Source organism: Embleya sp. NPDC050154, assembly GCF_044460165.1.
Lineage (GTDB): Bacteria > Actinomycetota > Actinomycetes > Streptomycetales > Streptomycetaceae > Embleya.
In genome coordinates this window covers 591,258-647,084 of record NZ_JBITJP010000003.1, presented here as the reverse complement: position 1 = coordinate 647,084, position 55,827 = coordinate 591,258, and the positions used below count along the sequence as shown (strand labels likewise).

Here is a 55,827-nt window from a genome sequence, read left to right as displayed (position 1 = left end):
GCCGTGGTGACGTAGGTCTGCGGCGGGAACCCGAGGAACCTGGCCTGGAAGACCGGCCCATGGCGACGCCGAGCCGCCCGGAGCGAACGGCCGGGGGCGGCGAGGTAGAGCGCGGTCTGGATCCAGCTCGGCAGCCGGGAACCCGGCGGCGGGGTGGCAGACGTCATCGACTCGCTCCTGATCCGAGAGAAGTCTGAACATTCGTGCTGCACGCTTGTCTAACATGGTGGGATGCCCAAGTCGCCCCTGTCCAGGAGTCATCGGGAGCGAGTCCTCGCCGGGGCCGTGCGCTGTCTGCGGGAGAAGGGCTACGCGCACACCACCGCACGCGATATCGCGCAGGCCTCCGGAACCAGCCTCGGCTCGATCGGCTACCACTTCGGCGGCGTGGACGCGCTTCTGGAGGAGGCGGTCGGGCAGTGCTTCGAGGTGTGGACCCGCCGGGTGCGGGACGCGGTGTCGGCCGCCGTCGCCGATGGTCCTCGTGCGCAACTGGCCGCGGCGCTCGTGGCGTTGATCGATTCGTTCGAGGAACTGCGCCCGATGGTGGTCGCGTGTGTCGAGTCGTTCGCGCCGGCCATGCGCTCGACGGCGCTGCGCGAACGCCTGGCCGCGGGATACGCCGACGCCCGTCGGGCCGGACGCGCCATGACCGACCGGGCGTTCGCGGATTCGGGAGTCGAGCCGCCGGCGGGCGCCGAGGCGATTCCGGCGCTGCTCATCGCGATCTGCGACGGCCTGATGCTCCAGTGGCTGGTCGACCCGGAGCACACCCCCGACGCGCGCGGGATCCTCGATGCCCTTACCGTCCTGGCGCCGGTCCTGGCTCCCCCGCGCTGATTCGTGGCGCATGGCCGTGACCGGTGACGCGCCGGCGGCATGGCGACGCCGTGGCGGGCGCTTCTGCTTCCGCGAACGATGCGGTGGTACAGCGGTATTCGGCCAACCCGGGCGAGTGTCGGCGCCGGCGCGTCCCGACCCCGGCGGGCGCCCGAGGGGCCGTTTCGATCCGGCCGCGACCGACCCGCGGTCCCGGAACCGGGCCGGGTGCGCGAGTCGGGCAACCGACGGTTTGTGTCGGTTGGCGCGGGCGGCAAGGCCGGCTTGTTTGCCGCCTGTTCCCCGGCCGTGACCGGGGCCTAAAGTCGTGTTCACGGGTGGTGACGAGGTGATCACGCAAACGTGATCGACTTCGTTGCGGCCCTGGGGGGCGACCGTGATTCCCGTGTCACGCCGGGAGTCGATGGTCGGATGGGGGAGGAGCGCTCGACGATCCGTCCGGAGACGTTGCGAGCGACACTCGACGGGTGGGAACCCGCCGAGGTCGCGGGCAAGGTGTCGGGAGGTGGCTCGCAACGCGTCCGAGACGAACCTGCCGGGGTGGCGGGCCGTCTCGGCATTGTTCGGTCGGTATCGAGGGCGCGCCCGCGTGGTGTCCGGGTACGGCGGCACGCTCGCCGTACCCGGAACCGCCTGCGCCACCGTGTCGGCCGGTGTCGGCGGATCCTTCGACGACGTGGCGAAGCCGACCGTGTACGTGGTCGACTGGACCCCCGACAAGATGCCGCTCCTGGGCGAGGGAGTGATCCGGGCGGCCGCGAGACTCGGCGTCGACCCGGTCAAGCCGATCACTCTGCTCGGCGTCGCGGCCCTGGGCGAACCCGACCTGCTGGTCGAGGTGGAGGCCACCGCCGTACTCGACTGACATCCCGTCGGATTCGCGAGCGGCTCGACGCGCGTTCGAAGACCGGCTCGCCCCGGGGCGAGCGGTGCCACCGAGTGGCCGGTGGTGCCGTGTCGTCAGCCTTCGGCCGGATCCGCCGGGGGCGCGGGAAGGAGGCACCGCCCGCGAGGGTGAGACCTGGGGACGACGGGCCCGCTCGGCGCACCGGATGACGCCCGCGCGGGCCCCCGCCCGTAGCGTCCCGGTGTGCAAAGAATCTACGCCTGGCTGCGCGGGCACCCGTTGGTCGTGGACGCGATGATCATGCTGCCGGTGTTGTTGCTGAGTGCCGCTCAGGTCCACGACGACGACACCACACCGGCCGGCCGGGTCCGGTACGGGCTGTGGGTTCTCATCGTGCTCCACGGGCTGGGCGCGACGCTGCGCCGAGTGCGGCCCCGGACCGCGTTCGGGCTGGTGATGCTGGGCAGCGCGGGCCAGCTCGTGGTGAGCTCGGAGATCATGATGACGAGCATCGCGGTGCCGATGGTGCTGTACACGGCGGCGAAGATCGGCTCGCCGCGCCGAGTGCGGCTCGCTCTGGTCTGCGTGTTCGCGGTGCCCGGGCTCTACTTCGCGCGCTGGGGCACGAGCGTGAATCCGGACGTGCGCGAAGGCGCGTTCGTGTATACCTTCATCGCGATCACGCTCGGCATCGCCTGGGTGCTCGGCGACTCGATGCGGACCCGCCGCGCCTATTACGCCGAACTCGAAGAGCGAGCGACCCGGCTGGAGTTCGAGCGGGACCAGCAGGCGCTGATCGCCGCTGCGGCCGAACGCTCGCGGATCGCAAGGGAGTTGCATGACGTGGTGGCGCACAACGTTTCGGTGATCGTGGTGCAGGCGGACGGTGCGAGCCGGGCCATCGCCACCTCCCCCGACAAGGCCCGCGAGGCCCTGGAAACGATCGCGAAGACCGGACGCGAGGCGCTGGTGGAGATGCGCCGACTGCTGGGGGTGCTGCGCGCGCAGAACGAGACCGAGGGCCTGGTCCCGCAGCCGAGCCTGCGCCACCTGGACGATCTCGTCGACCAGGTCGGCCGCGCGGGCCTGTCCGTGCGGGTGGTCGTGGAGGGCGAGCCGATCGACCCGTCCCGGACCGTCGCGCTCACCGCGTACCGGATCATCCAGGAGGCGTTGACCAACACCCGCAAGCACGCCGGTCCGACGGCCGGCGCCGAGGTCCTGGTCGGGTACCGCGGGGACGCGCTGGAGGTGCGCATCAGCGACGACGGGCGGGGCGCGCAGGCGCCGGGCGACGGAATGGGCCACGGCCTGATCGGCATGCGCGAGCGTGTCGCGATGCTCGGCGGCCGGCTCGACATCGGCCCCGGCCCCGACGGCGGCTGGGCGGTACACGCGGTACTGCCCTACGGAACGACCCGCGGCGTGCCCGCCACGGCCACTCGATCGACGCTCGGGAAGAGGACCGGCCCGTGAGCGACGCCGACGTCGGTCATGCCGACGCGGGAGGCGAACGGGTGTCGCCGAGGGCGGGGAGGCGGACCCTGACCACGGTGCCCCGATCGGCGGCGGGGCCGATGTGGATGCTGCCGTGGTGCATGTCGACGATGGCCGCCACGATGGACAGGCCCAGGCCGCTGCCGCCCTGGGCGCGGCTGCGGCTCTTGTCCGCGCGGTGGAAGCGGTCGAAGACGTGTGGGAGATCGGCGGCCGGTATGCCCGGGCCGGCGTCGCGCACGGTCAGTTCCACGTGATCGCCCGTACGGCGCAATTCGACCGCGGCCGGGGCGTCCGGCGGGGTGTGCATGCGGATGTTGCCGAGCAGGTTGGCCACCAACTGCCGCAGGCGGTCCTCGTCGCCCAGGACCAATACCTCCGCCGTGGACGCGGTGGCGGCATGGGTCAGCGGCCGGGCGGGTTCGACCGCGGCCGCGTCGCGGCAGGAGTCGGCCACGACCCGGGCCAGGTCCACGGGTTCGAGGTCGGTGTCCTGTTCCTCGTCCAGGCGGGCGAGCAGCAACAGGGCCTCCACGAGGCCGTTCATGCGCCGTATCTCGGCCCGCATCCGGGACACCGCGTCGTCGACCGAGGCCCGGTCCGGAAGCGCGCCGCGCTGGTACAACTCGGTGTATCCGCCGATCGACTGGAGCGGGGTGCGCAGTTCGTGGGAGGCGTCGGCGACGAAGCGGCGCAGGCGTTCCTCGGAGGTGTCCCGGGCGGTGAACGCGGCCTGGATCTGGTCGAGCATACGATCGATGGCGATGGCCAGTCGGCCGACCTCGGTGCGCGGGCCGATCAGCGGATTGCGTACCCGCCGCCCGTAGTCGCCCGCCGCGATCGAGTCGGCGACCTGGGCGGCCTGTTCCAGCGGCCGTAGTTCGCGCCGGACGAACAGCGCGCCGAGCAGGCCCAGGGTCGGCAGGGCGATGCCGACGGTGATCAGCACCACGTACAGCGCGTGGTCGGCGGCCCGTTCGGCATCGTTGGTGCTCAGCGCGACCAGTGCGGTGCGCCCGTCGGTCAGGTCCTGGACGCGAACCCGGAATTTCTCACCGGACCCGGGCTCGGCCGAGGGCGCGGTGACCGTGCTGCCGGTGGGCGGCAGGACGCCGGTCAGCCTCGGCCCCGGGCCCTGCGGCGGGCGGCGGCCGGGGGCGGCGAGGGCCACGCGCAGGCCGCCCGGGTACTTCAGCCAGATGCCCGGATCCAGGCCCAACCGCTGGTTGTTGCGTTCACGCTGGTCCAGGGCGCGCAACGCGGCGACGGTGGTGTCGAGTTGGTTGTCGAGACGGTCGAAGAGCGAGTCCCGCAGCACGCCCACGGTCACCGCCGCGCAGGTGTTGAGCACCACGGTGCACACCAGGACGAGCACGATCACCAGGCGCCGGCGCAGCGGTTGCCGGCGCATCCTGGGCCGCAGGCTCAGCACGGCGGTGTGCGCAGGCAGTACCCGACCCCGCGACGGGTGTGGATCAGCGGTGTGCCCTGGCCGTCGTCGATCTTGCGGCGCAGATAGCTGATGTAGGTGGCCACCACCGTGTCGTCGCCGTTGAAGTCGTAGGACCACACGTGCTCCAGCAGGCGGGCCCGGGTCAACACGTGGTCGGGATGCAGCATCAGGTAGCGCAGCAGCCGGAATTCGGTCGGCGAGAGGTCGATGGGGCGTCCGGCGCGGCGCACCTGGTGAGCGGCGGCGTCGAGTTCGAGGTCGGCGACGCGCAGGACGTCGCCACCGGGTGCCGCGCGCCGGGTGCGGCGCAGCACCGCCTCCACGCGCGCGGTGACCTCGTCCAGGCCGAACGGCTTGGTGATGTAGTCGTCGCCACCGGCGGTCAGGCCGCGGACCACGTCCTTGCGGGTGTCGCGCGCGGTAAGGAAGACCACCGCGACCTGGAGTTCGTCCGAGCGCAGTCGGCGCAGCACCTCGAAGCCGTCGCCGTCGGGGAGCATGACGTCGAGCAGGATCAACTCGGGCAGAAAGTCCCGGGCGACGGTGAGCGCCTGAAGGCCGGTGGCGGCGGTGCGCACGTCGTAGCCGACGAAGCGCAGGAACCGGGCGACGGTGTCCACGATCGCCGGTTCGTCGTCGACGACCAGGAGGCGGCCCCGGTCGTGGGTCGCGGGTGGGCCGGCCTGCGGATCCGGGATGCTCATCGGTGCCTTCCTCGCGACGCGCTCCGCCGGGTGCGGCGGGTGGGTTGGGGTCGGTGGGCGTGATCGCCGCGAACACTACGGTGCGCCGCGCCCCCGTCGGCACCGTACCCGGGCCCCGACCTCCGCAGGCGCCGGCGCGGCGGCCCGCACCTCTCCAGCGTGGCCTACGAACTGGGTTCCGTTCTATGGGAGTTGCGTGTGAATGGCCCCGTCTGCGGGCCGGATCGCGGTGGTCGGGCCGAGTCGGCTCCTAGCGTGGCCAAGGCCGATCCGCCCCGCTACAAGCAGCGCACCGTCCGGGAGTTCGTGATGTCCACGTTGTTGTATCGCCTGGGCCGCTTCGCCTATCGGCGCCGCCGCCTCGTCATCGCCGGGTGGCTGGCGATCCTGCTGCTCGCCGCCGCCGCCGCGATCACCCTGATGCGGCCCTTCGCGTCGCAGAACAACATTCCGGGCACCGAGTCGCAACGCTCCCTCGACGTGTTGGAGGCCCGATTCCCCACCGCAGACGGAGCGGAGGGACGGATCGTCTTCCGCGCGGCGGAGGGGAGCACGATCACCGCCGACCCGGCGCGGCGGACGGTACTGGCCGCCACCGGCGCGGCCGCGGCCGTACGCGGGGTGGCCTCGGCCGAGGACCCGTACGACGCGGGCGCCGTCTCGGCCGACCGCAGCACCGCGATCACCACCCTGACCTTCACCGAGGAACCGGCCGAGGACGTCCCGGCGGGCACACGCGACGCGATCGAGGACATCGCCGAGCGAGCCCGGGCGTCGGGCCTGACGGTGGAACTGGGCGGGGATGTGTTCGTCGAGCAACCCGCCCCGTTCGGCGTCGGCGAGATCGCCGGCCTGTTCGTGACGCTCTGCGTGCTGGTGTTCGTCTTCCGTTCGTTGCGCGCCGCGGTCATCCCGCTGGTCACCGCGCTGATCGGGGTGACGGTCGGCGTCCTGCTCGTGCTCGCCGGCAGTCGGTTCGTGACCATGGACAGCAGTTCGCTGACGTTGGCGATGATGTTGGGCCTGGCGGTCGGCGTCGACTACGCGCTGTTCATCGTCTCCCGACACCGCGATCAGGTGCGGGGCGGCATGGCGCCGGAGGAGTCGGCGGGACGCGCGGTGGGCAGCGCCGGGACCGCCGTGGTCTTCGCCGGCGCCACCGTGGTGATCGCGTTGGCCGCGCTCGCGGTGGTGCGCATCCCGTTCCTGACCGTGATGGGGGTGGGCGCTGCCGGCACCGTGGTGGTGTCCGTCCTGGTCGCGCTGACCCTGCTGCCGGCGCTGCTGGGCGTGCTGGGCACGCGGGTGGCCGCGAGTTCGATCCCGGTGCTGCGCCGGTCGGCGGATCGAGCCGATGGCGGGCGGCCGGGTGGGCGGCCGGGTGGGCGGTCGGGCGGGCAGTGGAAGGGGCGGTCGGGCAGGCGGCCCGGCGCGCCGGCGTCGGCCGGCCTGCGCTGGGCGCACGCGGTGACGCGCCGGCGGTGGGTGGTCCTGCCCCTGGGCGTCGCGGGCCTGGCCCTGTGCGCGCTGCCCGCCCTGGACCTGCGCCTGGGCCTGCCCAAGGACCGCGGCGACAGCACCGCCGTGCGGGCGCAGGACCTGATCGACGCGGGCTTCGGCCCCGGCTACACCGGGGCGCTGATCGTGGTCGTGCAGGGCTCGACGATGAACGTCGGGCCCGCCGCCGAGCAGATCGCCGGGCGGGTGACCGCACTGCCGCACACGGCCTCGGTCGCGGCGCCGGTGCCGAACGCGACCGGCGACACCGTGATGATCGAGGTGATCCCGGCGGCCGGGCCCGATTCCGCGCACACCCAGGATCTCCTCGACGACATCCGCCGGGCGCGGGACCCGATCGCCGCGCTCACCGGGACCCGGATCGACGTCACCGGCAGCACGGCGGTCGACCTGGACGTGGCCGCCAAACTCGCGTCCGCGCTGCCGGTGTACTGCCTGGTGGTGATGGGGTTGGCGATCCTGCTGCTGACCGTGGTCTTCCGCTCGATCGTGGTGCCGGTGAAGGCGGCCCTGGGGTTCCTGCTGTCGGTGGTCGGCGCGCTGGGCGCGGTCGTCGCGGTCTTCCAATGGGGTTGGCTGTCCGGCCTGGTCGGTCTCGACGGGACCGGCCCGATCGTGAGCTTCCTGCCGATCCTGGTGATCGGCATCCTGTTCGGCCTGGCGATGGACTACGAGGTGTTCCTGGTCTCGCGGATGCGGGAGGAGTACACCCGCGGCCGGCCCGCGCGGGAGGCCCTGCGGGTGGGCTACGCGCACAGTGCGAAGGTGGTCGCCGCCGCCGCGCTGATCATGGTCTCGGTGTTCGGATCCTTCGTGCTGTCCGAGAACGCGGTGGTCAAGGGCATGGGCTTCGCGCTGGCGATCGGTGTCCTGTTCGACGCCTTCGTGGTGCGGATGACGCTGGTCCCGGCCGTGATGGCGATCCTCGACCACCGGGCCTGGTGGCTGCCCGGCCTCCTGCACCGGTACCTGCCGCACATCGACCTGGAGGGCGAACGGCTCGCGCGACACCTGGACGGGGGGTTCGCGCCGGGGAACGGCACCCGCGAGCCACGCCATGCGGCCCCGGAATCGGCGCTCGCCGAGGATCCGCACGCCGGCGCGCGCGGCGGGCGCGGCGTGCGAGGCGACGGATGAGCGAACCCGCGCCCGCGCCGGCCGTCCGCGCCACCTCGTCGGGCGCACGCGTCGGCCCGTCCGCACCTTTGATCCCACCCTCGAACACCGACCGACACGACCCGGCGGTACGGGCCCACCACGTCACGGGAGCGAGTGCACACGCGATGAACGAGACCGAATTCCCGCTCTGGGGACCCGGCTTCCACATCCGCCTGGCGGAACTGGTCGAGGTCGTCCCGGACAACGACTGGCAGTGGAGCGTGCTGGAATGCATCGGCATCGGGACCATGCCGTGGGAGTCGAGATCCGGCCGGGCGAACGAGCTCGTGTTGGCCTCTCAGGTCGGATTCCTGATGTCCTGGCGCGAGTTGAAGGAATTCGCGGGCGGACTCGAATGGGTCGAGGAGTTGCTCGTCGTGGCCGCCGAATCCCGCGACCTGCTGATCCCGGAGCAACTGAGCGTGGACGACTTCTCCGGCTGCCTGATGATGCTGGAGGTGTTCGGCAACACCACGTGGAGCGTGGCCGGTCGCTCCGGTCTGTTCGACGACATCGACGTCGTCGACCTGTTGCGGGCGCGGTACGGCGGCAGCTGACCCGAGGCGGCCCGCGGCCGGGTCCAAGCCTCGGGCGGGTGGGCGGGTCGGATCCGCGAACGGTTCTGTGCCGATTCCGAGGCTGCTCTCAGTCTTTCTTCATGCACACGTCCGACAGTCGTGAGCATGACGACAGAAGAGGCAAGGACTCCCGAACCCATGTCGACTCGCTCCGGCCCGGTCCCGTCGGGGGACGAGCACGCGGTGCCGACGATCCCGCCGCTGCCCCGGGTACCGCCGCCGGAAGCCGGCCGGCACCGGCCGTCCGGTCGGCGGGTCCGCCGGGCCTCGGTCGCCCTGGTCGCCGCGGCGGTGGCGGCCGGATTGCTCGGAGGGCTCGCCGGGGCGACCGCCGTACACCGCTTCGGTGGGTCCGACGGCGGGTCACCGGTGGCCATCGGCGTGCCGGCGCGGACCGCGGCCGACACCGACGCGGCGGCGCCGGTGTCCGCGGTGGCCGCCGCGGTCCAGCCGAGTGTGGTGGAGCTGCGGGTGACCACACGTCGCGGCTCGGTCACCGGCTCGGGCCTGGTCCTGGACACCGATGGCCGGATCCTGACCAACAACCACGTCCTGGCCGGGGCGAACGCGGGAACCGTCACGGTCGCGTTCGCCGACGGCCGGACCGCCCCCGCGGGTGTGGTGGCCGCCGACAGCGCGCACGACCTGGCCGTGGTGCGGGTCACCGGCGTCTCCGGTCTCACCCCGGCGACCCTCGGCGACTCGGGCTCCGCACGGGTCGGGGACGAGGTGGTCGCCTTCGGCTCACCCCTGGGCCTGACCGGGACCGTCACCTCCGGAGTGATCAGTGCACTCGACCGCCGGGTCACCGTGTCGGGGGACAGCGCGGTCGGCTCGTCCGAGGACGGGAGCGGTTCGAGTACCTCGCCCGTCGCGACCGGCGGGACCGACACACTGACCTACCCGGCGATCCAGACCGACGTCGCGATCACCTCGGGCAGCTCCGGTGGACCGCTGGTCGACCTCTCCGGCCGGGTCATCGGCATCGACTCGGCCATCTACAGCGCCACTCCCGACACGGGCACCGGCACCGAGGCGGGCAGCGTCGGCATCGGCTTCGCGATCCCCATCGACACGGTCAAGACCTTCCTGAACACGCTTCCCCGGGACAAGTAGCCGACCTCACACCGGGTACGAATCCGCCGGTACGAATCAGTGCGTGTACAGGTAGATCAGCCCTTGCGGGCCGTCGGCGCAGAAGAAGCTCGGGCCCCACAGTTCATAGCCCGCCTGGCCCGCCGCGTGGCACTGGGCCTGCGTGTAGTACACCACTCGGATGTGGAACTCGCCCGCGGCGCTCGCCGAGGTAGCGCCGGCGAGCGGCAGCAGGGTTGCGGCGGCGCCCGCGACGAGCAGTCCGATGTGTTTCCGGCAACCCGAAGCGGGCCCGAGGCGCCACCGTCGCCCGCCTCGGACGGGTGACAAGGCCGTGTCGGGGCGATCCGGACGAAAGCGCGCTCCGATACTGAAGAGGTTTCCCGCCGGTCGCCGCGTGTACGGCAGGCACCCGCCGCGGCGGCGGAGTGCGCGCCCGATCGGCGACACGCCTCTCGACAAGGACGCGACATGACCTTCCTGGCCCGCATCACCACGGTCGCCGGGCTGCTGGTCGGCAGCGCCGCCGTACTCGGCCCGGGTGTGGCCGACGCCGCTCCCGGTGCGATCCCGATCGTCTGCGCCGGCACGGTGACCGACGGGCCGGACATCGTGGTGGCCTACGCGTGCGACCGGGCCCGGGCTGCGGGCGACGACACGGTCGCCACCCCCTCCGCGACCTACCACTGCGCGGGTTCGGTGCACTTCTTCGTCGACCCCTTCCGCGAACCGCGAGCGCAAGGCGTCGACCCGGGCCACACCTTCCTCGGCGGTCGCTGTACGAGGACCTGACCCACCGGGAGCCCCGACCCATCGGGAGCCGATCCGGAGCCCGGCCTCCGAGCCGTCCCCGCGGCCCCTTGCGACCCGCCCCGCGACCTGCCCCGGGCAGGCCGCACTACGCTGGGCCTCAGCGCGCGACTTGTTAACGTAAGCACCTGCTCGATCCGCGGGAAGTCGGAGGGGAATCCGCGCCATGAACGACCGGCGGGACACATCCGACACCACCGGGCACACGCCGCCCCGAACGGCGCGCGTGCCGACCGGCCCGCGATCGCGGGCGTTGCCGTGGTGAACCGCGACATGTCCGGACCCAGGCATCCCGCCACCAACCCGGCCTTCAGCGTGCGGATCCACGTGCCGCCCGGTGCCGCCGCCGCGGTCGCGGGCGTACTGGCCGAAGCCCCCGGCACGGTGACGAGTCGGATCGACGAACCGGACGCCATGGGCACCTGTCGGATCACCCTCGACGCCGACGGTCCCCGGACGCTGGCCTGGCTCACCCGGACCCTGACCCGACGCCTGGGCACGGACCTGCTGCTCACCCAGGATCCCGTCTTCGTCGCCGCCTCCACCGGCAAACTGACGCTGCGCGTGTGCGCGGCCACCACCACCGGCCACGACATCGCCCTGCTCGACGCCGACGCGGATCGCCGCGTCGTCTCGCACCTGGCGGCACACCCCGAACACACCGACGACTACACCGGGCGCCGGCACCGCGTCGCGCTGATCAGCGATGCCAGCGCCGTCCTGGACTTCGACGCGCTGCCCGCCGACGCCGCGCTGCCGGCCCTCGAATCCCAGGCGGTACACCTGCGCCGGGCCACCGGGCTCGACGTCTTCCCGTTGCCCATCGCGACGCCGCACGTCGAGGACATCGCGCAGGCGGTACGGCTGCTCGCCCCCGGCTTCGCGGCAGCCGTGCTGGTGCACACCCGCCCGGAGCACGTGCTCACCACCCGCGCGATCCTGGGCGCCACCCCGCCGCTGCTCCTGCTGGACACCCTCAACGACGGCCTCGCCGTCGCGATCGCCGCCGCGACGATCAACGCCCTGAGCAATCGGGGTGTGCGGCCGTCGAGCGGCCGGGTGGTCCTGGTGGACCCGGCGCGCGGCGGGGATCTGGCCGGGCTGTTGATCGCCTCCGGGATCGCCGACCTGACCCTGTTCGACCCCTTCGGCCCCGGTGGCGGGAACCTGCGCGCGATCGCCGCCGAGGCCGATCTGATCGTCGACCTCACCGGGTTGGCCACACCGCCGGAGCAGGTCCCGATCCTGCGCGCCCGGCCCGAGGCGCCACCACGCTTCGCGGCGGCCACCACCGGTCCCCGCCCGCTACACGCGCTGCCCGGGCTGCTCACCGCGGCCACCACGACCCGGCGGCCGATCACCGCGCGCGCACGGGTGGCCGCGGTGCACGCGCTGGTCGAGGGCACGCCGCCGGACGCGCTCCTTCCGGCACCGGATCAGCCCGGCCTCACCGCCGCCGTCGCGGCCGCGGCGACCCACGCTCTCGACTCCGACAACGGCATCGGCATGGGTGGCGCCTGATCCATCCGGATGCCCCGGACGGGCCCGGCGCCGGCCGGCCCGCTCGGGGCGCCGCGCGCGTCGCCGCTCAGTGAGTGATCGGAGTCGTCGCCCGGCACGAGCCAAGGCAGGTGTGAGCAACTCGCCACCGTATGTACTCGAGGCGAAGTCGACCCCGGATCGCCGGTACGTCGGCCGGGGCGGGAGATCGAAGACAAGCCCTATCCGGCGACGGCGACGAGACGGCGGGCCATGCCGACGACGGGACGCACCGTGTCCTGGTCGTAGTTGCTGAGCACGACGATCACCCATTCGCCGTGCGGGAACATCTCGATGCCGGTCGACTCACCCGGGGCGCCGCTGCCGTGGCCGAACGTCCACCGGTCGGCGAGCACCGCGCCGATCGGCCCGTAGCACTGGAACATGGCCTGTGGGCGGGGGTCGCCTCCGCCGGGAGGCGGGTCGGCCGGACCGGTGGGGGACGGGCCCGTGGGCGACGGGTCCTTCGGCGGTGGGCCGGAAGTGGGCAGCCCCAAGGGGAGTTTGCCGCCGAGGAGGGTTCGGGTGAACGGCGGGGCGAGCAGTTTGTCGCGGAGTAGGGCTCGGGCGAAGCGGTCCATGTCCGAGGCGGTGGAGAACGCGTCCCCGGCCGGTGTACCGATGAACACCCGTCCCGCGACGTCGTCGACGCGCTCTCCCGAGGGCTGCTTGACGTACGGGTGGGCGATGCCCGGGTCGCGGCGCCAACGGGGCGCGGTGACGAAGTCGGTGTCGGCCATGCCCGCCGGGCGGAAGATCCGTTCGCGGGCGTAGTCGAACCAGGACCGGCCACAGACGCGGGCCACGATGGTTCCGAGCAGGTGATACCCGGAGTTGCTGTACAGGTTCGCGGCGCCGGGCGCGAAGGACAGCGGCATCCTGCGGATGAAGTCGAGCGTGCCGTCCATGACTTGGTCGGCCGTGGTCCACGTGGCCGCGGCCTCCTCGAATCCCGGCGCCTGCTGATGGTTGCCCAGGCCCGAGGTGTGGGTGAGCAGGTGATGCAGCGTCACGTGGTCGGCGATCTCGGCGGGCAGGCCGTCGAGGTAGGTGCCCACGGTCGACGCGTAGGAGAGTCGGCCCCGTTGCACGAGTTGGGCGACCGCGACGGCGGTGAACAGCTTGGTCACCGACGCGAGCGCGAAGAGGGTGTCCGGTGTGATCGGTACGTCGCGTCGCCGGTCGGCCATGCCGTAGGCCCGGGACAGCACGGTCCGGCCGCGTCGGGTGATCAGCAGGGTGCCGGAGAACTCGTCCCTGGCCGCCAGGTTCGCCACGAACCTGTCGAGTTCGCCCCCCGGCCGGAGTCCCGCGGGGATCGGGCCGGGGGATCGGGTGTCCCGATCGGCCCGGGTGTCGCCTCGCGCCGTGCCCTCGGCCGCCGCGGTTCGCGCGTCGGCATTGGCGTCGGCGTCCTCGGACGCCACGAGGATGCCCGCGCCGGCGAGCGGAACCGCCGCGAGCAGGCCGATGATCGAGCGTCGGGACGGTCGTACCGTCGATCGAGCGGAGGTCGAGGGGGTGTCGTGGGCCATGACCGTTGTCTAGCGGCGCGGGCCGATGGGCGGCCGATCGTCCGGCCATACGGGATCCATATGTGCCGGCCGGCATGCTGCGCGCATGCGAGTGCTGCTGGTTGAGGACGAACAACCGCTGGCCGGCTACATCGCCGCCGGATTGCGCAAACACGGATTCGCCGTCGATGTCGCCGGTGACGGCCAAAGCGCCTTGGACAGGGGCGAGTCCACGCCCTACGACGTGGTGGTGCTGGATCGGGACCTGCCGGTGGTGCACGGCGACACGGTGTGCCGACGGATGGCCGAACGGGGCACGTCGCGCATCCTGATGCTGACCGCCTCCGGCGCGGTCGAGGACCGCGTCGACGGGCTCACCCTCGGTGCCGACGACTACCTGGGCAAGCCGTTCGCGTTCTCCGAGCTGATCGCCCGGGTGCACGCCCTGGCACGCCGCAGCGCGCCGGCCCGACCGCCGATCCTGCGCGCCGCGGACGTGACGCTGGACCCGGCCCGGCGCACCGTCGAGCGGGCCGGCCGGCTGCTGTCGCTGACGCCGAAGGAGTTCGGTGTCCTGGCCCAACTGCTCGCGGCGGGTGGGGACCTGGTCAGCGCGGAGACGCTACTGGAGAAGGTGTGGGACGAGCACGCCGATCCCTTCACCAACGCGATCCGGATCACCGTGGGCACGCTGCGCCGCAAGCTGGGCGATCCGCCGCTGATCGAGACCGCGACCGGCGCCGGGTATCGGATCGGCGGACCGTGGCCGTGCGATTGAGCGCGCGCGGCCGGTTGGCGATCCTGTACACCGCGCTCGTGTTGGCCGCGGGAGTGGCATTGACCGCGCTGACCTACGCGCTGGTGCGGCGGAGCATGCGCCATCGGATCGTGATCGACATCAGGACCGAGTCGCCCGGCGCCCCCGGGCCTCCGCCGACGGGCCTGCCGAGGCCGGAGGCGCTCGCGGATCGGGTCCGCGCCACGACGCTGTCCGAACTGCTGACCCAGGCCGCGATCGCACTCATCCTGGTGGTCGTGCTCGCCGCCGTGCTGGGGTGGCTGGTGGCGGGGCGGGTATTGCGGCCGATCCGCGCGATCTCGGCCACCGCCCGCCGGTTGTCGGCGGAGAACCTCTCGGAGCGCATGCCGGTGAGCACACCGGCAGACGAACTCGCGGAACTGGCCGATACCGTCAACGGCATGCTGGACCGCATCCAGGCCGGCATCGCCGAACGCGACCGGGCGCTGGCCGGCCAACGCATGTTCACCGCGAACGCCGCGCACGAACTGCGCACCCCGCTGACCACCATGCGCACCGCGATCGAGGTGACGCTGGACGGCGAGCCGGACCGGGACGAACTGCTGACCATGGCCGAGGACGTCAGGACCGCGATCGAACACAGCCGGCGGACCCTGGACGGCCTCCTGGCCCTGGCCCGCGGCCGGATACTCCCCGACACGCACCGTGCGGTGGACCTCGCGGAGGTCGCGACGGGCCTGGTGGCGGGTGCCGCGGACGAGGCCGCCGCCCGGGGCATCGAACTGCGTTCCGACCTGCGGCCCGCCGCGCTCGGCGGCGATCCGATCCTGATCGAGCGTTTGGTCGGCAACCTGCTCGACAACGCCGTCCGCTACAACCGGCCCGGCGGGCACATCGCGGTGACCACGGGCACCGAGGACGCCCGCGCGTTCCTGCGCGTCGACAACTCCGGCGCGCTCGTCGCCGCCGAGGACGCGGACGGGCTGCTGGAGCCGTTCGTACGCGGCGAGGGGGTGCGCACCCGCGCCGACGGCGGGGCGGGACTGGGCCTGTCCATCGTCCGCGCGATCGTCATCGCCCACCGGGGCGAGATCACCACGACCGCCCGCCCGACCGGCGGCCTGGACATCACCACCCGGTTCCCCGCCTCGCCCCCGGCGCCGAGCCCGCCGGCACGAACGGGCGACAGGACGTGTGACCCGGATCTCTTTCCGAGGCCGATGAGTTCGCGGGTGCACGGCGGTCGATACCCGTGACAACACCATCCGCCGCATGCGCCGAGAGGACACCGGGAAAATGAGCGAGACCCCGAACGGCCCCGCAAGCTACTTTCCGTCGATCGAGAAGAAGTACGGCCGCACGATCGCGGACTGGCAGGCCCTGATCCGGTCCTCGCCGCTGACCAAGCACATGGAACTGGTCACCTGGCTCAAGGCCGAGTACGGCATCGGACACGGCCACGCGAACGCCCTGGTCAAGCACACCCTCACCGAGGACCTCGCCCGGTAGGGCGCACCGAGCGAGCGGATGGCGGGACGGGCGAGCGCCCGTCCCGCCGCGGGTCGGTGGGTGTGCGCCGCCTATGTGGCGCAGGGCAGCGTGCCGGCGCGCAGGGCGTGCCCGCCGCCGTTCCCAATGCGTTCGCAAGGTAGCCAGTCCTTTGTCTCAGTGGGTCGGGCAGCGCACACGCCCTCCCATCGAAGGTTCCGGCCCACCGACGACCGACGCCTGAACACGGCACGAACACCGGGCGAAGCACACCGGTCAGGCCACTCCCGGGTAGGTGACACCGATGCGTTCGCGCACGGCGTCCAGTGTGCGCATGACCGCGAGGGTGCCGTCCAGGGGTACGAGCGGGGATTCGGTCTCACCGGCGCGCAGGCACCGCATCACCTCGGCGGCCTCGTGCCGCATCGTGCCGCGTTCGGGGTCGTCGGTGACGTCGGCGAGCAGGACCGATTGCGGTTCGTGGCCCGGGCGGTGGATGACGAAGCGGTCCGGATAGAAGAAGCCGTCGGCGAACTCGATCCGGCCCCTGGTGCCGGTGATCGTCGCGGGCGCGTCGTTATCGGCGGTGAACGTGCACCCGAGCGTGGCCACGGCACCGCCGTCCCAGCCGAGGACGATGCCCGTGTTGTCGTCCACGCCCTCGGGGGTCAGATGCGCCCAGGCCCGGATCGCGTCCGGCTCACCCAGCAACAACTGGGCGAAGGACACCGGGTAGACGCCGAGGTCGAGCAGCGCGCCGCCACCCTGCGCCGGGTCGCGCAGCCGGTGCTCCGGCGGCAAGTCCCCGGCGAACCCGAACGCCGCCGAGACGCCCCGCACCTCGCCGATCACGCCGTCGGCGATCACCTCGCGCAGCCGGCGGATCAGCGGGTGGCAGTACGTCCACATCGCCTCCATCAGGAACAATCCGCGGTCGCGGGCCAGATCCACCAGTTCGCGGGCCTGGCGGGAGTCGAGCGTGAACGCCTTCTCGCACAGCACGGCGCGGCCCGCCTCCAGACACAGGCCGGCCGCCGCGCGGTGCGCGGAGTGTGGCGTGGCCACGTAGACGACGTCCACCTCGTCGTCCGCGGCCAACTCGGCCCAACTGCCGTGGGCCCGCGCGATGTCGTGGCGCTCGGCGAACGCCTTCGCGGACTCGATGTGGCGTGAACCGACCGCGACCACCTCGGTGTCCGGCAGGCCGCGCAACGCCTCGGTGAATTCGGCGGCGATGCCGCCGGTGGCCAGGATTCCCCAACGTATGACCCGCGTGCCGTCGCTCATCGGTGCCCCACAAATCGGTCTCGGTCGTGCGCGATCGCCGACAGGCCGGCGAAGGGCGCGCCTGCTCCGATGGAGCGTGCCATACCGCCCACCGGCCCGGGCACGCCGGCGTCGCGGACGGGGCCGTACGGCATACGGGTGCGTCGGAGCCGGCCACCCCGCCGCACGGGCACGGGCACGGGCGGGCGTACGCGCATCGCGCCGTACGGCGGCGGCGCTACCGCAGCGAGATCTCCCGGCCGATCGACTGCTCGCGGGCGGCGGTGACGACCAGAGCCGCGGCGGCGGCGTCCTGTACGGCCACGCCGACCGATTTGTACAGCGTGAGCTGCTCCGGCGAGGTGCGGCCCGGGCGGCTGCCGGCGACCACTTCGCCCAGTTCGGCGTATACGTGTTCGGCGGTGATCACGCCGTCGCGGATCGGCATCAGCAGGTCGTTGCTGCCCGCCGGGAACGGCGCCAACACTGCTTGCCGCGATTCGACGCACACGAGCGCATCGGCAACGGTGGCATCGTCGAGTTCACGGCCGGCCGGGTTGAAGCCCACCGACGTGACGTGTGTCCCGGGCGCCAACCACGCGCGCCGGACCACGGGTTCCACGGCGTTCGTTGCCGCCGCGACGATGTCCGCGCCGTCGACCGCCTCGGCGTAGTCGGCCGCCGCGTGTACCTCGGCGGGCAATTCGGCGGACAACTCGTCGGCCAGCGCCGCCGCCCTGGCCCGATCGCGCCCGGCCACCCGGATCTGCCGGATCGGCCGGACCCGGCACATCGCACGGGCGTGCGAGCGGGCCTGGACCCCGGTGCCCAGGATCGCCAGCACCGTCGCGTCCTCGCGCGCCAACAGCCGCGCCGACAGCGCCGAACAGGCACCGGTGCGCACCGCCGTGATGGCGGTGCCGTCCAGCAACGCCGTGGGTTCACCGGTCTTCGGGTCGAACACCACGATCAGTGCCTGGTGGGTCGGCAGGGGCGTTCCGGCGTTGCGCGGGAAGAGCGTGACCAGTTTGCTCATCAGCGCCCCGGACGACGGAACGTGTCCCGGCATGGCCGCCAGGAAGGCGTCCCGTTCGGGAACCACGGCGGCGATCCGGTCCGGCGCCGAGGCACGGCCCGCGCTGAGGTCCGCCATCGCCGCGGCGAGCGCGTCGATCAACGCGTCCGGCTCGAGCAGGGCCTCGACCTGCGCGTATCCGAGCACCAGCATGTGGCCCACCCTCCTCGCGGCGATCGTCCGGCCGAGACCGCTCGTCGCCGACAGCGTCGCCCGCGCAACGCCGCGACCCCGACCGCGACACGCGGGGCGGCGGCCATGATCGTCCGTCCGGACCCACCCGGACCCACCCGGACCCACGCGCCGGGGGCATCGCCCGCGAAGCCCGGGCCCAGGGGATCTCACCCCTGCGGTGGGGCGGGCGAGTGCGCCGGCGGGGCGGTCTGTGCGGGGGCCGGTTCCGCCGGAACGCACGTGCGCAGCGCGTCGGCCGCCGCGAGCACCGCGGGGTGTTCGGCGGCGCCGCCGCGAAAGGCGATCGTGGTGCGGCGGTGGATCGGCAGCCTGGTCAGGGTCACCTCGGGGGGCGGATCCACGATGCCCAGGTGCGGCACGACGGCGACGCCCTGATCCGCCGCGACCAGGGCCAACACCGTGGCGAAGTCGTCCACCTGGTGTCGCACGTGTGGGGTGAAGCCGGCGGCCTGACAGGCGCGGATGGTCATCGCCTGGCACAACGTGCCTGAAGTCGAGGTGATCCAGGGCGAGTTACGCCAAAAGCCGAGCATCGACGCGTCGGCCGTCCGGTCCGGTGCGGGTGACGTCGAGGCCAGGTACATCGGCTCGCTGTACAACGGCAGGCCGGCCAGGCCGACCTCGTCCACCGGCGGTACGAAGTCGTATTCGTGGATCAGCGCCACGTCCAGGTCGCCCGCCCGCAGCGCGCCGGCGACCTCGGCCGGGTCGATCTCCAGCACCATCGGTTCCAGACCCGGATGCCGTCGGCCGAGGCAGGTCAGCGCGCCGAGGACGATGGTCCGGGTCGCGCTGGGGAAAGTGCCGATCCGCAGGGGCCCCGCCAGGCCGCGGCGGGTGCTCGCCAGGTCGGCCGAGGCCTGTTCCAGGTGCGCGAGGACGGCCTCCGTATGGCGGACCAGGTTGTGTCCGGCCGGGGTGAGGGTGACCCGGCGTCCCGTGCGCTCCAGGAGCGGGACCCCGGCCTCGCGTTCGAGGACGCCGAGTTGCTGGGAGACCGCGGACGGGGTGAAGGCGAGCGCCTCGGCGACCGCGGCGATCGTGCCGCGCAGGGACAGTTCGCGCAGCAGGCGCATACGGCGGACGTCGAGCATCAGTACAGCTTACGCTCACGTTCACGAATGTGAACTGGACCTGAAGGATCCGCGCGGGTCACCCTCGAAGGCATGACCCAGCACCCGCCCCGACACGGGGTCCACGTACCGCTCGTCACACCGTTCGCCGCCGACGGAGCCGTCGCGCGGGACGCGCTCGAAGAGCTCGCCCATGCCGTGCTGGCGGCGGGCGCCGAGGGGATCGTCGCCCTGGGCACGACCGCCGAGGCCGCCACGCTCGACGCCGACGAGCGGGTCGCGGTCGTCGACGTGTGCGCCCGGGTCTGCGCGGAACACGACGCGGTACTGACCATCGGCGCCGGCGGCAACGACACCCGGGCCACGGCGGCGGCTCTCGCGGACCTCGCCCGGTGGCCGACGGCCGCCGCCGCGCTGGTGCCCGTCCCGTACTTCACCCGTCCCTCGCCGGCCGGCGTGATCGCGCACTTCACCCATCTGGCCGACAACAGCCCCGTACCGCTGATCGTCTACCACATTCCGTATCGCACCGGGCAGTCGCTGGACGCGGCCGACCTGCGCGCGTTGGGGCGGCTTCCGGGCGTCGCCGGCGTCAAGTTCGCGCCGGGCGGCATCGATCAGGACGCGGTGGACCTGCTCGGCGACCTTCCGCCGGACTGCGCGATCCTGGCCGGCGACGACCTGTTCCTGTCACCGCTGCTGGCGTTGGGCGCGTCCGGCGGCATCCTCGCGTCGGCGCACCTGGCCACCCACCGATTCGTGGAGCTGTGCGCCGCGTGGCGCGACGGCGACCTCGCCCGCGCGCGGGACCTGGGTCACGCGCTCGCACGGTTGTCCGCCGCCGCCTTCGCCGAGCCCAATCCCACCGTGATCAAGGGCGTGTTGCACGCGCAGGGCCGGATTCCCACCGCGGACGTGCGACTGCCGTTGTTGCCCGCGGGGCGCGCGTCGGTCGAGCGCACGTTGAAGCAGTTGGCCGATTCGGGCGGCTCGGCCGACCTCGGCGAACCGGTCGTGTAGTGCGCACGGATCCGATTTTCGTGCCGGCACACGGAGTTCGCGTCCCACCCGTGCTCGGACTGCGCGTCGTGCGCGTCGCCCGCGCGAGGAACGATCGCGGGTGCGGTCACGAGGTGGGAAATCGGGTTGCCCAGCGGCGTTGCCAGGGTGTCTCGACGGCGCGCGGGTGGTGGTGCCGACGGGTCCAGTCCACGGCTTCGGCGGGGTCGACGCCGGACAGGATGGCGAGGCAGGCGATGACGGTGCCGGTTCGGCCGACGCCGCCTCCGCAGGCGACCTCGACCGAGGCGCCCGTACGGGCCCGTTCGTGCAGGGCACGGATCTGCCGCACGGCCGCGTCCCGGTCGCGGGGCAGGCGGAAGTCGGGCCAGTCGAGCCACGTCCGCGGCCACGGCAGCGCGTCCTCGTGTCGACGGCGCAGGCGGTCGGAGCCGAGGTAGAGGCCGAATTCCGGCGGCGGTCCTTCGGGCAGTGGGTGGCGCAGGCCGCGACCGCGGATCGAGGTGCCGTCCGGGAGTCGGAGGGCGCCCACGAGGGGGGTGTGGCTCATCGGTTCACGCTCTCTTCCCTGCGGCGCGCGCGGTGGTTGGCGACATTGACCCGATTGCCGCATCGGTCGGGCATGCAGTAGCGGCGGCGCCCGGCCCGGCTGGTGTCCACGAACACACCCCGGCAGTGCGCGGTGGCGCAGGCCCGGAAGCGGTCGTGGCCGAGCACCCGGACGACGCCGAGCAGCCCGACGCCGATCAACGCGGCCAACTCGTCGGCGAGGTCGGCGTCGGGCGCGGTCGGGACGCACCACTGCCACCGGCGGTCGCCGTCGCGCACCAGCGTCGGGGCGCGCCCGGCGCGGGCGACGAGCACGGTCGCACCCGCGACGGCGTGCTCCTCGGTCTCGGTCTCCACGATCACCCGCACCTCGCGGCGCAGCAGGCCCACCGCGTGGAGATCCGCGGGGGTCGGTGTTCGCCCGTCGGCGACAGCGGCCGGCCGAAGGTCGTGCTCGGCCAGGAAGTCCGCCAGGGCGCCCGGGTCGGGGAGGGCGTCGCCGGTGGTGGGCCGCACGGTGGGTGAGGTGTTGATCAGGTCGGTCGCGATCGCCGCGCCGACGGCGTAGTCGGTGATGGGGATCCGCACGTGTTGCCCCCGTGATGGCGGTAACTGGTCAAGCGAGACTATAACCCTTACGGGGTGTGGTTGGGAATCCTTGTGATCCCGCGGCACGCCGGCGCGACCGGTGTGTGACCCGTGTGTGACCGGGGCGCGACCGCGGTGTGGCCGGGCGGGGCGGGCCCGCCGCCACCGCGAGCGCCACGCCCGGCGCCGGGCCCGGCACCGGGCCCAACTCGACCGCGCGGAGGCGTTGTTCGGCACCGGTTCCGGTCGACCCCGGTCGAGTGGGTTTTTCGTGGCCACTGTTCGCGGGGTAGGGGCTTCGCGGACAATCGTTGCGAAGCCCCGACGCACGGGGTCGGCGGGAAGGGAGCAGGTCGTTGATCCGTTTCGCGCACCGCGCCAAGGGCGGGTCCGTGCTGGGGGCGGCACCGGGCCACCACGGGCCGTTCGGCGCCGACCTGCCGGTCGGCCATGCCGACGTTCGTCTCGTGCCCCGGGCCTACACCCATCCGGACACCCAGGTCCTCCTGCACGCGTTGTACGCGGAGCAGGTCGGCCTCTACGGGTTCGCCGATCATCCCGACACCAGCGAGCCCCGCGATCTGGAGCCCCCCGAGGGCCTGTTCGTGCTCGCCTACAACGGACACGCGCCGGTCGGCTGCGGCGGTTGGCGGACCATGCCCGGTCGGGCGGCGGAGATCAAACGCCTCTACGTCAGCCCGGAGCGGCGCGGGAGCGGCTACGGACGCCGCCTGCTCGCCACGCTCGAACACACCGCCGCCCAGGCCGGCGCACTGCGACTGGTGGTGGAGACCGGCAACCGCAACATCGGGGCGCTCGCCCTGTTCGCCGCGAGCGGCTACACCCTTCGCGACGCCTACGTCCAGGGCCGCGATCCGGCCGTCAACCGCGCCATGACCAAGCCGCTGCTGCGCACGGCGGGTCGGGGCCCGCTCTCCGCGCCGCCGCGCTGATCCGTCCGGGCGGCGTACCCGCGGCGGACGCGTCCGGACGGTTCACGGGGTGCGGCGCACGGTCTCGACGACGGGGACGTCGTCGACCCGCCCGGTGCCGCGGCGCCGCGGTGCCGTACTGCCGACATGCCCGGAGTCAGTCGAACAGCGATTCCTGCACGTCGAGCGGGGGCATGAACTCGGGTTCGAGCGCGGGCGGGGACGAGCCCGCGACGCGTGCGAGGTCTTCCAGCGTCGACCAGCGGCCGACGGCGACGCCCTGCGCGACCACGGTGTGGAACAGGTGTGCCAGCGCGTACGCGTCCCACGTGACGGCTCGTTCGGGCGGGGGGCGCAGGCCGATCCGCTGGAGCCGGGCGTCGAGGGACTGCGGCGCGGCGGTCGGGGCGACGATCGCGGCGAGGGCCGGCACGTCCAGGACGAGGGACGACGCGAGCAGTGGGCAGTAGGCCCGCTGCTCCCACACGAGCGTCTTCTCCGCGAACGGCGACACCCCGAGCAGCGCGTGCGGGATGTCGCGCACCAGGTGACGCTCGACGCCGGCCAGCGCCTCGGCGAGCGAACCGGGGGCGGCCGGCGGTACCGGGACGCCGATCGGCGCGGGCGGGGGGCTTCCGGGCGGCGGCGGTTCGATCGGGGCGTACGCCCGCCAGGCGACGTGACCTCCGGGCCCGTGGTGGGTGAGCGCGGCGACCTCGACGGGGACCGGGCGATGCAGCCCCCGGGTCTCCAGCCGAAAGCGCAACCCCACGAAGCGCACACCCGACAGCGGCGTCGTACTCGTTCGTTCGGCCACCCCCGGAGTGTAGGCGCCGGTGTCCCGGTCCCCGCGGAGCCACTCGCTCATGTCGCGCGGGGTCGGTTCACAGGCCGTGGCGGCGGTTGCCCAGGACCAGTTCGCACACTCGCGCCTCGTTCGCGGCCGAGAACGGATCCCGGTGAGCGGCGACCGCCGCGCGGGTGGCCTCGTCGGTCAGGTCGCCGTCGATCCGGATCGCCGCCGTGGCGCCCGCCGCCGCGGCGGCGCCGACCTGGGCGGTCGGGTCGGTGACGTTGCCGGCGACCCACACCCCGGGGATCCCGGTACCACCGCCCGGTTCGGACGGGATGTACTCACCGGCTCCCGACGGATGTTCCACCGTCCGCAAGCCGAGCCCGGACAGGAACCCGGCACGCGCGACCATCCTCGGCGACACCGCGAGCGCATCGATGCGGACCGATGTGCCGTCGCCCAGGCGTACGCCCACAAGGCGATCGTCGACGACGTCCAGGGAGGACACCTCGCCGGCCGACACGCGGACGCCACGGGCGGCCAACCGCTCGGCGTCCTCGGCGGTCGGCGACAGGGTGTGCGCGAAGAACGTGACATTGTCGCTCCATTGGCGCAGCAGCAGCGCCTGGTGCACCGACCGCGGCCCGCCGCCCAGCACTCCGATGGCCAGATCGCGAACCTCCCAGCCGTGGCAGTACGGGCAGTGCAGCACGTCCCGGCCCCATCTGGCCCGCAGCCCCGGCACGTTGGGCAACTCGTCGACCAGTCCGGTGGTCACCAGCAGTCTGCGGGCGCGGACCGTGCGGCCGTCGGTCAGCGCCACGTCGAACCGGCCGTCGACCCCGGTCACGGCATCGACCTCGCCGGACACCACATGACCGCCGTACGCCCGGACCTCCGCCCGCCCGCGCTTCGTCAACTCCGCCGGCGACACGCCTTCCCGGCCCAGCAGCCCGTGGACACCTCCGGCGGGCGCGTTGCGCGGGGCGCCCGAGTCGACCACCACTACCGAACGCCGCGCCCGGGCCAGCATCAGCGCACCGTTCAACCCCGCGGCGCCGCCGCCGATTACCACCACGTCGTAGCTGTCCCGCAACCGATCGGTCATCGTGACCACCTCCACGACGACCATGCGACCGCAACGGTGATTTCGGCAAGATTCGTTGCCGGTTCGGCAAAGACGGCGACATCGACGACGTGGTGACGTCGGTGTCGATCATGATCGGAAACCGGTCGGAACCGCTCGGGGTCGGCCGGAACCCGGCCGGCCCCGAGCCGTCACGTGTACGGGACGGTCAACTGCCGGGGATGTCCCACACGGTGACCTCGAGGCGGACGGGTGCCTCCCCGGCGGGCGGGCCGATCAGTCGGAAGTACGCGGTGCGCCCCTCGTTGGTGATCGCGCAGAAGCCGGAGCCCTGCGCGAGTTCGCCGGCCAGATAGGTGCCGCGCTTGGCGACCGCTTCGGCGCAGGAGGCGGCCGTCGGCTCCGAACCGCCCTGCGGAAGTGCCGCCAGGGTCGGGGTGGAGCCGACGGTGACGAGTTCGGGCTTGGCGAAGGTGTAGAGGAACACGATGTCCGCCGCCTTGTTCGACGGGCCGACCAGCGGGGGTTTGGTGTCGAGATCGACATAGCGGCTCGACGGGTCGACGGTGACCGTGCCGGGTCCGAACAGGACCGGAGGCGGCTGACCGCCCGACGGCCGTCCGCCCGTCGTCTGCCCGCCGGGGCCCGGCGGGCTCGACGCCGACCGGCCGCTCTCCGGCGGATTCTGTTGGGCCTGCGTGCCGGCCGTGGTGCTCGTACTCGTGGACGAGTTCTTCGAGTTCGAATCCGAATCGGACCCACTGACGGCGATCGTGACGAAGATGCCGATCAGCGGGATGGCGATGCCCACCACCCACCAGGCCCATCTGGGCTGGGACGGATGCGGCGGCGGAGGGGGAGGGTAACCGTACGCACCCTGGTTTCCCGGCTGGTTGGTCAAGTCGCCTCCGTGGAACGGGTGGCCGGTCGGCGCCGGCACTCTACCCAACGATCCTCCCCGACCGCACCCCGCGATCATCCCCGTCGGCGCGAGCCGCGCGGGCGAACGGGGACGTGCTCACGTGGCCGAACGACCACCGTCGCCCCCGGCGAGCCGGGCCACGTCGCATTCGCGGCGCGGGGCGGCACACCGAGCGGGGAGGAACGCCGTCCCAGGCTTAGAGAATTGCGCCCTGAGGCTCCGGATCCCGTGGCGCCTCGGGCTCGGGCGTTGTTGGTTTCAGGGCGTGATCGCGGGTTCGGTGGCCGCTCGATCCCGGACGGGAGGCGGAGGTCGGGGGTCGAGGGCCGGGGTCGCCAGGCGACGAGCCGCTCACCGGGCACGCCGTCCGCCGTCGTGTGCGAGGCGTGTGAGGCGTGCGGCGCCGCGACGCCGGACCGGACCTCGTGTGCGCAGCCGGGGTGGCCTCGTGCCCGAGCGGTGGGTTGTCATGCGCGGAGGTGCGGGCGCGAGGTCGGCTTCATGGCCGGCCACGGCCACTCGGATGGCATGCCCATGGGCGCGCGGGATGCGCCGGGCACGCGATCGACCCTTGTGGGACTACGTGTTGCGGGGCGTGGTGGTGGACGTGGAACACTTCCTCTCGCGAGGGCGGTGGGCCCTCGGCGTCGGGCGGGTGTGGTCTCGTCGGTCGTGCCGTGCGTGGCCACGAGCAGCGGAGGAGGCTGGACGCGATGCCCGAATCCGCGCATGTGGCCCACGGGTTCGGCGTGCCCGGACGCGCACCGCATCCGCGCGCGGTGCGCAGCCGCGCCGCCGTGTTGAAGGCCGCGCGCGAGTTGTTGCTCGAGGACGGCTGGGCCGCGGTCACCCACGTGGGCGTCGCCGCCAGGAGCGGCGTGGGCCGGACCACGGTGTATCGGCACTGGCCCGAGCCCACCGCACTCATCCGCGACGCGATCGTGCAACTCGTCGCCGAATACCGGGATCGGCTCGGCCCGGCCGTCGGCTCCCGGCCGGGCAGCCGGACGGGCGGCCTGCGGGAGGAGTTGGTGGCCGCGCTCGACGGCACCCGGTTGCTGCTGCACGACCGTGAGGGCGAGCGGGCCATGCGGGTGTTGATCGAGCGCGCGTCGGACCCGGCGTTCGTGGGCGTCCGGGAGATCCTGCAACGCGCGGGTACCCATCCCTTCAGGGTGATCCTGGACGCCGCGAAGGCTCGTGGCGACCTGCCCGTCGACCTGGACGCGGACGCGGCGATCGACCGCCTCGTCGGGCCGCTGGTGTTCCGCCGACTCCTGGCCAACGGCACGATCGGCAAGGCGTACGTACGGCAGGTGGTCGACGATTTCCTCACCGCGCACGCCGAGCGCGGGCGACCCCGGGAGCGCTGACCCGAGCCGACGTGCCGCCCGCGTCGCGCCGAGGGCCTCGCGCCTCTTCCCGCTCCCGCGCGGGCCGAACCGACCCCCGCCGGAGCGGGTACTGCCGTTCCGTCGCGTCCCGCCTCGGGGCGTCGGTCCGAGGCGGGACGCGGTCTTGCGCACGACGGTCGTACGGCGGATCGTTGCGAGTGCGCCGACAACCCCCGTGGTCGGCGCCCGGGCTGCCCGGCGATTTCACCCCCGGTCGCCGGGCGGCTCCCCCGGGCGGGTACAACTCGTCCGCGGCGGACGGCGAGCGCCGCCACAGCCCATGCGCCGAGATCCGACCGGACTCCCGCCGGCTGATACTGTCCGTGCCGTCGGACAAGGCTTCGGCTGATCGAAATCGGGGGGCTCATGCGGTCGTGGCGGTATTGTCTGGACGCTGCGGGTGTGCGGGAGAGCACGCTGCGCGCCGACTACACGGCTGCCGAACGGTTCATGCGCCGGAGGGAGACGGCCGGTTGGGGCGCCTTGCGCTTCCTGACCCCGCCGGAGTTCCTGCCCCACGCGGTCGCCGGAGCAGCCCTCGCGTACTTCACCGACGACGTGTGCGACCGGGGTGACGCCGAGGGCCGCGCTCGGCGGTTCGAGGCATGGGCGACCCGGGTGCGGGTGGCGCTGGACACCGGGACCGCGACGCACCCCCTGCTGCGCGCATACCTGCACGCGGCCCGGGAGAACGGCCTGCCGCGCGACTGGGCCGACGCCTACATGGCGGGCACGCGGGCCGAGTTGACCTTCCCCGAGTTCGCGGACGAGGCCGAATACCAGTCCTACGTCGACACGTTGACCTGGCCCGGCGCGATGCTCAGCACCGGTATGACACCCCATCTGGTCTCGGACGAGGACTTCGCCGCCTCCGTCCGCCAGTTCGCCGACGGCTTCCAACGCACCGACCTGGTCTGCGACCTGGCGGAGGACCTGAGCGAGGGCCGGCTGCGGCTGCCCAGGTCCGATCTCGACCGGTACGGCGTCACCCGCGCCGACCTGGAGTCGGGCCGGGACACCCCGGGCGTGCGCGCCCTGCTCGCGGCGACCGTGGCCACCGCCCGTGCCGCACTCGACGCCGGTACCCGTATCGTCGACGAAGTGCCGCACGAGTACCGTCCATTGGTGCGCGGCGTCATCGACATCAGTCACTACCGCCTGGACAACGCGTGCGACCTGGGTCCCGCGATCACCCAGCGCTCGGCCCGCGACAACCCGGCCGTGTGCGTACGCCTGCTCGTCCGGGCCCGCCGCATGGCCCCACCGATCCGGCGGGCGAGCTCCCCGCAGGATCCGAGCGGCACGGTCACCGCGGTGCTCTCGACACCGCGAGCCGACCCGGACGCGGTCGCGCGAACGGGATCGCGCCCGACGGTGATCACCGCGTCGACAGGCCCGGAGCCGACGACGCGGTAGACCCGGCGCCGGTGGTCCTGGCGTCGCCACGACGTCCGGTGTGGGTACATGTGTGCGGCCCGGGGCCCTGCCCGCGCTCCGACCGCGCCGCACGTGTGCCCGACCACTCGCCCGTCGGCTCGCCCGGCCGTCCCCATGCCCGACGGAGGACGCCGACCGGAGGTGCGTGCGTCCGGCTGCAATGGGTGCGACACACCCGTGTGGCGCACCGATCGTGTCCGGCCGATATCGCACAATGGCTCGATGATTCCGGATGACGAGTATCTGTTGAAACTGGGACGAGTGACGTACAGCCTTGCCCTGCTGGAGAGCGTGGTCATGGGCGAATTGGCCCAACTTCCCGGTCTGCCTCCGGCTTTGGTGGCCCGCAAGTTGGCGGGCAAAAGCATCGAGGCGATCGCCCGGGCGCTGACCGACTCCGCGAACACCGACAAGGTCGCGGACGCGACCACACGGGCCTGGCTCCAGGTCGCGGGTGGCGAACTCGCGGCGGCGGGGCGCATCCACCACGCGCTCAAGCACGCCCGTGCGGCCGAGGAGGGTGAGGTGGCGCAGCTCCATCGGCGAACCGGCGAAGCGGGCGACGCCGTGGACATCACCGCGGCCTGGCTGCAACGGGCCCAGGCCGACCTCGACGACGCGCTGCGCCAGGTCTCCGGAGCCCGGGCGAAGGCCGCCTGACTCTCGAGCGAGGTGCGCATCCGGCGTGATCCGCCGCCGGATGCGCCCGGCACGCCCGGGCGTTCGCCCCCGGCCCACCCCCACCCGTCGACACTCGCCGACGCCCGGCCGGCACGACGACCGCGCGGGTCGCCGCGGCCGGCGCGTCGTCAGGGGTTCGTCGGGGCGAACGCCTCGATCATCGGGATCAGCAGATCGGCGCGCGTGATCGCGCCCATGTGCGTGGTGCCCGGGAGGACCGCCAGCCGGGCCTTCGGGATGAGTTCGTACATACGCACCGCGTGCTCCAGCCGGATGAAGTCGGTGTCGCCGAGGACCAGGAGCGTGGGGGCGGTGATCGCGCGCAACTCGTCCTCGGTCCACTCGACGAAGCCGTGGGCCAGGGGCTGGAGCCTGGCCAGGGTGGCCTCGAAGCGGGTCGGGTCGGGGGCGACCCGGGCGTATGCCTCGACCATCGCCTTGAAGTCGTCCTCGGTCGGCAGGCGCTCGGAGGTCTGCTCGGGGGCGGTGATCTCGGCGTGATAGCCGTCGTGGCGGTAGTGCGTCGACACCAGGACCAGACGGTCGACACGCTCCGGGTGCCGCACGGCGGTGCGCAGCGCGACCAGGCCACCGAGGCTGTAGCCCAGCAGGTCGGCACGTGCGATGCCGAGCCGGTCCAGGAGCGCGACGACGTCGTCGGAGAAGAGCTCCAGGGACATGTCGCGGTCGGTGTCCGCGGTGTGCCCGTGGCCTTGGAACTCGACCGCGATCACCCGCCGCCGCGCGGCCAGTGCGGGCAGCAGTGCGGCGAAGCTCAGGTCGATGGTCTGGGCGCCACCGTGCAGGATCACCAGCGGCGGCCCGTCGGTGCCGTGCGACTCGTAATACATCTCGATGCCGTTCACCGAGGCGTATCCGACGGTGGGGGTTCCGATCGTCATGGTGAGTCCTGCTTTCCGGTCGGGGCCGAGCGGGTGCGAGCGGTGCTCCAGTGATTTGACCGTTCGCCCACCGAAAACTCATCGCGACACACCCGACGGATCACGCGTCGGCGCCGAGACCGCCCGCTCCGCCTGTCGTGAGGTCGACCTGCCCGAGGGTCGCCGGTGAGTCGGGGGCGGCGGCCCATGGCAGGAGGTCGGGCCGCTTCGCGGTGCGGCCCTCGCCGGAGGAGCGGCCGCGCACCCGCCGTGCCGGCCACGGCCCGAGGAACGCGGCGCCCCAGCGCACCTCGGCCACCGCGGCTCGCGGTCCGGTCGGGACCGGCAACGTGGGCAGCGGGAGCGTCCAGGTGTCGTCGCTGCCGGGAAGCCCCAGGGCGTCGGCGATGGCCGCGGCGATGCGGTCGTGGTTCACCGCGGGGTGTGGACTCGGTCGTTCGCGCCGCCGTCGAGGCGCAGGACCGCGCCGCGCTCGAGGACCTCCTGGCCGACGACGTGCGCCTGTACAGTCCGGTGAAGTTCAAGCCCTTCGAGGGCCGGGCCATGGTGCTCGGGCTTCTGGACGTGCTGCTGCGCACCTTCGAGGACTTCCGCTGTGTCGGACGGTTCGAGGGCAGCACCGATACGGACTCCGGCGGGATCGACGCGGCGGCGGAGATCCTCGTCTTCCGCGCCGCCGTGCGGGGCACCCGGATCCACGGGATCGACCTGCTCAGGTGCGACGAGACGGGTCGGATCGAGGAGATCACCGTCATGGTCCGTCCGCAGTCCGCAGTCCGCCGTTCTCGCGTTGGGCGAGGCGGTACTCGCCGGGCTGGTGGCGGACGGCCTGGTGCCCGGGCCGGTCGATCGTTGACGTGCGGGAGCGGCGCCCGAGCGATCCGGTGTTCGGCTCGGGTCGAGGCGCCGAGGCGGCGGCCGGCCTACCGTTGAAGATGGTCATTTCCCATCAAAACGGTCAGGGGTCGGTATGCGGGCGTCGTGGAAGGGTGCCATTTCGTTCGGGCTGGTGAGCATCCCGGTCCAGCTTTACTCGGCGGTGTCCGAGCATCGCTCGCCGGGCCATCAGGTGCATCGGGAGGACGGTGGCCGGATCCGGTACAAGCGGGTGTGCGAACTGGAGGGCGAGGAGGTCGCCTATGCGGACATCGCCAAGGCGTACGAGTCCTCGGACGGTCGTCAGGTCGTCCTCACGGACGAGGACATGGCCGAGCTGCCGCTGCCGAGCAAGAAGGTCGTCGACGTCCTGGCCTTCGTCGACGAGGCCGCGATCGACCCGTTGACACTGTCCAAGCCCTACTACCTGGGGCCCGCGACGCCGGCGGCGACCAAGCCGTACGTGCTGATCAGACAGGCCCTGGCCGGGCAGTCCAGGGCGGCGGTCACCAAGATCACGCTGTCCACGCGCGAGAGCCTGGCCCTGGTCCGCGCGCAAGGCGACATCCTCACCCTCCAGACCATGTTGTGGCCGGACGAACTCCGGGCCCCCGAGGGCATCGCCCCTACGGAGAACGTCACCATCCGCCCCCAGGAGCTGAAGATGGCGGCCTCGCTGATGGACACCCTCAGTGAGGACTTCGACCTGGGTGACGTGCGGGACGACTATCAGCGCGCCCTGGACGCCCTGGTCGAGGCCAAGGCCACCGGTGCCCATCCCGACGAGGTCGCCGCGCGCTCGACCGGCGAGAGCAATGTGGTCGACCTGATGTCGGTGTTGACCGCGAGCGTGGAGGCCGCCGAGAAGGACCATCCCAAGCCGGCGAAGCGCACCGATACCAAGGCGCGCGCGACGACGAAGACCCGGGCGTCGGCGAAGGCCGCGACCGGCCGCGCCTCGGCGAAGAAGACCACGACGACGCGGCCGGGCAGGAAGACGGGCTGACGCGGCGGCGGCCGTCGGTCGCACTCGCTCCGGCTCGCGCCGTTGCCGTCGTCAGGTGGCCTCGGAGGACTCCCGGGCGAGGGCCGCCAAGGCGGCGAGCTTGAGCACATCGCGATCGGGGGCGCTGTCGGCGCCCGCGGCGGCGCGAGCGGTGATCAGGGCTCGCATGGCGTGCAGACGGGCGGCCCGGCCCCGGTGGAGTGCGTCCTCGTCGCCGAGTTCGGCCGCCCGGAGGCAGGCGAGGTGGGCACGCTCGAACCCGAGCTGGAAGTCGAGCAACGGCAACAGGTGGTCGGGCAGTGGTTCGGGTTGTTCGGACATGTGTTCGAGAATAGAGCCTGCCGCTCCGACCTGTCCCCGCGCCGACGCAGATGGGTGGATCACCCGCCGAGCCGCGGGCCGGGGCGTGTCTTCGATCCCCCGCCGAGAGGGGACGACCGACGACGGCCTCCGCGCGGCACTCGAAGGCCGCCGCCGAGTGCCGGGACTGCCCGTACTGCTGCTGTCCCAATACGTCGAGCCGCTGTACGCCCACGAATTGCTCGCCGACGGTGCGGGCGGGGTCGGCTACATCCTCAAGGACCGCGTCTTCGACGGCGGACAGTTCGTCGACACCATCCGACGGGTGGCCGACGGCGGTACCGCGATGGACCCGCACGTGGTCTCGCAACTGCTCACCGGCAAGGACCGCGACACCCACCTGGGCAGCCTGACCCCACGCGAACGCGAGGTGTTGGAATGGTTGGCCCAGGACCGCTCCAACGCGGGCATCGCCGAGGGCCTGTTCATCACCGAGAAGGCGGTCGCCAAGCACATCGGGAACATCTTCACCAAGCTCGATCTCCAGCCGTCCGACAGCGACAACCGACGGGTCCTGGCGGTGTTGGCCCACCTGGACCACTGAGTGCCCGGTCCCGCCTGCCCGGTCGGCCCGTCGAGCGGGGTCGCTATCGTGCGGTCGTGACCGGCTCCGTGCAGCGTCCGCTGCTCTTTCTCGACGTCGATGGACCGCTGCTTCCCTTCGGGGCGGCCGAGTATCCGACCCATGGTTCGGATCCGGAGCGCACGGATGCCGACGCGAACCCCCTTCTGGCCAGAGCCGATCCGGAGCACGGGCGGCGACTGCTGGGGCTGGCGTGCGAGCTGCTCTGGGCCACGGCGTGGATGGAGGAGGCGAACCGATACATCTCCCCTCGGATCGGTCTACCGGAACTCGCCGTGGTGATCTGGCCGGAGCAGTCCGCCGTCGACGACCAGGACGAGCGCGACGGCCTGCATTGGAAGACCCGCACACTCGTACTCCGGGCGGCGGGCCGCCCGTTCGTCTGGATCGACGACGAGGTCACCGACACCGACCGAGCATGGGTCGCCGCCCACCACGATGCCCCCGCCCTCCTCCACCACGTCGACCCCCACCTGGGGCTCACCGAACGAGACTTCACCACCATCACCGCGTGGCTGGACACCCTGACGAGCCCACCCGCCCCGCGCGACGCGGGGTAACGGCGACTGTGTCGAGGGTTCGTGTCACACGTGCGGACCGTCGTGCGTCTTTATGGGGACGGGGCGATGCCGGCCATGGACGGGTCGGGTCGGGTCGTTTCGTCTTCGGTCGGTGGACGACGGCAGTAAGGACGACGGCATGGCTCTCACGACGTGGTGCGCGCGATGACGGCGCCGTCGATCGCGCGCGTCTCCGCCTACTGGGCGCCCTGGGAGCACGCCCTGCACGCGCTTCTTCTCCGCGTACACGGCGATCGCACCCTGGCGGGGCGCTTTCCACCCGGCGCCGACGCGTGCCTGTCGGCGTCCGCCGTGGAGCCGATCACCGTTCACCTGCCGCACACCCTCGAACCACGCCGCGCGCGTCGGACCGTCTGCCAAGTGGTCACGCTGTACCTGCTCCACCAGGGAACGACCGGGACCTCGCCGCACCACCCGGACGGCACCTCGATCGGCGCCGCCTGTCGGGACCTGTCGCTGCTGATCGCGCCCGAGCGGACCCTCGTGCAACGGCGACAACGCACCCGCTTCGACGCCGCCGTCGAGGCCGACACGGTCGACGAGTTGGCCGCCCACCTGCGCACGCTCATGCCCCTGCTGCGCCGCAAGGGCATCGCCCTCGACCACGTCCGCCTGGCCAAGGACCTGTTGTGGTGGGAGACCCCGGTCGGCCGACGCTACGCCCGGAACCGGTGGGAGGAGGACTTCCACGACCTGCACGGGACTCCGGCCGGAGGTGGTGACATCCGGCGCCCGTGACCGGCCCGCGGTTTCGCGCGTGGGGGGCGAAATCAGCTGCTTTGCCCGGGAGTTGGCTTCGGGTGGAACGAGGCATCCGTGGTCGCCGGTCGTGCCCGGGATGCGCAGCGTCCGCCCTTCGCGGGTAGGGATCGGTCGAGGCCGCGACGACGTGTGCTCGGGACACGACGCCGGCCGTCGTTCGTACCGGGACGTGAGGTGTTCGGAGGAGCGGGATGAAGTGGTCGACCGGAACCGTCGGATGCCTTCTCGCCGTTGTCGTGCTGGCGACGCTGACTGGTTGCGGAACGCGGGCGCCCGACTCGGACATGACGATCGACGAGGCGTTCGCGACGGCGAACCCCGACGTCGAGGGCGCCTTCGACGCGGTGTTTCCCAGGTACGAGCCCCTGAGCAAGGTGCGCGAGGACGCCTGCGGCGACCGGCAGTTGCTGAACAGCCGGAAGGAGAACCTGATCCGCACCAGGCATTCGCTCGACGTGACACTGCCGCCGACCGACCGCCGCTCGCCTGCGGAGATCCACGACCTGATGGTCGGTCAGTTGCAGATGCGCGGTTGGCTGCCGACGGAGCGCACCGCACCTCGCGACGACTCCGCCTCGGTGTCGGCGTCCCTGTCGAAGCAGGGCACTCCGGCCGGCGTCCGGATCGCGTCGACCCGTGAGCGGTCGAAGTCCGGCCCGGACACGGTGATCGTGCGTGTGACGATCTCCAGTGGCTGCCTGAACAACCCGAAGGCGAAGCTCTAGCCGAAGCCGGGCCGGGTGCCGCGGGGGGAGCCGTAGCTCGCCCCGTCCCCACTCACGGAGCCCACGAGCCCGCAGGTGTCGTCGGCCCATTCGAGGAAGAGGTCGAAGCCGGGGCAGTGGTCGAGGAAGAGCCCGTACTCGTGTCGTTCCCCGTCGGCGTGGTCGCGGTCCCGCTCGGCGAACCGGCCGTCTCGGTCGCCTCCAAAACCGAGGAGGGCGCATCCGACGGCCGCTCCGAGTAGGTCGGCGACGGCGGCGTGCGCGTCGGCCCGGTGGGGCCGGTCGACGGAATCTCACCCACCCGCACGGCGGCCAGGATCGAGGCCGAGCGGTCCTGATCGACAGCCGGATCGAATTCGACGAAGGCCCCGTCCGAACGGGTGACCTGCTCGAGCCGTCGCTGGTCGACCCCGGGCGGCCGGTCTCCGACGCCCACCTCGAACCAGGCCGGCTCGGTGCCGTCCGCGCCCGGCGGGTCCACGGTGCCGTAGCGCAGCGAGTAGCGCGGCGACCCGGCGGTGTTACCCATCGGAGCCACCACCGCGATCAGGTGTTCACCCGCGGCGAGCACGGCCTGATCCAGCGACACCGGACCGCGCGCCGGTTGGCGAACCCCCGGCACGACGCTTTCGGCCACGTGGTGGACACGTTCGGCGTCGGCGGCCGGACCGGCGAGCGTGGCGACCGCCCACGCGTTCGGCGCCCACTGCCAGAGCAACTCGAGGCGATCCGCCGACGGTTCGGGGCCGACCGGCCACACCGCCGCATGCCCGTTCACCGGTGGGGCGGGAGTGCCGAGCGGAGGTTCGCCGCCCGGGAGCCGGCCCGGCGCGTACATCGTCACCATCGCCCGCGTCGCGCTCAACTCCGCCGGGCCGTTCGGCTTCTCCATGCCCAGCACGACCCGCTGGCGGAACTTGCCGGTCTCGTAGGACACGGGCGTGAAACCGCCGGCCGAGCCGACCCGGAACGCCCGTTCCCGAACGTCGAACGCGCCGCCGGAAGCCGGCCCGGTCCCGTTGTCGTGCGTCGGCGCGACCACCAACACGGTCATCAGCACCACCAGCGCGACGGCGATCGCACCGCCCGCCACCGTGAGCGCACGCCGAACCCGGATCGTCCGCCGGCCGTCCCGGATCGCACGGGCGACGTCGACACCGGGCTCGTCGGACCCGGTCCACGGCGTCCCGCGCAATGCGCCAAGCAGTCGGGCGCCCTCTTGCTCGTCGGTGTCCATGGCCGGTCTACTCCCCTTCCCAGCGGGCCACGACCGGCCCGTCCAACAGTGTGCGCAGCCGCGCCAGTCCCAACGCGGTCTGACTCTTCACCGTGCCCTGCGATCTGCCGAGGATGTCCGCGACCTCGGCGACCGGCAGATCGCACAGGAAACGCAGCACCAGGACGACCCGTTGCCGAGGCGGCACCCGGGAGAGCGCGATCCGGACCGCGTCGCGCGTCTCCACGTCCGGCCCCGGGGGCGCGGCCGGCAGCGGGGTGTCCTGGGGAGCGCCGACGAGTCGGACCCGAGCCCAGGCCAGGCGGCGTTCGTTGAGAAACGCGCGGACCAGCATCCGGTGTACGTACCGGTCGATATCGTCCGCCGCCGCCGCGCGCCGCCAATGCACGTACAGGCGCGTGATCGTGTTCTGCACGATGTCGTCGGCGCGGTGCGGATCCCCGCACAGCAGGTGCGCGACCCGGCGCAGCGCGGGCAGCCGGGCGGAGATGTACTCGGTGTACGCGTGCTCGTCGGTCGTCCGCACCCGACCGGCCTCCGTTCTCGCGCCCACACCCGTCGGCGATTGTCCCGCCTCCCCACCGACCGCGATCTCGCCCTCCCCGGTTCGGTACGGAGTCACCTGCTCAGCCGGCACCGGCCGCACCTCCCGCCCGTACGTCCCACAACCACACCCCGCCGATCGGGACGCCCGGACCGAGCAGCCGGTCGAGCGTGGCGCGCAGCGCCTCCCGGCGGTCGTGCGGCCCGAGCACCACCGCGTCCGCGCGCCAGAAGGCGAGGTCCGCGCGGGCCTGGGCACGGTCCGCGTCGCTCACCTCCGGCACGACCCCGCCGTCGCGCACCTCGCGCAACAACTGCGAGGTGGCCCTGGTGACCGCGCCATAGCCGCCGAGCCGGTCCGGCCCGAACGGGCCGACGAAGTAGCCTTCGGCGAGCGGGAATCCCAGCCCCGCGTCGACCTGCCAGGTCAACGCGCGCGCGTCGCCGGGGTCGGGCAGCGGTACGGTCACGATGGCCCGGCCGGGACCGGTGAAGCGGCGCCAGGTCCCGTCCGCGAAGAACGCCGGCGTCGGCTCGCGCGGCGCGGTGGCCAGGGGCTGGGGCAGCAGCGGCAACAGCGCCTGGACGACCACGACGCACCACAGCAGCCGGATCCGTCGGTCACCCGCGCGGCCGGCGGCCTGCGCGCCCAGGGCGAGCAGGATGCCCAGCACGGGCACGCACACCATGGTGAATCGGCTCTCCAACACCGATTCGTACAGCGGGAGTCGGCCGAGCAGTTTCCACGGGCCGAAGATCCCGGTGGCCTCGCCGTCGACGATGATCTCCGGGCCGAGGGAGAACAGCGCGGCACCGACCAGGACGGCCGCGAGGGCCTTGGTCAGGACCGTCCGCCACAGTGCGACGGTGATCGCGACGGCCAGCACGAGCAGCGGCCAGCCGAAGAACGCGTTCTCCTCGGTCCGGTTCATCGACAGGCGGGCGGAGACGTCGATGTCGCCGGCGAGCGAGCGGTCGGCGTACGCGGTCAGCGCCGCGAGGTCGTTGCCGGCCGGGCCGTGCAGCAGGTTCGTATAGCTCTGCGGGCCGGTGAACTGCCACCACAACGGATACGCGACCAGGACACCGCACAGCGCCGCACCGACCCCGACCCCGCGGGCCAGGTGCGGCAGCGCGGCGCGCGCGGCCCCCGGCGCGACGCACGCGTAGGTCAGCGCGAACAGCGCGATGCCGGTCGCGGCCAGCAGCAGGGCCTCCTCGCCGAGGAAGATCTGATACGTGGTCAACAGACCGAGGAGCACGCCGTCGCGGATCGGTCGACGACCGGCGGCGACCCGGATCAGGCGATCGATGATCAACGGGAGGACGAACAGTACGGCCAGGTTGGGGTGCGCGTTGGCGTGCGAGACCATCGGCGGGGCGAACGCGCAGAAGGCCCCGCCGAGGGCGGCGGCCGGGCGCGAGGCGACCAGGTGACGGGAGATCAGGTGGTACCAGGCGGCGGCCGTCGCGGCCAGCCCGAGGGTGAGCACGACGGCCCAGGTCGCGGACGGTCCGAACAGCCAGGTGATCGGGGCCAGCGGGATGGACAGGCCCGGCATCGAGGTGTTCGCCATCAGATTCACCCCGTCGGGGTGGTTTTGCAGCGTCGTGGTCAGCGGGTTCTCGCCGTGCGCGACGGCACGCGCGGTCACCGCGAAGAACCACTCCCACTGGCGCTGGTCCTGACCGCTGTCCACGAGGTAGCGCCCGGCCGGCCCACCCGCCCACAGCCCTCGGAACAGCAGCAGCGCGGCCACCAGATACGTGCCGCACGCGAGCGCGTCGGCGACCCGTCCGGAGCGGGGGAGTCGGGGAAGCCGGGGGAGTGCGGGCGGGCGCGGCGGCGCGCTCGCGTCGCGTACCGCGGTCACGCCGCCCGCCTCGGAGGCAGCGGAAGCGGGAAAGGGTCGCGGGGCGAGCCGGTACCGCCCGCCGGCCGCCGCATCCGCGCCGACGGGTCTCCGGCGCGCCCCGGCCGGCCGTGCCGCAGGCGCACCCGGGCCAGGTCGGTGAGCACCTCCAGGCAGTGGCCCGGCCGCAGCTTCGAGCCGCTCTGATGGGTCCACGCCACCGGGACCTCGACGAAGCTCCAACCGCAGCCGAGGAAGAGCCGGAGCACCTCGATGTCGAACGCCCATCCGTCCACGTCCGCGCACGCGAACGCGGCGCGCGCCTTGGCACCGTCGAACAGCTTGAACCCGCACTGGGTGTCCACGGTGCCGGGCAGCGCGACCGCCCGGATCAGCCGGCTCCCGACGTCGGACAACACGCGCCGGATCGGCGGCCGGGCCACCGCGAACGCCTCGCCGCGCGAGCCGATCGCGGCGTCGAAGCCGTCGTCCAGCACGGCCTGGAGCCGGGCCAACTCGGCGATCGGGGTCGCCAGATCCGCGTCGCAGACCAAGACCCGGTGCCCGCGCGTGACCTCGACGCCCCGGCGTACCGCGTGTCCCTTGCCTCGATTGCTCGGTTGCCGCACGACGCGCACCCTGGGCTCGTGCCGGGCCGCCGCCGTGGCTATGGCGTACGTATCGTCGGTGGACCCGTCGTCGGAGACGACCAGTTCCCAGTCGATCCCGATGTCCCGGAGGTGGTCGAGCACGGTGACCAGCGTCGCCGGCAGCCGCCGCGACTCGTTGAACACGGGTATCACGACCGACAGCTCGGTCCCGCAAGGAGTTCGGTTCACACCTGCGTGACACCGCGAGGCCTCGGCCGCGTTGTGTGACGTGGGCCACATTCACCGTGACGGCCATATCCCGTGAGGGCTGTGTCCACTGTGCCGGTCCGCCCGGTCCGCCCGGTCCGCCCGGTCCGCCCGGTCCGCCCGGTTACCGCGTCCGCCGGCCGTTGGTGGGTCGATCAGGCCGTTCGCGGGTCGGTCAGAAGGAGATCACCGCGGTGAGAACGAAGCCGGCGACGATCACGAAGAGGATGAAGCCCACCGCCACGAGCACCGAGCGCACGCGGCGCGAGGCCTTGGCGCGCACCCGGGCGCCGGTGGTGAGGTCGTCGAGCTCCTCGGCGTGCAGGGCGCCGTCGCGCCAGGTGCCGCCGACCCGTACCTCGTCTCCCTCGCTGACCGTGCCCGCGAAGCACAACCCGCGCATTTCCACGGGCACCGGCACGAGCCGCTCGCCGTCCGCGTCCGGACGCTGGACGTGGAAGCTCCAGACCTCCAGGTCGGCGTCGAGGTCGTCGATCCGCCGCTCACGGCGGATCCGGAAATCGCGGACGAGGCCGGTGAACTCTCTGCCGTGCCCCGGCAGGTCCCCGGCCCGCCGATGCGGTACGTGCCCGGTTGTTCCCACGGCCGGGGCCGGGGCCAACGGCGTCGAGAGCGGAGCCGTCGTCGCCCCGCACCGCGCACATTCGGCAGTGCCTACGGGGTTCTCGTATCCACAGGACTGGCAGCGCATGAGCATGCTCCCTCACCTCCACGCTAGCTCGCGGCCCGGGGGGACGCGACGGCGCACGATCGCTCGTGTCGGCGCCGCTCCGCCGGGGTGATCCGGGCCCCGCGACGGCGTCGCCCCTCGGCGCCCGCCCACCGCTCGCGCACCTGGCCGCGACCGGGCAGGCACCGCGCCGGCGGCCCGGACACGCGGGACCCGGCCGGGCCCGCTCGACCCCGTCTCGGGCCGGGGACGCCGCGCCCAAGGGTCGATGCGTCGCGGGGCCATCGCCCGCCATGTGGCCGTGTGGGCCGCCGGTGCCCGGACGGCCGTATGGGGGAGGAGCGGCGTCGGCCGTCGGATTCTACGAATGGGCAGGTCGTGCGGTGACGCCGGTTGGGCGTGCCGGTCACCAACCGTGGCGCTGAGTTGCGGTGCGTCATCGGCCGCCACAAGGTGAACGAGAAGTACCTCGAAAGTCCCCCACCCCACCCCACGCACCCCATCGAAGGGTCATATCGGCATGCGCACCACCAAGTTCACCTCCGTGATCGTGACCACCGCCGTGTCCGGGGCGCTCGTCGCCGGCGCCGTCGGCCCGGCCGTGGCCGCCACCTCCACCGAGACCCGGGTCGCCGCCGCCCACCAGCGGTTCGACACGGTCGATCGCCTCGGCGAGACCCTGTCGACGTTCTCCGAGATCGCCGCCGAGGCCCGTTCCGGCCACCCGGACGCGGCCAAGCTGGAAACCCTCAGGGAGCGGCTGCGCGTGTCCGGCGACGGCCTGGTGGCCTCGGCGCCGGTCTCGCCCGGGGCGGATGCCGCGGTCACCGACGCGGTCGCCGAACTCAAGGCCGCGTTGGACAAGTTGGTCGCCGACGCCGGCAAGCTGCTCGAGCGCGTGTTGGCCAACGATCTGAAGGGGGCCCAGGAGGCCCTCGCCGCCGCCATCGCTGACGTCAAGGACCTGCTGCTCAAGGTGCCGGCCCTGCTGAAGACGCTGCCCGGCCTGCCGACGCTGCCGACGGCCGCGGTCCCGGTGCGCGGCGAGACGACCGAGCCCAACGCCGCCCGGGCCGACGGGGCCGGCCCGGTGGCCGCCACCGATGTCGTCGCGGACCTCAAGGCGGCGTTGGACAAGCTGATCGCGGACATCACCAAGCTTCTCGACGACGTGAAGAAGCTGGACGTGGCGGCTGCCACGGCCGATGCCACCGCGGTGCTCGCCGGTCTGAAGGACCTGCCGGTCAAGGCCCTCGCGGTGCTCACCGGTGGTGTGGCGCTGCCGGTCTGACCCGGCACCCCTCGGCGCCGCCGGTCTGACCCGGCACCCCCGGCACCCCCGGCGCCGCCGAACGGGCCCGGCGACCACGGTCGTTGACACCCGACTCGCGCCGACCGGCCTCCCGACATCAGTCGGCGGGGCCGGTTCGGCATGCCGTGGGCCCTTCCGGCCCGCGGCACCACCCGACTTCGGTCTGCCGAACCGCTACGGCGCGTAGTCGGGTCGGTGGTCGCCGGCGAGTATCGCCGGAGCTTGGTGAACCCTGGGACCATCGCGCGGGAACCATGGGGCAATTCCCGCCGAAGGTTGATCTTCGGCCGGATTCGCGGCCCGCCCGTCTTGCATACTCACGATCGTCGTCGACGTTCTCCGATCGGAAATCGTCGACTTCGGTTCCTTCGGCTTCCCGTTCCCACGCACGCTCCCGGCGGTCACACCACGGGCAGCCGCCGGCACCGGGACGAGTGACGGGTCTTCACCTCCACATGGGCACAACGCGTAGTCGTCCCTTGCTCACCGCTCTTCGGCCACGACGGGTCGCGGTCGGTCTGATGGTGCTGGGACTGCTGGTCCTGCTCTTCCCGCTGATCTCCTCGGCGGCCGAATCTCCGCCGACCCGCACCGCGCGGGCCGAATACCTGACCGGTGAACAACGCGCCATGACACCGGGACTGGTCACCCGATCCGGGAGCTACAGCGAACTGGCCTCCGGACCGGACGAGAACTTCGGCGACACGCGCTCGCGCGCCGCGGACTGGCTGACCGTGCCCGCCGCCGGGTCGGACGGCACCGCCTCGGCCGAGCGATCGGTGCCGGCCGGTACACCGTTGGGCAAACGTACGCCCGCGATCGCATCGGCGACGGCGAACGTCTCGCGCACCGGGCAGAGCCTGAACGCCGGTTCGGAGGTGACCGGGTTCGACCACCCGCTGAACCAGTTCCGCGAACTCGACCAGGTGGTCGGCGTGAAGTCCCTCGTGCACATCGACAGGGTGCGCACCGAGGTCGGCGCCCCTGCGGAGGCCGGCGCCCCCGGCGCCGACGTCCCGGCACCGCGTGCCGGCACCGAGGTCACCGGCCTGACGTTCTTCCCCGGTACCCCGCGCGAGGAGCACGTGGACCTGCCCGCCGGCCGGATACCCGGCGGCCTGGTCACCCGTGCCCTGCACTTCCGCACCGACGACGACGGCCTGGTCATGAAGAGCCTCTACAAGGGCGATCCGGCGATGTACCGAGTCATGCTTGGCGACGGCACCGGCTTCCTGGACGCGACCTGGACCGTGATGGTCGCCGACCTCGCCTCGACCACGGCCGATTCCGCGCGGGCCGGGCTCGGGGTGACCATCGACATGCGGTGGCGGGTGGGCATCGACGCGGGGGACACACTGCGCCTGCGCATCGACGGCAACGAGCGGTACCTGGACACCAGGATCGCCGAGGTGACCGCGGGCGACACCGCCGCGGTGTTCCGCCGACCGGCGCTGCCCACGACCACCGTGACCGGGTTCGGGCCGCCCGGGGCGGGGCCGGGCGACACGGTGACGGTGAGCGGGTCCGGCCTCGACGCGGGCGGGGTCGGCGTGTACGTCGACGGTTCGCCCGAGCGCGTCGCGGACGGCGCGCTGCACGTGGCCGCCGACGGCACGTCGCTCACCTTCGCGGTGCCCGCGGGCGCGACACCGGTCAAGGGCGTACTCGTGGTCGGCGACCACGGCGAGGGTCGGGCCGGGTCGTTCCCCTCGCCCGGTGCGGGCACCTCGGGGCCCACCGACACCGCGACCGGCGCGCCGCCGAGCCCGACCGATCAGGGCCCGGTCCGGCACGCCTCGTGGCAGGGCCCCGCGGTCAAGGCGGGCGACCTGCCCGAGTCCTGCGTCACGGCCGCGCAATGGCGAGTCCCCGCCGACCGCGCCGTGTTCACCGCCGCACTGGGCGACGGCGGCGTGCGCGCGCCGGCGATCGACTCGGCGGTGTTCACCTTCGCCGACGAAGCGGGCGCGCGGCACGAGGTGGCCACCGACGCCGGGCCGAGCTGGGGGCAGCCGTGGCCCGCCGGGCCCGCCGCACACGTGGTCGGCACCCGGCCCGCGCAGGCCGCGGCGGTGGTACCGAACGGCTGGACCCTGGTCGCGCTGCGTGCCGAGCACCACGGCGACGTCGCGAAGCAGGCGGCGCTGGGGCCCGTCGGCGGCTGCTGGGCCCTGGGCCGGGAACGGCCGACCACACCACCGACGAGCCCCGACCCGAGCGGGCCGCCGACGACGTCGCCGCCGACGAGCAAGCCGCCGATCAGCGGGCCGCCCACCGGCAAGCCACCGACGCTTCCCCCGACCGGTGAACCCTCGGGCGGGCCGACCCACACGCCGGCGCCGACCGCTCCCACCGATGTCCCGTCCACCGGGACCTCGACGCCGCCGGGATCCGACTCCGGCGGGTCGGACTCCGGAGGTTCCGGTGGGTCCCGGGGTGCGGGCGGCTCGGGCAACTCGGGTACCGGCGGCTCCCGTTCCGGCACCGTCCCGGAGACCGCGACCGGCGGCGGCTCGTTGTCGCGCACCGGCGCCGACGTCGTCCTGCCCGTCCTCCTCGGCACCGCCGCGCTCGGTGCCGGCCTCGTCCTGTTGTTCGCCGCACGTTCCAGGAGCACCCGATGAGCCCCGCCCCCGGCCGGAACCCGCACCTGCCCCGCTCCGGCGTCCCCGACCGGCTCGCCGCGACCATGAGCATCGCCGAACAGCACGAATACCTGCGCAGTCGGCGCCGCACCGTCTCGCGCCGCAGCGTGCTCACCGCGATCGGCCTCGGTGCGGCGGCCGTCCCGCTGTTCGGCACCTCGTCGTCGGCCGGCGTGCGCCGCGCGCCCTCCCTGCTCGTGGGCACGAACTACGTCGACGGGAACGCGCTCAAGCCCGCCGGCCGCCACCTCGCACTGGGCGCGGACCCGCGCAGCCAGGCGGCGATGAGCTGGCAGGTGCCGCAGCCGGTGCGCCGGCCGTACCTGCGGCTGGGCACCTCGCCGGGGCAGCTGGACCAAGTGGTGCCGGCCGAGATCCGGCACCTGCACTCGCACCTGATCGAGTACGCCGACAACCCCGCCTCGGCCTATTTCGACCACGACCAGTACCACCTGCATGCCGCGCTGGACGGGCTCGACCCCGGCACGCGCTACCACTACGCGCTGGGCCACGACGGCCTCGACTCGAACTCCGTTGCCGCGACCGTCGGTTCGTTTCGTACCGCACCGGCGGCCGGCGGCGTGCCGGAACCGTTCACCTTCACCGCGTTCGGCGACGAGGGTGTGGAGTTCGGCGCCGCCGCCAACCAGACGCTGATGCTCCGGCAGAACCCGGTGTTCCACCTGCTGGCGGGCGACATCTCCTACGCCGCGTCCGGTGCGGGACTGCCGTCCAGCCACCACAGCGCGGAGGGCGCGGACAAGCTTCAGCCGGAGGTGTGGGACGAATACCTGCGGATGATCGATCCCGTCGCCGCGTCCGTGCCGTGGATGGTCGCGATGGGCAACCACGACATGGAGGCGCTGTACTCGCCGGACGGCTACGGCGGTCACCTCGCCCGCTGGCACCTGCCCGGCAACGGGCCGCGCAACGCGCACGCCACGTACGGCTTCAGCTATGGCAACGTCGCGGTGGTGAGCCTGGACGCCAACGACATCTCGCACGAGATCCCGCACAACCGCGGCTACACCGCCGGCGCGCAGACGACCTGGCTGGCCGGGGAGTTGGCCCGACTGCGGCGTACTCCCGGGATCGACTTCATCGTCGCCTTCTTCCACCACTGCGCGTACTGCACGGCGACCGACCACGTCTCGGACGGCGCGATCCGGGAGGAGTGGATCCCGTTGTTCGATCGCTATCAGGTCGACCTCGTGATCAACGGGCACAACCACGTCTACGAGCGGGCCGATCCGATGCGCGGCGGTGTGCGCACGCGCCGTGCCGCGATCGGCGACCGGATCCGGCCCGCGACCGACGGCACCACGTACCTGACCGTGGGCAGTGGCGGGAAGAGTGGTTACGAGTTCTCCGCGCCGGAGACCTACGCGGGCGGTCCCGCCGACGTCACCGACGCGGTCAAGGGTGGTTTCCACGTCAAGGGCGCCAGGGTCGACGAGACCGTCGAGTGGTCGCGCGTGCGCTTTCGCGGCAACGCGTTCATCGCGGTCGACGTCCGTCCGGCCGCCGCCGGGCGCGAGACCACGATGACCATTCGCACGCTCAGCGCCACCGGTGCGCAGGTCGATACCGTGACGCTGGTCCGGGACGCGGGTACGGCGATCCCGTCCGCGAACGCCACCGAGCGCGGGGCGAGCGGGGGCGGGCGCGGCTGAACCCGGCCGGGGTGCGGGATCGGGCGGGGCGGCGGGCCGGCGCCCCGCCCTACGCCGTTCCGGCACCGCCCGATCCGCGGGTTCGCGCGGGGTTTCGGCGTCAGGACCTTCCGCCTCGCGTTCGTGCGGGCTCGGCGGCCGGGGCCGGTCTTCGATTCCCGTCGTGGAATCCGACGGGGATCGAAGAACCGCCCTACGCCGTGCCGGTCAGGCGCAGCCGGGTGCGGGCCGGTGCGGTGGGGGGCAGGTCGGCGACGATGTCGGCGAGGCTGACGCCGGCCAGGCTGTGCTGCCACGCCTGGTGCGCGTCGGCCATCTTCGCGGCGAGGATGCAGTCCCGCCGGCATTCGTCGGCCGGCAGCGCACCGCGCCCCTGCTGCCGGATCTCCCGGCACTCGTACGGTGAGGAAGTGCCGTCCACGGCCTCGACGATGTGCAGAAGGGTGATCTCGGCGGCGGGTCGGGCGAGCCGAAATCCGCCTCTGGGACCGGTGGTCGCGGACAACAGGCCGGCCCGGACCAGGGTCTTGAGCTGCTTGGCGAGGTAGGGCGCCGGCAGGTCGTAGTACTGCGCGAGTTGGGTCGTCGACGCGCTGGTCCCGGGGTCGAGTTGGGCCAGCGTGGTGGCGCAGTGCAGGACCCATTCGGTACTCCCGGGCAGCTTCATGCCTCGAGTCTATCGCAGACTTTGTGGACCTATTTAGTCCGTGATAGCGTCGGTGTTCCTGGCAGCGAGAGAAAGAGATCACCATGCGGATCGCAATCGCCGGCGCGACGGGAAACATCGGGGCGCTCACCGTCGCCGCTCTCGAGCGGGACGGGCACGAGGTGGTGCGGATCAGCCGCTCGCTCGGTGTCGACCTGACCACCGGTGACGGCCTCGACGATGCCCTGGCCGGCGTGGAGGCGGTCGTCGACGCGACCAACGGGCCGGCCGTCGACCCGGCCGAGACGGTGGCCTACTTCGGCACCACGACGCGGAACCTGCTGGCCGCCGGGAAGCGCGCCGGGGTCCGGCACCACGTGCTGCTCTCGATCGTCGGGATCGATCGGGTCGAGGGCAACGCGCACTACGCGGGCAAGCGCGAGCAGGAGCGCCTGGTGGCCGAGGGGACGGTGCCGTGGACGATCGTGCCGGCCACGCAGTTCCACGACTTCGCCGAGATGGTGACGAGCTGGACCGAGCAGGACGGTGTCGCCACGATCGCGCCGCTGTTGGTGCAGCCGATCGCGCCCGCGGACGTGGCAGACGTCCTGGCCGAGGTCGCGACCGGTCAGCCGCGCGGGCGCTACGCCGATATCGCCGGGCCCGACCCGCAGGACCTGGTCGACATGGCCCGGCGCACGCTCGCCGCGCGTGGCCGCTCGGTGCGGCTGGTGCCGACGTGGTCCGGCATGTTCGGACCGGCGATGGCGGGGGACGCGCTGCTGCCCGGCGAGGGCGCCCGGATCGCGCCGACCACGTTCGACCAGTGGCTCGCCGAGCAGAAGTAGCGCGGGAAGTCGTGACTTGGGCCCGGTGGCCGGTGAACCGGGCGAGCCGGGGGTCGGCGGCGGCGGATGGCGCCGCCGCCGACCCGATCGACTACGGCTGCTGCCGGTTCGGTTCCGGTGCCGTGGCGCGGAAGCGGGCGGTTGACGCGTCGCCGCTCCAGCGCCGCAACCCGGCCTTCTCCAGTACGCGGACCGAGGCCGGGTTCGACAGTTCGACGTCGGCGTACACGGTGTCCACCTGTGGTGAGGTCAACGCGTACGCGACCAGGGCCCGAGTGGCCTCGGAGGCGTAGCCTCGGCCGCGCCGGGAGGCGACGACGCCGTAACCGATCTCCAGAGCGCCGTCGTTCGGCGGCCAGAGCAGGCTGATGCTGCCGACCACGAGCCCGGTGGTTCGCTCGACGATCTGACGGTGCCCGTACAGCCGCGGTACATCCGACTGTTCGGCGATGACGCCGGCGATCACCTGATCGCCCTCGGCGGGGAAGTCCTCCGCCCAGTCCGCCGACCGCGCGTCACCGAGAACGGCGGTGATCTCGTCGGCGGACCACGGCCGCAGGACGAGGCGATCGGTGGTCAGGTCCATACCTGCGGGAAAAGAAGATGAAGACACGCGACACTCCTGGTCGTTCGGGACGACCGGGCCGACTACGACGAGCGCGCGACCCGGACAAGGGCATGACGAATAAGCTCCGAGCGGGCCATATTCATCAACCTCCCTTGTCGCGGCGGCGATCACGCACCTCACGTGTCCCGTCAACGGTACCGCCTCGGGTGGACGGGGTGTCCCCGGGGGTGCGGCCCAGCCGTTCTCCGGTGCCCGGTGCCCGGTGCCGGGTGCCGGGTGCCGGGTGCCGTCGGGTCGTGGCTCGTCTTCGAGCAGCCGCCAGGTGGCGAGGGCGAGGCCGGCGGGTTCGGTGAGTGTGATGCCCAGGACGCCGCCGATCTGTTCAGGCGACGGGAGACGCTGCTGTCGTGCAGGCGCAGTATCTCGGCCGCACGGCGGAGCGAGCCGGTGGCGCAATAGACCTCCAGGGTCTCCAGGTCGTCCGGGTTGCGTGCCAGGCGGGCGATGGCGGCCACCTCGACGTTGCCGCGCGCGGCGTCCCGCGGGATCTCCGCGAGGAGGGCCAACGCGCCGAGTTCGTCGTATCGCACGATGGGCTCGCGCGCGGTGGTGAAGCGCAGCGCGGCACGGGCCTGATGCCAGGACCGGTCCGGTCGGTCGGCGCGATCGAGCACGACGCCGAACCGGGCACCGACGCCGATCACATCGCGGTTGGCGGCACCAGCGCCGGCGCGGGCATCACGGCGGCCGTCGCGCTGCAAGCGCGGGACGAACAGGGGCCGCCGATCCGCTTCCCACTGCTCTGCCGGCCCAGTTTGGACGACCGGATGACCACGGTGTCGGCGCGGACGTTCACCGGCACACCGCGGATGGACCGCGACAACATCGCCGACTCGTGGCGGCACTACCTCGGTTCGGTGCAACCCCACGTGGTACGCGGCTGCCGCGCGTGCCCACGACCTGTCCGGCCCGCCGCCCGCCTACGTCGCCACGGCCGAGCTCGATCCGGTCCGCGACGGCATCGGCTACGCGATGCGCCCCTCGGAGGCGGGCGTATCGGTCGAACTGCACCAATGGGCGGGCACGTTCCACGGATCGCGGGCCATTCTCACCGCCGATGTGTCCCAGCGCCGGATCGTCGAGGTCACCGCGGTGTTGCGCCGGGCGATGGCGGCGTAGCGCGGCGACGGGGCGGGTGCGGGCGCGGACCCGGGCGCGTTGCGGGCCGGTGGAGCGGGCGGGTCACGGGGACGCCCGGCCGATGCGGAGCCGCGTCGAGGCCGGTTGCGCGCGTGGATGCGACGCAACGTGTCGCCGACGTGGATCGTGGCGAACGGGAGACCCGAGGCGGATGAATTCTCGATTGTGGACGGCCGGATTGTGGACGGCCGGCTCCTTCGTGCTGTGGGATGGTCTTCGCCCTCCGCTCGCCCACCGTTGTCCGGCCCGTCTTTCCGGACCGCGATGGGGAGTTCGAGGGTTCGAGCTCGGAGTTCGGCTGCACACCCCTGTCCCCGACGTCCCATCGAGGGAGCGTCGGCAATCTGGAGGTATTCGATGCGTCGGCTGACCACAGTCCTTGCCGCCACCGCGACGGCGGTCGTTGCCGGAGTCGGTGTGACCACACCGGCCCAGGCCGCCCCGGCGGACAAGCCGCAGGTCTTGTCCAGTTGGACCCAGACGAGCGTGAACAGCTACAACGCCTGGAACTCGGCGCGGCAGAACCAGGGATCCTGGTCGGCCTACGGCTTCGACTGGTCCACAGACTACTGCTCCAGTTCGCCTGATAACCCGTTCGGCTTCCCGTTCCAGAACTCCTGCGCCCGGCACGACTTCGGATACCGCAATTACAAGGCGGCGGGCACGTTCGCGGCGAACAAGGCGCGGGTGGACAGCGCCTTCTACGAGGACCTCAAGCGCGTGTGTGCCCCCTACGGCGCGGTGACCCGGGCCACCTGCAACGGCACGGCGTGGACGTACTACCAGGCGGTCAAGCTTCTGGGTTGACGCGCGTCGACCCCGGCACGCGGCCCCGTCGTCGAGGGGCCGCGGTGTCGGGGTGGTCCCGGCGAACCCAGCGTGATCAGCCGTGATCCCGCTGTCGTGAACCACACGTTCGAGGGCGCGGTTGTCACCTGATCGGGTGGCGCGTGCGCCGGACGGCCTCGGCTGGTGGCCCTCCCGAACTATCAAGGGGGCATGGATGACAAGTCGAGGTTGACGACGACGCGCCCGAGTGGGTCGTGCGCGGGGTCGTATGGATGTGCCCCCGTGTCGGCGCGAGTGTGGTCGATCGGCATGGGCGCGACGCCGGTGTTCGATTCGCTGGTCCGGGAATGGGCTCGTACCACTCGCCAACTGCCGCAAGCGGCACCCAGGTTCTCGTGTCCGGCCTGTCGCTTACCGCATCCCCCGGCGCCGTAGGCCGGCAGGCGATGGGCGGGCCGATGCGTGATCGTGCCGCCGCGAGTCCCGGACGCGCCGGGCAGCCGCCCGTGGTGTGGAGCCTGCGGTGTGGAGCCCGGCCGGTTCCGGGGTGAAGGCGAGGTCGGAGGGCGGCCGGCGCGTGCCCGTCCCGGAGCGGGTGTGCCGCCGAGGCCGTGCGCTCCTTTCCCCCACGGGCGGGCGTTCTCGTGGCGTGCGTGCGACGGTGGATGGGAGTGGGCGGGGGACTGCTTGCCGGATCCAGGTGGGTGCGGACGTCGAACGCCGGGAGGAACGATGTCTCCGATGTCGCGTGGTCTTCGGTCCCGGTCGCCGGGATCCGGGTGGGGGTCGGTCGGCCCGCCGCGGGTACTGCTCGTGCTCGCGGTCGCCTCGGTGGTCCTCGGCGTGGTGGTGCTGGCCTGGCCGACCCAGACGGTGCGGGTGGTCGCGATCCTGTTCGGGTTGTACCTGCTGGTCAGTGGCCTGATCCAGGTGGTTTTGGGGGCCGGAGGGCTGTTCTCGGGCGGCATGCGGGCGGTGCTGATCGTCAGCGGTCTGGTGTCGGTGGTGTTCGGTGTCCTGTGTCTGGGCGGGGGCTCGCGCTCGGTCACCGTGCTGGCGATCTGGATCGGCATCGGCTGGCTCGTCCGGGGCCTGGCCGAACTCGCGGGTGGTGTCGTGCACAAGAGCCTGCCGGGCCGTGGCTGGGTGATCTTCTTCGGATGCGTGGACATCGCCGCGGGCATCGTCCTGATCGCCGCCCCCGTGTCCAGCACGACGGTGCTGGCCGTGCTCGCCGGAATCACCCTGATCGTCCTGGGGCTGATCGGCGCGGTGACCGCGTTCGGCCTCGGTCGAGGTCCGGCGAGTGGAGGTACGACGTGGCATGCGGGGGCGACCCGGGGAACCTCACGGCGGCTCTGAACGCGGCTGGACGAGGGTCACGTCGGCGGGTTGTCGAGGCGGGGGTGCAGGCCGGGAAGGTTGACCACGATGGCATCCTGGGTGCTGCGGGCGATCACGACCACGGCTTCGGAGTCCGGGTCGGGGTTCTCCTCGCGGTGGGGCACGAAGGGTGGGACGAAGATGTAGTCGCCGGGGCCCGTTCGCAGGCGCACTTCGCGGGGTTCGCCGGAGGAGTCGTCGGCGAAGACGAAGACCGGGTGGCCGCTGATCACGTGGATCGCGGTCTCGGATTCGCCGTGGTGGTGATTGCCGGAGGCGGTGGCCGGGGCGACGTGGGTCTGGCCCATCCACAACTTCTCGGCGCCGACGGATCGGCCGCTGATGGCGGCGAAGCGGCGCATGCCGTCGGTTTGTGTGGTGTCGGCGTCGAGCGCGTCGGCGCGAATGTGGTGGATGCGCAGTCGCGGTGACCCGGGCTCGGCGGCGGGACGGTCGGGCAGGTGCGGATGGAAGCCGGTGCCGGCGACGGTTTGCCCGTCGGCGGATGGGGAGGACGGCGGCGGAGTGTGCGCTGAGGTCATGGCACGTCCTTGGCGGTAGGCGGTCTCGGGGTGGATCGGCCCGGAACTCGCACCGGGCACGGGGCGAGGGGCCGGCCGGCGGCACCCGCGGATCGGCCTTCGGGCGCCTCGCCCGGCGACGAGGGCCTGCGGCCGACCGGGAGCAGTGACGATGACGGCCTGCGACCGACACCGACCGGGAGCGGCGGCGACCGGTGCGGGTGGGGCTGTGCGGTACAGGTGCGCGCACGACCGGACATGACCCGATGCTAGCGCCGACCCCGGACCGCTCACCGATCCCCGCGCCCCCGGACACGGCTGCGTTCCCGACGCCGCTGGGCCGCCGGATCGCCCCCCGCCGCGCCGCCGGATCGCCGCGTCCGGACACGGTTACGCTCCTGACGCCGTTGCGCTGCCGGACTGCCGGACTGCCGGACTGCCGGACTGCCGGACCGTCCCATTTCGTCGCGGCGCCCCCGAGGCGACGGCGCTGCGGGATCGCTGCGCTGCCGGATCGCCGTGCCACCGACATGACTGCGTTCCCGACGCCGCTGGGCCGCCGGATCGCCCTCGCCGCGTCGCCGGATCGCCGCGTCCCGACACGGTCTCGCTCCCGACGCTGTTGCGCCGCCGGACCGCCGGACCGCCGGACCGCCGGATCGTCCCATTTCGTCGCGGCGCCCCCGAGGCGACGGCGCTGCGGGATCGCTGCGCTGCTGGATCGCCTGTGCCACCGACGTGGCTGCGTTCTCGACGCCGCTGGGCTGCCGGATCGCCCCCTGAGGCGACGGCGCTGGCGGATTGCCGTGCCTCGGCCGTGGCTGCGTCTCTGATGCCGCTGTGCCGCCGGATCGCCCCGCCACGCCCTGAGATGACTGCGTTGCGGGATCGCCGCGTTGCCGGACGTCGGATCGCCGCGTCCCCGACATCCCCGTGTCCGGAGCGCCGCGTCCTCGACACGGCTGCGCTGCCGGAGCGCCGCGTTGCCGACACCGCCGCCCACCGACACCGCCTCGCCGCCACCCCGCGCCCGTCACTTTGCTGCCGCCTTCCGCCGCGCCGCTGCCCCCGGACCGTCCCGCCGGCCTGCCGCACGGCATCGTCGCGCCGTCGCTGGGCTGCGCGTTCGTTGCCGGGGCGGGACGCGGTGTCGGCGTTTCGTCGGAGTGGGGTGTGGGCTGGTCAGGGGCGTTCGTGCACCACGCGGCCGTCGACGATGGTGAGGGTGATCGGGATCTCGGGTAGGGCGGTGACCTCGGATTCCAGGGGGTCGTCGGCGAGGACGCACAGGTCGGCGGCCTTGCCCGGTTCGAGCGAGCCCTTCCAGGACTCGGCACCGTCCTGGCGAGCGGGCGTGGTGGTGTACGCGCGCAACGCCTCGCGCAGGGCCAGGCGTTGCGCGGGGCCGCAGACGGTGCCGTCGACGCCGGTCCGGGTGACCGCGGCGACCACCCCGCGGCGCCAGTCGGGGGTCAGTACCGGGGAGTCCGAGCTGAGGCACACGTCGATGCCCGCGTCGAGCGCGTCGCGGGTGGGGCACATGCGGGCGAGGACCTGCGGGCTCAGCGTGTCGTGGAGCAGGTTGCGGGTGGCCACCGCGATGCCGGGCTGGGTGTTCAGGCCGATGCCGGCCGCCGCCATCTCGGCCAGCGTCGTGGGATGCAGCAGGTCGCCGTGGATGAGGTAATGCCGGGCGGCCGGGCGGGGATCGCGAGCGAGCGCCGCCCGCAGCGCGGAGACGACCGCGGCGGAGCTGCGGTCGCCGGTGGAGTGCACGCCGATCTGGTGTCCGGCCGCGTGCGCGATGTCGATCATCTCGGTGAGCCGCTGCCGGCGTCGTTCGGCCGAGTCGCCGTCGATCAGCAGCGAACCGTGTGACCCGTCGGGGTACGGCTCGCACACCCAGGCGCTGCGCATCGGCGGGATGCCGTCCGCGAAGATCTTCACCCCGGCCACCCGGAACCAGCCCGGCACGTCGGCCGGGGCGGCGAACTCGCGCAGTCCGGTGGCGAAGGCGTCCGCCGAACCGGGGCCGTCCAGTTCGCCGAAGAGCAACAGCGCCGTGACGCGCGCGGTGAGCCGCCCGTGCGCGGCCAGTTCCGCGTAGTCGGTGAGCGCGGCGGAGCCGAAGCACCCGGTCGCGCCGGCGTCCTCGCCCGGACCCAGGCCCGGTTCGGTGTAGCTGGTCACGCCCAGCGTGGCCAGCAGGTCGTGGGTGCGCACGATGGCGTCCCGGCGCTCGGCCGCGGTGCGCAGGGCGGGTGTGGGCGCGGGCGTGCCCGCGTGCGGCCCCGGCGCGCCCGCGTCCGCGCCGCCGGTGAGTTGCTCCATCAGGAAGCGCGGCCACATCGCGCCGAGCCAGACACCGTGCAGGTGGGAGTCGTTGATCCCGGGCAGGACCGCGTGGTCGCGCAGGCGGATCACCCGGGTGTCGCGGCCGATCAGTGGGGCCACTTCGGTGTCGTCGCCGACCCGGGCGACGCGGCCCCCGGTGACCGCGACGGCGGTCGCGATCCGGTCCCGCGCGTCGAACGTGTGGACGCGTCCTCCGGTGAGGACCAGGTCCGCCGGACCGGTGGCGTCCCACGATTCGCGGTTGCGCACTTTATTTCCTCCTGGGATCTGGACAGGTCCTCTGGGAGCCCATACCGTACACGCAATCAGATACGATTTGCGAGTCGATTGGGAGGCAACGGTGCCCCTGCATCCGGAGGCCCAAAAGATCATCGAGCGCACTCGGATCGGCGAATCCGGACCGGCCCCCCTTGCCCTGGACGCCCGGGCCATGCGTGCCGGCTTCGCCCGCACCTGGTCGATGCCGGAGCGACTGCCGACCGTGGGATCGGTCCGCGACGCCACCGTCCCCGGACCCGCCGGAGACATCCCGGTCCGGATCTACGCTCCCGAAGGCCCCGGCCCCTTCCCGGTCCTGGTCTGGTTCCACGGCGGCGGCTGGACCATCGGGTGTCTCGACGAGAACGAGTACGCCTGCCGGGCCGTGTGCGCCGGCGCCGAGACCGCGGTGGTCTCGGTCGACTATCGCCTCGCGCCGGAGAATCCGTATCCGGCCGCCGCCGACGACTGCTACGCGGTGGTGGCGTGGCTGCGCGAAAACGGCGAGCGATGGGCGGTGGACGGTACGCGGATCGCGGTCGGCGGGGAGAGCGCGGGCGGCAATCTGGCCGCCGTGGTCGCGCTGAAGAGCCGCGACCTGGGCGGCCCGCCGATCGCACTCCAGGTGCTCGTGTCGCCGGTGGTGGGGCACCCCGACGACGGGCGGCCCTCCTATCGGGAATTCGCCGACGGCTACTTCCTGTCCAAGGCGAGCATGGACTGGTTCTTCACCCAGTACCCACGCGACGCCGCCGACCTTGCCGACCCGTACCTGCTGCCGATCCGTGCCGACGACCTCTCCGCGCTGCCGCCCGCGCTGGTGCTGGGCGCGGAGTACGACGTGCTCCGGGACGAAGGCGAGGACTACGCGCGGGCGTTGAACGACGCCGGCACCACGGCCACCGCGGTGCGCTTCGACGGGCTCATCCACGGCTTCTTCGGACTGCTCGCCACCGACCTCGGCGACGCCGAACAGGCGCACGAACTGGTCGTCGGGGCACTGCGGGACGCGTTCGCGGGGAAGGCGCGGTGAGCGCCCCGGCCGTCCTGCGGCTACGCGACGTGAGCATCGACCGGGACGAGATCCCGGTGGTGCGCGACGTCACGCTGGATGTGGCCCCCGGCGCGGTCACCGTGCTCCTGGGCGCCAACGGTGCGGGCAAGACCACCCTGATGGACGGCATCGCCGGCCTGGTGCGCACCACCACCGGCAGCATCGAACTCGACGACCGCCCCGTGCACAGGCTGCCCGTGCACAAGCGCGCCCGGGCCGGCATCGGCTACGTCGAACAGGCCCGCACCATCTTCCGCACCCTCACCGTCGAACAGAACCTGCTGGTCGCCCGCGCCGGCGGCGGCGACCCGGACACCGTCTACCGGCTCTTCCCCGAACTGGTCCGACGCCGCACCCTGCAGGCCGGCCATCTCTCCGGCGGCGAACAGCAGATGCTCGTGCTCGGCCGCGCCCTGGTCACCGATCCCAAGGTGGTCCTCGTCGACGAGATGTCGCTCGGACTCGCGCCCATGGTGGTGCACCGGCTGATGCGCGTGGTCGGCGAACTCGCGGGTGCGGGACTGGCCGTCCTGCTGATCGAACAGTTCGCCAACCTCGCCCTCGACGTCGGCACACACTCCTACGTGCTGCGCAAGGGCCGCATCGTGCACGACGGACCCTGCGCGGAACTGCGCGGCCGGGCCGAACTCCTGCACGAGTACTACTTCGGCTCGACCACGACGCCGACCACCGACCCGGCCGAGCAGGTCCCGGCCGGCTCCCTCGACAGCCGGATCGGCGGTGCCGCCCGATGAAGCCCGACGCCCGCACGGGGGCCGCCCGCCG

The 55,827-nt window shown here is 72.7% G+C and carries 55 protein-coding genes and 3 pseudogenes (2 of these 58 running past the window's edge); 32 read left to right on the top strand and 26 right to left on the bottom strand.

What is annotated here, in order from left to right:
- Positions 1-167 carry the beginning of a cytochrome P450 gene (locus ACIBSV_RS09500; protein ID WP_395860936.1) on the bottom strand. 1,672 nt of this gene lie to the left of the window's left edge, so 167 of the gene's 1,839 nt are visible here — the first part of the coding sequence; its start codon is at positions 165-167; the stop codon falls past the left edge of the window.
- Positions 168-231: 64 nt separating this feature from the next.
- Between ACIBSV_RS09500 and ACIBSV_RS09495 the strand changes: the two genes are divergently transcribed.
- From ACIBSV_RS09495 to ACIBSV_RS09485, 3 genes are all read left to right on the top strand, one after another.
- Positions 232-840 (top strand): TetR/AcrR family transcriptional regulator, encoded by a 609-nt coding sequence (locus tag ACIBSV_RS09495; RefSeq protein ID WP_395860934.1) that lies wholly within the window; start codon positions 232-234, stop codon positions 838-840.
- Between the two features lie 505 nt (positions 841-1,345).
- Entirely contained in the window at positions 1,346-1,705 is a 360-nt protein-coding gene (locus tag ACIBSV_RS09490) for a RidA family protein (protein ID WP_395860932.1), read from the top strand.
- 225 nt (positions 1,706-1,930) lie between these two features.
- Positions 1,931-3,163, top strand: a complete 1,233-nt coding sequence (locus ACIBSV_RS09485; protein ID WP_395860930.1) for a sensor histidine kinase — start codon at positions 1,931-1,933, stop codon at positions 3,161-3,163.
- Positions 3,164-3,179: 16 nt separating this feature from the next.
- Here the strand turns inward: ACIBSV_RS09485 and ACIBSV_RS09480 are convergent, their stop codons facing one another.
- Positions 3,180-4,616, bottom strand: coding sequence for a sensor histidine kinase (locus ACIBSV_RS09480; protein WP_395860928.1), 1,437 nt, complete (start codon positions 4,614-4,616; stop codon positions 3,180-3,182).
- The gene (locus tag ACIBSV_RS09475; protein WP_395860927.1) at positions 4,610-5,341 is read right to left on the bottom strand and encodes a response regulator transcription factor; all 732 of its coding nucleotides are present in this window, start codon (positions 5,339-5,341) and stop codon (positions 4,610-4,612) included. Before ACIBSV_RS09475 ends, ACIBSV_RS09480 begins: the two co-directional genes overlap by 7 nt.
- A 255-nt stretch (positions 5,342-5,596) precedes the next feature.
- On the opposite strand from ACIBSV_RS09475, the gene ACIBSV_RS09470 reads away from it, so the two are divergent.
- From ACIBSV_RS09470 to ACIBSV_RS09460, 3 genes are all read left to right on the top strand, one after another.
- Complete coding sequence (locus ACIBSV_RS09470) at positions 5,597-7,996, top strand: MMPL family transporter (protein WP_395860925.1); 2,400 nt, start codon at positions 5,597-5,599, stop codon at positions 7,994-7,996.
- A 146-nt stretch (positions 7,997-8,142) separates the two neighbouring features.
- A complete protein-coding gene (locus ACIBSV_RS09465) occupies positions 8,143-8,574 on the top strand; it encodes a hypothetical protein (protein WP_395860923.1) in 432 nt (143 codons plus the stop codon).
- Positions 8,575-8,733: 159 nt separating this feature from the next.
- Positions 8,734-9,711 carry a S1C family serine protease gene (locus tag ACIBSV_RS09460; protein WP_395860922.1) on the top strand — a complete coding sequence of 326 codons (978 nt, stop codon included), beginning with the start codon at positions 8,734-8,736 and terminating at the stop codon, positions 9,709-9,711.
- 36 nt (positions 9,712-9,747) lie between these two features.
- Here ACIBSV_RS09460 and ACIBSV_RS09455 read toward each other — a convergent pair whose 3' ends face one another.
- On the bottom strand, positions 9,748-10,020 hold the full coding sequence (locus ACIBSV_RS09455) for a hypothetical protein (RefSeq protein WP_395860920.1): 273 nt from the start codon (positions 10,018-10,020) through the stop codon (positions 9,748-9,750).
- A 141-nt stretch (positions 10,021-10,161) separates the two neighbouring features.
- On the opposite strand from ACIBSV_RS09455, the gene ACIBSV_RS09450 reads away from it, so the two are divergent.
- Together ACIBSV_RS09450 and ACIBSV_RS09445 are read left to right on the top strand one after the other, a co-directional pair.
- A complete protein-coding gene (locus ACIBSV_RS09450; protein ID WP_395860918.1) occupies positions 10,162-10,482 on the top strand; it encodes a hypothetical protein in 321 nt (106 codons plus the stop codon).
- A 291-nt stretch (positions 10,483-10,773) separates the two neighbouring features.
- A complete protein-coding gene (locus tag ACIBSV_RS09445) occupies positions 10,774-12,021 on the top strand; it encodes a malic enzyme-like protein (protein WP_395860916.1) in 1,248 nt (415 codons plus the stop codon).
- Between the two features lie 200 nt (positions 12,022-12,221).
- Here the strand turns inward: ACIBSV_RS09445 and ACIBSV_RS09440 are convergent, their stop codons facing one another.
- Positions 12,222-13,574 (bottom strand): serine hydrolase domain-containing protein, encoded by a 1,353-nt coding sequence (locus tag ACIBSV_RS09440; RefSeq protein WP_395860914.1) that lies wholly within the window; start codon positions 13,572-13,574, stop codon positions 12,222-12,224.
- A gap of 85 nt (positions 13,575-13,659) precedes the next feature.
- Between ACIBSV_RS09440 and ACIBSV_RS09435 the strand changes: the two genes are divergently transcribed.
- Genes ACIBSV_RS09435 through ACIBSV_RS09425 form a run of 3 tightly spaced genes read left to right on the top strand, consistent with a single transcriptional unit; the run spans position 13,660 to position 15,822 of the window.
- Positions 13,660-14,331, top strand: coding sequence for a response regulator transcription factor (locus ACIBSV_RS09435; RefSeq protein ID WP_331770445.1), 672 nt, complete (start codon positions 13,660-13,662; stop codon positions 14,329-14,331).
- Complete coding sequence (locus tag ACIBSV_RS09430) at positions 14,316-15,569, top strand: sensor histidine kinase (protein WP_395860911.1); 1,254 nt, start codon at positions 14,316-14,318, stop codon at positions 15,567-15,569. The genes ACIBSV_RS09435 and ACIBSV_RS09430 overlap by 16 nt, the downstream gene beginning before the upstream one ends.
- A gap of 40 nt (positions 15,570-15,609) precedes the next feature.
- Positions 15,610-15,822, top strand: coding sequence for a DUF4287 domain-containing protein (locus ACIBSV_RS09425; RefSeq protein WP_395860909.1), 213 nt, complete (start codon positions 15,610-15,612; stop codon positions 15,820-15,822).
- A gap of 255 nt (positions 15,823-16,077) precedes the next feature.
- On the opposite strand, the gene ACIBSV_RS09420 is transcribed toward ACIBSV_RS09425, so the two are convergent.
- The 3 genes from ACIBSV_RS09420 to ACIBSV_RS09410 form a co-directional block, all read right to left on the bottom strand.
- Entirely contained in the window at positions 16,078-17,088 is a 1,011-nt protein-coding gene (locus tag ACIBSV_RS09420; protein WP_395860907.1) for a Gfo/Idh/MocA family protein, read from the bottom strand.
- Positions 17,089-17,305: 217 nt separating this feature from the next.
- A complete protein-coding gene (locus tag ACIBSV_RS09415; RefSeq protein WP_395860905.1) occupies positions 17,306-18,295 on the bottom strand; it encodes an ornithine cyclodeaminase family protein in 990 nt (329 codons plus the stop codon).
- Between the two features lie 188 nt (positions 18,296-18,483).
- Complete coding sequence (locus ACIBSV_RS09410; protein ID WP_395860903.1) at positions 18,484-19,431, bottom strand: LysR family transcriptional regulator; 948 nt, start codon at positions 19,429-19,431, stop codon at positions 18,484-18,486.
- Between the two features lie 72 nt (positions 19,432-19,503).
- On the opposite strand from ACIBSV_RS09410, the gene ACIBSV_RS09405 reads away from it, so the two are divergent.
- Positions 19,504-20,430, top strand: a complete 927-nt coding sequence (locus ACIBSV_RS09405) for a dihydrodipicolinate synthase family protein (protein ID WP_395860901.1) — start codon at positions 19,504-19,506, stop codon at positions 20,428-20,430.
- Positions 20,431-20,536: 106 nt separating this feature from the next.
- Here ACIBSV_RS09405 and ACIBSV_RS09400 read toward each other — a convergent pair whose 3' ends face one another.
- Both ACIBSV_RS09400 and ACIBSV_RS09395 read right to left on the bottom strand, forming a co-directional pair.
- Positions 20,537-20,980, bottom strand: coding sequence for a protein-tyrosine phosphatase family protein (locus tag ACIBSV_RS09400; RefSeq protein ID WP_395860899.1), 444 nt, complete (start codon positions 20,978-20,980; stop codon positions 20,537-20,539).
- Positions 20,977-21,567 (bottom strand): CGNR zinc finger domain-containing protein, encoded by a 591-nt coding sequence (locus ACIBSV_RS09395; protein ID WP_395860898.1) that lies wholly within the window; start codon positions 21,565-21,567, stop codon positions 20,977-20,979. Before ACIBSV_RS09395 ends, ACIBSV_RS09400 begins: the two co-directional genes overlap by 4 nt.
- Positions 21,568-21,923: 356 nt before the next feature.
- Here ACIBSV_RS09395 and ACIBSV_RS09390 point away from each other — a divergent pair, with 356 nt between their 5' ends.
- Entirely contained in the window at positions 21,924-22,520 is a 597-nt protein-coding gene (locus ACIBSV_RS09390; protein ID WP_331770435.1) for a GNAT family N-acetyltransferase, read from the top strand.
- A gap of 136 nt (positions 22,521-22,656) precedes the next feature.
- On the opposite strand, the gene ACIBSV_RS09385 is transcribed toward ACIBSV_RS09390, so the two are convergent.
- The 3 genes from ACIBSV_RS09385 to ACIBSV_RS09375 all read right to left on the bottom strand — a co-directional run bounded on the left by ACIBSV_RS09385 (position 22,657) and on the right by ACIBSV_RS09375 (position 25,280).
- Positions 22,657-23,367, bottom strand: coding sequence for a hypothetical protein (locus ACIBSV_RS09385; RefSeq protein WP_395860896.1), 711 nt, complete (start codon positions 23,365-23,367; stop codon positions 22,657-22,659).
- A gap of 16 nt (positions 23,368-23,383) precedes the next feature.
- Positions 23,384-24,400 (bottom strand): NAD(P)/FAD-dependent oxidoreductase, encoded by a 1,017-nt coding sequence (locus tag ACIBSV_RS09380; protein ID WP_395860894.1) that lies wholly within the window; start codon positions 24,398-24,400, stop codon positions 23,384-23,386.
- Between the two features lie 187 nt (positions 24,401-24,587).
- The gene (locus ACIBSV_RS09375) at positions 24,588-25,280 is read right to left on the bottom strand and encodes a hypothetical protein (RefSeq protein ID WP_395860892.1); all 693 of its coding nucleotides are present in this window, start codon (positions 25,278-25,280) and stop codon (positions 24,588-24,590) included.
- Between the two features lie 734 nt (positions 25,281-26,014).
- On the opposite strand from ACIBSV_RS09375, the gene ACIBSV_RS09370 reads away from it, so the two are divergent.
- The 3 genes from ACIBSV_RS09370 (at position 26,015) to ACIBSV_RS09360 (ending at position 28,792) form a co-directional block, all read left to right on the top strand.
- Positions 26,015-26,674, top strand: coding sequence for a TetR/AcrR family transcriptional regulator (locus tag ACIBSV_RS09370; RefSeq protein ID WP_395860890.1), 660 nt, complete (start codon positions 26,015-26,017; stop codon positions 26,672-26,674).
- A 423-nt stretch (positions 26,675-27,097) separates the two neighbouring features.
- Complete coding sequence (locus tag ACIBSV_RS09365) at positions 27,098-28,111, top strand: phytoene/squalene synthase family protein (RefSeq protein ID WP_395860888.1); 1,014 nt, start codon at positions 27,098-27,100, stop codon at positions 28,109-28,111.
- Positions 28,112-28,354: 243 nt separating this feature from the next.
- Complete coding sequence (locus ACIBSV_RS09360) at positions 28,355-28,792, top strand: hypothetical protein (protein WP_395860886.1); 438 nt, start codon at positions 28,355-28,357, stop codon at positions 28,790-28,792.
- A gap of 149 nt (positions 28,793-28,941) precedes the next feature.
- Here the strand turns inward: ACIBSV_RS09360 and ACIBSV_RS09355 are convergent, their stop codons facing one another.
- Both ACIBSV_RS09355 and ACIBSV_RS09350 read right to left on the bottom strand, forming a co-directional pair.
- A complete protein-coding gene (locus ACIBSV_RS09355; protein WP_395860884.1) occupies positions 28,942-29,715 on the bottom strand; it encodes an alpha/beta fold hydrolase in 774 nt (257 codons plus the stop codon).
- 100 nt (positions 29,716-29,815) lie between these two features.
- A pseudogene (locus ACIBSV_RS09350) lies at positions 29,816-30,130 on the bottom strand (hypothetical protein); the annotation flags it as partial.
- Positions 30,131-30,138: 8 nt separating this feature from the next.
- On the opposite strand from ACIBSV_RS09350, the pseudogene ACIBSV_RS09345 reads away from it, so the two are divergent.
- Together ACIBSV_RS09345 and ACIBSV_RS09340 are read left to right on the top strand one after the other, a co-directional pair.
- Positions 30,139-30,571, top strand: a pseudogene (locus tag ACIBSV_RS09345) (nuclear transport factor 2 family protein).
- Between the two features lie 153 nt (positions 30,572-30,724).
- Positions 30,725-31,597 (top strand): Ku protein, encoded by an 873-nt coding sequence (locus tag ACIBSV_RS09340; protein WP_395860882.1) that lies wholly within the window; start codon positions 30,725-30,727, stop codon positions 31,595-31,597.
- A gap of 51 nt (positions 31,598-31,648) precedes the next feature.
- On the opposite strand, the gene ACIBSV_RS09335 is transcribed toward ACIBSV_RS09340, so the two are convergent.
- Positions 31,649-31,918: a hypothetical protein gene (locus tag ACIBSV_RS09335; RefSeq protein ID WP_395860880.1), complete on the bottom strand. Its 270-nt coding sequence runs from the start codon at positions 31,916-31,918 to the stop codon at positions 31,649-31,651.
- 85 nt (positions 31,919-32,003) lie between these two features.
- Between ACIBSV_RS09335 and ACIBSV_RS09330 the strand changes: the two genes are divergently transcribed.
- The 4 genes from ACIBSV_RS09330 (at position 32,004) to ACIBSV_RS09315 (ending at position 34,608) form a co-directional block, all read left to right on the top strand.
- The gene (locus ACIBSV_RS09330; protein WP_395860878.1) at positions 32,004-32,501 is read left to right on the top strand and encodes a LuxR C-terminal-related transcriptional regulator; all 498 of its coding nucleotides are present in this window, start codon (positions 32,004-32,006) and stop codon (positions 32,499-32,501) included.
- Positions 32,502-32,557: 56 nt separating this feature from the next.
- Entirely contained in the window at positions 32,558-33,100 is a 543-nt protein-coding gene (locus ACIBSV_RS09325) for an HAD domain-containing protein (protein WP_395860877.1), read from the top strand.
- 165 nt (positions 33,101-33,265) lie between these two features.
- A complete protein-coding gene (casB, locus tag ACIBSV_RS09320; protein WP_395860875.1) occupies positions 33,266-33,859 on the top strand; it encodes a type I-E CRISPR-associated protein Cse2/CasB in 594 nt (197 codons plus the stop codon).
- A gap of 215 nt (positions 33,860-34,074) precedes the next feature.
- Positions 34,075-34,608: a hypothetical protein gene (locus ACIBSV_RS09315; protein WP_395860873.1), complete on the top strand. Its 534-nt coding sequence runs from the start codon at positions 34,075-34,077 to the stop codon at positions 34,606-34,608.
- 52 nt (positions 34,609-34,660) lie between these two features.
- On the opposite strand, the gene ACIBSV_RS09310 is transcribed toward ACIBSV_RS09315, so the two are convergent.
- From ACIBSV_RS09310 to ACIBSV_RS09290, 5 genes are all read right to left on the bottom strand, one after another.
- Positions 34,661-35,845 (bottom strand): hypothetical protein, encoded by a 1,185-nt coding sequence (locus ACIBSV_RS09310; protein ID WP_395860871.1) that lies wholly within the window; start codon positions 35,843-35,845, stop codon positions 34,661-34,663.
- Between the two features lie 7 nt (positions 35,846-35,852).
- Positions 35,853-36,371, bottom strand: coding sequence for a SigE family RNA polymerase sigma factor (locus tag ACIBSV_RS09305; RefSeq protein ID WP_395860869.1), 519 nt, complete (start codon positions 36,369-36,371; stop codon positions 35,853-35,855).
- Between the two features lie 100 nt (positions 36,372-36,471).
- Positions 36,472-38,262, bottom strand: coding sequence for a glycosyl transferase (locus tag ACIBSV_RS09300; protein WP_395860868.1), 1,791 nt, complete (start codon positions 38,260-38,262; stop codon positions 36,472-36,474).
- Entirely contained in the window at positions 38,259-39,035 is a 777-nt protein-coding gene (locus tag ACIBSV_RS09295) for a glycosyltransferase (protein WP_395860866.1), read from the bottom strand. The genes ACIBSV_RS09300 and ACIBSV_RS09295 overlap by 4 nt, the downstream gene beginning before the upstream one ends.
- 238 nt (positions 39,036-39,273) lie before the next feature.
- Positions 39,274-39,702: a hypothetical protein gene (locus tag ACIBSV_RS09290; protein WP_395860864.1), complete on the bottom strand. Its 429-nt coding sequence runs from the start codon at positions 39,700-39,702 to the stop codon at positions 39,274-39,276.
- A 607-nt stretch (positions 39,703-40,309) separates the two neighbouring features.
- On the opposite strand from ACIBSV_RS09290, the gene ACIBSV_RS09285 reads away from it, so the two are divergent.
- The 3 genes from ACIBSV_RS09285 (at position 40,310) to ACIBSV_RS09275 (ending at position 45,419) form a co-directional block, all read left to right on the top strand.
- The gene (locus ACIBSV_RS09285; RefSeq protein WP_395860862.1) at positions 40,310-41,080 is read left to right on the top strand and encodes a hypothetical protein; all 771 of its coding nucleotides are present in this window, start codon (positions 40,310-40,312) and stop codon (positions 41,078-41,080) included.
- A gap of 500 nt (positions 41,081-41,580) precedes the next feature.
- Positions 41,581-43,725 carry a hypothetical protein gene (locus ACIBSV_RS09280; protein ID WP_395860860.1) on the top strand — a complete coding sequence of 715 codons (2,145 nt, stop codon included), beginning with the start codon at positions 41,581-41,583 and terminating at the stop codon, positions 43,723-43,725.
- Positions 43,722-45,419, top strand: coding sequence for a purple acid phosphatase family protein (locus ACIBSV_RS09275; RefSeq protein ID WP_395860858.1), 1,698 nt, complete (start codon positions 43,722-43,724; stop codon positions 45,417-45,419). The genes ACIBSV_RS09280 and ACIBSV_RS09275 overlap by 4 nt, the downstream gene beginning before the upstream one ends.
- A 193-nt stretch (positions 45,420-45,612) precedes the next feature.
- Here the strand turns inward: ACIBSV_RS09275 and ACIBSV_RS09270 are convergent, their stop codons facing one another.
- Positions 45,613-46,086 (bottom strand): RrF2 family transcriptional regulator, encoded by a 474-nt coding sequence (locus ACIBSV_RS09270; RefSeq protein WP_395860856.1) that lies wholly within the window; start codon positions 46,084-46,086, stop codon positions 45,613-45,615.
- 83 nt (positions 46,087-46,169) lie between these two features.
- Here ACIBSV_RS09270 and ACIBSV_RS09265 point away from each other — a divergent pair, with 83 nt between their 5' ends.
- Positions 46,170-46,913 carry an SDR family oxidoreductase gene (locus ACIBSV_RS09265; protein WP_395860855.1) on the top strand — a complete coding sequence of 248 codons (744 nt, stop codon included), beginning with the start codon at positions 46,170-46,172 and terminating at the stop codon, positions 46,911-46,913.
- 91 nt (positions 46,914-47,004) lie between these two features.
- Here ACIBSV_RS09265 and ACIBSV_RS09260 read toward each other — a convergent pair whose 3' ends face one another.
- Entirely contained in the window at positions 47,005-47,526 is a 522-nt protein-coding gene (locus tag ACIBSV_RS09260; protein WP_395860853.1) for a GNAT family N-acetyltransferase, read from the bottom strand.
- Positions 47,527-47,669: 143 nt separating this feature from the next.
- Positions 47,670-48,242: a hypothetical protein gene (locus ACIBSV_RS09255; RefSeq protein WP_395860994.1), complete on the bottom strand. Its 573-nt coding sequence runs from the start codon at positions 48,240-48,242 to the stop codon at positions 47,670-47,672.
- Between ACIBSV_RS09255 and ACIBSV_RS09250 the strand changes: the two are divergent.
- The 3 genes and pseudogenes from ACIBSV_RS09250 to ACIBSV_RS09240 all read left to right on the top strand — a co-directional run bounded on the left by ACIBSV_RS09250 (position 48,147) and on the right by ACIBSV_RS09240 (position 50,832).
- Positions 48,147-48,660 (top strand): annotated as a pseudogene (locus ACIBSV_RS09250) (alpha/beta hydrolase fold domain-containing protein). The gene ACIBSV_RS09255 and the pseudogene ACIBSV_RS09250 overlap by 96 nt on opposite strands.
- Positions 48,661-49,038: 378 nt before the next feature.
- Entirely contained in the window at positions 49,039-49,488 is a 450-nt protein-coding gene (locus tag ACIBSV_RS09245) for a phospholipase (RefSeq protein ID WP_395860851.1), read from the top strand.
- Between the two features lie 723 nt (positions 49,489-50,211).
- On the top strand, positions 50,212-50,832 hold the full coding sequence (locus tag ACIBSV_RS09240; RefSeq protein ID WP_395860849.1) for an HdeD family acid-resistance protein: 621 nt from the start codon (positions 50,212-50,214) through the stop codon (positions 50,830-50,832).
- Between the two features lie 17 nt (positions 50,833-50,849).
- Here ACIBSV_RS09240 and ACIBSV_RS09235 read toward each other — a convergent pair whose 3' ends face one another.
- Positions 50,850-51,395 carry a cupin domain-containing protein gene (locus ACIBSV_RS09235; RefSeq protein ID WP_395860846.1) on the bottom strand — a complete coding sequence of 182 codons (546 nt, stop codon included), beginning with the start codon at positions 51,393-51,395 and terminating at the stop codon, positions 50,850-50,852.
- Between the two features lie 1,161 nt (positions 51,396-52,556).
- On the bottom strand, positions 52,557-53,978 hold the full coding sequence (locus ACIBSV_RS09230; RefSeq protein WP_395860844.1) for an amidohydrolase: 1,422 nt from the start codon (positions 53,976-53,978) through the stop codon (positions 52,557-52,559).
- A gap of 91 nt (positions 53,979-54,069) precedes the next feature.
- Between ACIBSV_RS09230 and ACIBSV_RS09225 the strand changes: the two genes are divergently transcribed.
- The 3 genes in view from ACIBSV_RS09225 to ACIBSV_RS09215 are tightly spaced (each overlapping or abutting the next) and all read left to right on the top strand, a layout consistent with a single transcriptional unit that may run on beyond the window.
- Positions 54,070-55,020, top strand: a complete 951-nt coding sequence (locus ACIBSV_RS09225) for an alpha/beta hydrolase fold domain-containing protein (protein ID WP_395860842.1) — start codon at positions 54,070-54,072, stop codon at positions 55,018-55,020.
- Positions 55,017-55,796, top strand: coding sequence for an ABC transporter ATP-binding protein (locus ACIBSV_RS09220; RefSeq protein WP_395860840.1), 780 nt, complete (start codon positions 55,017-55,019; stop codon positions 55,794-55,796). The genes ACIBSV_RS09225 and ACIBSV_RS09220 overlap by 4 nt, the downstream gene beginning before the upstream one ends.
- On the top strand, positions 55,793-55,827 hold the 5' portion of the coding sequence (locus tag ACIBSV_RS09215) for a branched-chain amino acid ABC transporter ATP-binding protein/permease (RefSeq protein WP_395860838.1). It continues 1,816 nt past the right edge of the window; the window shows 35 of its 1,851 coding nt (coding positions 1-35); its start codon is at positions 55,793-55,795; the stop codon falls past the right edge of the window. Before ACIBSV_RS09220 ends, ACIBSV_RS09215 begins: the two co-directional genes overlap by 4 nt.

Excerpts from the sequence above, each read along its gene's own strand:
- ACIBSV_RS09495 (WP_395860934.1), top strand. The coding sequence starts at position 232 with ATGCCCAAGTCGCCCCTGTCCAGGAGTCATCGGGAGCGAGTCCTCGCC.
- ACIBSV_RS09475 (WP_395860927.1), bottom strand. The coding sequence starts at position 5,341 with ATGAGCATCCCGGATCCGCAGGCCGGCCCACCCGCGACCCACGACCGG.
- ACIBSV_RS09465 (WP_395860923.1), top strand. The coding sequence starts at position 8,143 with ATGAACGAGACCGAATTCCCGCTCTGGGGACCCGGCTTCCACATCCGC.
- ACIBSV_RS09460 (WP_395860922.1), top strand. The coding sequence starts at position 8,734 with ATGTCGACTCGCTCCGGCCCGGTCCCGTCGGGGGACGAGCACGCGGTG.
- ACIBSV_RS09450 (WP_395860918.1), top strand. The coding sequence starts at position 10,162 with ATGACCTTCCTGGCCCGCATCACCACGGTCGCCGGGCTGCTGGTCGGC.
- ACIBSV_RS09445 (WP_395860916.1), top strand. The coding sequence starts at position 10,774 with ATGTCCGGACCCAGGCATCCCGCCACCAACCCGGCCTTCAGCGTGCGG.
- ACIBSV_RS09440 (WP_395860914.1), bottom strand. The coding sequence starts at position 13,574 with ATGGCCCACGACACCCCCTCGACCTCCGCTCGATCGACGGTACGACCG.
- ACIBSV_RS09435 (WP_331770445.1), top strand. The coding sequence starts at position 13,660 with ATGCGAGTGCTGCTGGTTGAGGACGAACAACCGCTGGCCGGCTACATC.
- ACIBSV_RS09425 (WP_395860909.1), top strand. The coding sequence starts at position 15,610 with ATGAGCGAGACCCCGAACGGCCCCGCAAGCTACTTTCCGTCGATCGAG.
- ACIBSV_RS09420 (WP_395860907.1), bottom strand. The coding sequence starts at position 17,088 with ATGAGCGACGGCACGCGGGTCATACGTTGGGGAATCCTGGCCACCGGC.
- ACIBSV_RS09415 (WP_395860905.1), bottom strand. The coding sequence starts at position 18,295 with ATGCTGGTGCTCGGATACGCGCAGGTCGAGGCCCTGCTCGAGCCGGAC.
- ACIBSV_RS09410 (WP_395860903.1), bottom strand. The coding sequence starts at position 19,431 with ATGCTCGACGTCCGCCGTATGCGCCTGCTGCGCGAACTGTCCCTGCGC.
- ACIBSV_RS09405 (WP_395860901.1), top strand. The coding sequence starts at position 19,504 with ATGACCCAGCACCCGCCCCGACACGGGGTCCACGTACCGCTCGTCACA.
- ACIBSV_RS09400 (WP_395860899.1), bottom strand. The coding sequence starts at position 20,980 with ATGAGCCACACCCCCCTCGTGGGCGCCCTCCGACTCCCGGACGGCACC.
- ACIBSV_RS09385 (WP_395860896.1), bottom strand. The coding sequence starts at position 23,367 with ATGAGCGAGTGGCTCCGCGGGGACCGGGACACCGGCGCCTACACTCCG.
- ACIBSV_RS09380 (WP_395860894.1), bottom strand. The coding sequence starts at position 24,400 with ATGACCGATCGGTTGCGGGACAGCTACGACGTGGTGGTAATCGGCGGC.
- ACIBSV_RS09370 (WP_395860890.1), top strand. The coding sequence starts at position 26,015 with ATGCCCGAATCCGCGCATGTGGCCCACGGGTTCGGCGTGCCCGGACGC.
- ACIBSV_RS09360 (WP_395860886.1), top strand. The coding sequence starts at position 28,355 with ATGATTCCGGATGACGAGTATCTGTTGAAACTGGGACGAGTGACGTAC.
- ACIBSV_RS09355 (WP_395860884.1), bottom strand. The coding sequence starts at position 29,715 with ATGACGATCGGAACCCCCACCGTCGGATACGCCTCGGTGAACGGCATC.
- ACIBSV_RS09335 (WP_395860880.1), bottom strand. The coding sequence starts at position 31,918 with ATGTCCGAACAACCCGAACCACTGCCCGACCACCTGTTGCCGTTGCTC.
- casB (WP_395860875.1), top strand. The coding sequence starts at position 33,266 with ATGACGGCGCCGTCGATCGCGCGCGTCTCCGCCTACTGGGCGCCCTGG.
- ACIBSV_RS09315 (WP_395860873.1), top strand. The coding sequence starts at position 34,075 with ATGAAGTGGTCGACCGGAACCGTCGGATGCCTTCTCGCCGTTGTCGTG.
- ACIBSV_RS09310 (WP_395860871.1), bottom strand. The coding sequence starts at position 35,845 with ATGGACACCGACGAGCAAGAGGGCGCCCGACTGCTTGGCGCATTGCGC.
- ACIBSV_RS09285 (WP_395860862.1), top strand. The coding sequence starts at position 40,310 with ATGCGCACCACCAAGTTCACCTCCGTGATCGTGACCACCGCCGTGTCC.
- ACIBSV_RS09275 (WP_395860858.1), top strand. The coding sequence starts at position 43,722 with ATGAGCCCCGCCCCCGGCCGGAACCCGCACCTGCCCCGCTCCGGCGTC.
- ACIBSV_RS09270 (WP_395860856.1), bottom strand. The coding sequence starts at position 46,086 with ATGAAGCTGCCCGGGAGTACCGAATGGGTCCTGCACTGCGCCACCACG.
- ACIBSV_RS09265 (WP_395860855.1), top strand. The coding sequence starts at position 46,170 with ATGCGGATCGCAATCGCCGGCGCGACGGGAAACATCGGGGCGCTCACC.
- ACIBSV_RS09245 (WP_395860851.1), top strand. The coding sequence starts at position 49,039 with ATGCGTCGGCTGACCACAGTCCTTGCCGCCACCGCGACGGCGGTCGTT.
- ACIBSV_RS09240 (WP_395860849.1), top strand. The coding sequence starts at position 50,212 with ATGTCGCGTGGTCTTCGGTCCCGGTCGCCGGGATCCGGGTGGGGGTCG.
- ACIBSV_RS09235 (WP_395860846.1), bottom strand. The coding sequence starts at position 51,395 with ATGACCTCAGCGCACACTCCGCCGCCGTCCTCCCCATCCGCCGACGGG.